Genomic DNA, 56988 nt, shown 5'->3' on the forward strand with positions numbered 1-56988 from the left:
CGCACACGCGCCGATGGTAGTGTGGCCTAAGCCATGCAAGAGTAGGTCATTGCTGAGCATTTACACCGAAGGCCGGTCCCCACAAGGGGCCGGCCTTCTTCTTTGGGCGAGAATCCATTTTTCCTGCGTCATCCCCACGGATTTCCTGCACCATCCCCGCGAAGGCGGGGATCCATGGACGTCGAACCGTAAACACAAAACCTCAGGTGTTAACGGCTAACGCCGCTAGTGCCAGCAAGGTAACTACGCAAAGAAGTCCGACAGCCCAGACCAGACTGCGCAGCTTGTCCAGGTTGGCTATATAAAATACACCGTGCAGGATGCGTGCGATGATGAAAGCGATCGTGAGCAATGCGATGTGTTCGTGGGACACCGCCGCAAGCTGGGCCAGCACTACAGCGATCGCGAACGGCGGGAAGGCCTCAAATGCGTTGAGCTGGGCGGCGTTGGCGCGGATCGATCGTGGGTTGTCTTGCCTGGCCAGCCAGCCCCGCGGATCCCGGTTATCGAATCTATCGCCGCTGCCTTTGGCGACAATGGTCCAAACATACGGCAGCAGGGCCGCCACCAGCACGCACCAATATGCAGTTGCCAGAGTCATCTATGCGCTCCTTTTGGGGATCCTGGAGATTCTTTCAAAGGGCAATGGCTAGTTGGTCGTTGGCGCCATCATGTTTTCGCGGGCGCTACGGAATGCGTTGCCCTGGTACCACTCAGGCCACTGGTTACTATTGGCCAGCTGCTCGCCGACGCCATATAGGGCTTTCAAGTCCTGTACCACGCCGTCGAGGTTCCAGTAGGGGTCGTATTCATCGGCCGGCTGGTGGTAACGCCGATCACGGTAATCCAGCTCGCTCTTTTGCCCGGCTTCCACGCCGCCGTCGATCAGGTCTGTACCGCCCTTGGCGTACAGCGCAGGAACCCCGGCCTTGGCGAAGTTGAAATGGTCGGAACGGAAGTAGAAACCGTCCTCTGGAGTGGCCTCGGCATGCAGTACGCGGCCCTGTTTGTCGGTGACGTTGGCAAGTACATCCTCCAGCTCGGAGCTGCCGAAGCCGACGACGGTCATGTCGCGCGAAGGGCCGGAGATCGGCATCGCATCCAGGTTGATGACCGCAACCGTCTTGTCCAGCGGAATACTCGGATGAGCGACGTAATACTTGGAGCCGAGCAACCCGGACTCCTCCAATGTCACCGCGAGGAACAACAGCGAGCGATCCGGTGCGGGATCCTGGGCGGCGAACTTCTCCGCAATGCCCAGGATGCCGGCTACGCCGCTGGCGTTGTCGACCGCACCGTTGTAGATCGTGTCTTTATCGGCGTCGCTGTCGTCGTGGCCTTCGCCTCCGTGGTCACCCAGATGATCCCAATGCGCCATATAAACCACCGCTTCGTCGGGACGGGTCGCACCGGGCAACAGCGCGATCACATTGCGTGACGATTTTTCGCGGATGGTGCTGTCCAGGCCAAGCGATAGCGAGGCATCCAGCGGGATCGCCTTGAAGCCAGTCTTGTTCGCCGCACGGTACAGATCGTCCAGGCCATGGCCCAGCTCGCCCAGCACTTCGCGGGCGACTTCGCCGGTAATCCAGCCTTGTGCCGGCAAGCGCGGCTCGGGATCGTCCGCAGGAGCAAGATCGAACTGGGCACCCGACCAGGAGTTCTTGACCACGTCCCAGCCATACGACGCGCCGCGGGTATCATGAATGATCAAGGCGGCCGCAGCACCCTGCCGCGCCGCTTCTTCATACTTGTAGGTCCAGCGACCGTAATAGGTCATCCGCTTGCCTTCGAACAATTCCGGATCATTGGCATGGAAGCCCGGGTCGTTCACGAACATCACCACCGTTTTGCCCTTGACGTCGACTCCGGCGTAATCGTTCCAACCCAGCTCGGGCGCATTCACACCGTAACCGACGAACACCAGCTTGCTGTCCTTGATGTCGACCTCGGTCTGGCCGTTACGGGTCCCGATAACCATGTCGCTGCCGAACTGAAGGTCACGCGATTCACCGTTGATATCCAGATGGATCACGGTTGACTCGTCGGCGGTGGTCTCCACCATCGGGACAGTCTGGAAGTAGCTGTCGCCGTTGCCCGGCTGCAGCCCGAGTCGTTGGAATTCGGTCTCGAGGTAGTTGACGGTCTTCTCGCCACCGGGGCTGCCGGGCGCTCGACCGGCGAATTCATCGGAGGCCAGGATGCGGACCCGTTCGGCAAAATCGGCCGCATTGATACTGGGGTCGGACGTGTATGTGCTCGCGTCGCTGGCAGCGGTGGCTGCCGGCTGCGACGGCGAATCTACCGGATCATTGGACGGATTGCAGGCGGCCAACACGAGGGCGGCGGCTACCAGCGAAGTGGCGGGTAACAGGGGAATGCGGGACATGGGGCATCCAGAAGCGGCAGTATCATCGATACTAGCGCGTGTACCAGAAACGTGTCCTACCCGCCTGCCCCAATGGGTATCAACCTCGCAGCGCCGTTGCGCGGTATCCAGATCCGGGACTAATCCTCGCGCGGTGGTGCACTGGTTCCCGAGTAGCTTGTCGCGGTGGCGCCGGTGACCGGTCCGATGCGGGCGCTGTCGTGGACCAGCAACGTCACTTCACGTTCAAACACCAGCGGACCGTCAACCTGGGCGTTCGGGCCAACCACGATCCTTGGTTTGCGATTGCTGCGGAAGCTGAACCAGCCAACGCTTGGCTTCTGGTAATGGATCCCACCTTGCACGTGGGAGCCCGCGCCGACGGTCAGGTCGCCGCTGACCATATCGATGTCGCCGGAAACATCGGCATCGACCAGACCCACTGCGCCGTTGACGGTGCCGATGTCCCCCTGGACGCTGCTGCCCCGGCCCAGGAAAACCTCACCGTTGACCGTGTTCACCGAGTCGCCAATTTGCACGTTCGTGCCGGTGCGGATATCGCCATTGACCGTCGACAGACCTTCGACCTGGGCACCATCACCCACATCGATGCTGCCGTTGACCGTCTCCGCCTCGCCGGTGCTTGCCTTGGCGCCGATGCTGATCTGCCCGTTGACCGTGTCCAGGTCGCCGGCGCGCGCACCTTGTTGAACCTGCAGCGTGCCATTGACCTTGCTCATGTCGCCTTGGTCGGCGAATGCCGCGGCCGGGGCGAGCAGGACCAGCGAGATTGTCATCGACAGCGCGAGGGCGATTGGATTGCGGGTCATGGCTTGAGTCCCGGTATATGAGGGGGGGTAGGGCATCGGTTCACTTGCGGCACAAAGCTTGGCACGGCGTTTCGCTACAATCCACCCCATCTGAGTCAGCGAGATAAACGTCATGCCGATCCTCCAAGCGCCAGCCGTCCGGCCCGTCGTCTTGCTGATCCTGGATGGGTGGGGCCATCGTGAGGAGCCCGCCGATAATGCGATCGCGCAAGCAAACCTGCCCAACTGGAAAGCGCTGCTCGCGAGCTGTCCGCATACGTTGATCCATACCGAGGGTCGCCACGTGGGTTTGCCGGACGGGCAGATGGGCAATTCCGAGGTGGGCCACATGAACCTGGGCGCCGGCCGCATCGTGTACCAGAGCCTGACCCGGATCGATGCGGCGATCGAGGACGAAAGCTTCTTCGGCAACCCACAACTGCGCGCCGCCTGCGCCGCGGCAAAGCGTAACCACTCCACCTTGCACCTGCTCGGGCTGCTGTCGCCGGGTGGCGTGCATAGCCACGAACGGCACATCTTCGCGATGCTTGAGCTGGCGCGACGCGAAGGGGTGGAAAAAGTGGCCGTGCACGCGTTCCTGGATGGGCGCGACATGCCGCCGCGTTCGGCCCGACCGAGCCTGGAAGCATTGCACCGTGCGTGCGCGTCGGCAGGCAACGCTCGTATCGCCAGTGTCACGGGCCGCTACTACGCGATGGATCGGGACCAGCGTTGGGACCGTTTGCACCAGGCATGGGACGCGATGGTCGAAGGGCGGGCCGAACAACGCGCAGGCGATGGAGTGGCCGCGTTGGACGCGGCTTACGGCCGTGGTGAGGACGATGAATTTGTCCGCCCGACCGTGATTGGCGAGTCGCTGCCAATGGTCGATGGCGATGCCGTGGTGTTCATGAATTTCCGTGCCGACCGTGCCCGTCAGCTGGCGGCCGCGTTCGTCTCTCCGGCATTCACCGGCTTCGATACGCGCCGTCCCGCGTTGTCGGATTTCGTGTGCCTGACCGAGTACGACGCCAGGTTGCCCGCCGAGGTGGCGTTTCCCCCTGATGACCTGCGCCATACCCTGGGCGAGATTCTGTCCGACAGTGGCTTGCGACAGCTGCGGATCGCCGAGACGGAAAAATACGCCCACGTGACGTTCTTTTTCAGTGGTGGCCGCGAAGACGCCTACGCCGGCGAGACGCGGATCCTGGTGCCCAGCCCGAAAGTCGCGACGTATGACCTGCAGCCAGAGATGAGTTGCCCGCAGGTTACCCAGGGCCTCACTGCCGCGCTGCGCTCCGGCGATATCGATGTCGCGATCTGCAACATCGCCAACCCGGACATGGTCGGACATAGCGGTGATCTGGTCGCGGCGGTGAAAGCCGTCGAAGCGGTGGACGTTGCGATTGGTGCGATCCTGGCCGCGGTACGGCAGGTCGGTGGCGCGATCGTGGTCACCGCCGACCATGGCAACGTGGAGATGATGCGTGATCCGGTGACCGGGCAACCGCACACCGCACATACGGTGGGACCGGTGCCACTGGTCTACGCCGGCCCGCGACCGGCTTCGTTGCGCGACGGCGGGTCACTGCGCGATGTCGCCCCGACCCTGCTGGACCTGCTGGGATTGCCCAAGCCGGCGGAGATGACGGGCCGCAGCCTGCTGCTGGACGGGCAGTCCGGCTGATGCCACGCAAGCTGATGCCAGGCATGCGCGCGAGCGTCTGGGTCGCCGTTGCCGTCGCATGCCTGCTGGCTGGGCCGACGTTTGCCCAAAGCAGCAGTGATACCGAGCGCAAGCTGCAGACGATCAAGAAGGAGCTCAAATCGGTCGCGAGCGAGCGCCGCCAGATCGAATCCAAGCGCGGCGCGGCGACCCGTGAGCTGCGCCAGGCCGACGAGCAGGTCTCTGCGTCCAGCCGCCAGTTGCGCCAGACCGAGCGCGACCTGGTTGCGAGCCAGGCCAAGCTGGACGAGGTACAGGCCCGGCGGGATGCCCTGAACGAGAACCTGGACACCCGGCGCGAGGAACTCGCCCGTTTGATACGTGCGGCCTATGCGCAAGGGGATGCAGCACCGTTGAAACTGCTGCTGGCTCAGGACCGGGTGGCCGATGCCAGCCGGCTGTTGACCTACCACCGTTACCTGCAGAGCGACCGCGCTGCCCGGATCCAGTCGCTGTCGGGTGAGTTGGCGCAGGTGGATGCACTGGAGCGGGAGATCGTCGCCCGCCGTACCGAGTTGGATACGACCAGGCAACGCCAACGCAGCCAACTGGCACAACTGGAAAAGGACCGCGGCGCGCGCAAGACACTGGTGGCCGAGCTTGACCAGCGTTTCCAGGACAAGCGCAGTCGCGAGAAAGCACTGGGCCGTGATGCCGAAGGGCTGGAGCAGGTACTGAAGAAGCTGCGGGCCGCCGCCGAACGTGCCGAGGCGGCCCGGCGCGCCGCAGTGGCCAAGGCCGAACGCGAAGCGCGCGAAGCGGCGAAGCGCACCGGTCAGCCCGCGCCACGCACTCCAGCTCCAACCCCCGTCGCCGGAGGCCCCCAGGTGGGCGGCGTTGGCTGGCCTCTGGCTGGCAATTTGATTGCCGGTTATGGAGCCAAGTTGCCTGACGGCCGTGAAAGCCAAGGCTTGTTGATTGGTGCCAGTGCGGGCACCGCGGTACGTGCAGTGGCCGCCGGCACCGTGGTGTACGCCGAATGGATGAGCGGCTTCGGCCTGATCCTGATTATCGACCACGGCAATGGCTACATGAGCCTGTACGCACACAATGACGCCGTACTCCACGACGCCGGCGACACCGTCAGTCGTGGCGATCCGGTCGCGACCGTCGGCACCTCGGGTGGGCACGGCAGGCCGGCGCTGTATTTCGAATTGCGCCGTAACGGGGATCCGGTCAATCCATCTACCTGGCTGAAGCGCTGAGCCGGTCTGCCGGCGGCATCGCTTTACCCGAAATTCCGGCGATGGGGCTTATTGTTGCCACCGGAGCCACCGTTCCTGGAGTTCGCCCAATGCATTTGCGTTACCTCCCGAGTGTCCTTGCTGCCGCCCTTGCCGTTGCATTGGCGCTACCGTCCGCGGCGGCTATCGCGCAGGACCAGACTACCCCCGCGGAACCAACGCCCGCAGCCCAGCCACCGGTGGAACTGCCTCTCGACCCCGTCGACGAGGAAACACCGGCAGCGCCGGCCACCGCGGAAGACACGCGAACCGTCGATGATGCTGCCGCTGATTCGAAGATTCCGCTGGACGAGATTCGCCGCTATGTCGCGGTGTACAAGGCCGTCAAGGCCGCCTATGTAGAGCCGGTCGATGACCATGACCTGATGCAGTCCGCGATCCAGGGCCTGCTGCTCGATCTGGACCCGCACAGCGCCTATCTGAAAGGCGATGCGGCGGATAATTTCGATGAGCAATCGCGTGGCAACTACGATGGCATCGGGGTGGAAATATTCCCACAGCCCGATGGCACCTTGCGGGTCATCGCCCCCATCGACGACACGCCGGCGGCGCGGGCAGGGGTCAAGGCCGGGGACCTGATTGTCGCCGTGGATGGCGTGCCGCTCAGAGCCGGCGCGGATGCGGAAGCCAGCTCGTTGCGCGGCAAGCCGGGTACCAAGGTCGAGTTGACGGTGGTGCGCGATGGCGAGGACGAGCCGCTGAAAATCAGCGTTGAGCGCCAGACCATCGTCATCGCCAGCGTCCGCAGCCGGATGCTTGAGCCCGGCTATGGCTACATCCGCGTGAGCGCATTCCAGGCCGATACTGCCGGAGATTTCGAGAGTCAGCTTGAGCAGCTCAACCATCAGTCAGGTGGCCAACTGAAAGGGCTGGTGCTGGACTTGCGCAGCAATCCGGGTGGCTTGCTGACCGCCGCGGTGCAGATTGCCGACGCGTTGCTGGATGACGGCGAGATCGTCAGCACGCGAGGGCGGATCCCGATCAGCGACGCGGTGTTCAGCGCCACGCCCGGCGACCTCATGCAAGGCGCCCCGGTGGTGATCCTGGTGGATGCCGGCTCGGCCAGCGCATCCGAAGTGCTGGCCGGTGCGCTGGCGGATAATCATCGGGCGCGGGTGGTCGGCAGCCGGACCTTCGGTAAGGGTTCGGTGCAGACGCTGCTGCCGCTGGACAACGGCGACTCGGTCAAGCTCACCACGGCGCGTTACTACACGCCCAGTGGCAAATCGATACAGGCGCTGGGTATCGTTCCCGATGTCGTCCTGCATGCTGACAAGCAGGACGATGATGCGCGTGCGACCAGCTACACCGAAGCCAGTCTGCCCGGGCATCTGGAGGGCGAGAGCGATCAGCCAGGCGTCAATGCCGGTGAAGTGCTCGATGGCGAGGCCCCGATTTCCGCCGCGTTGGTGGAGTTGAAGCGGCTGGCAGCGACGCCGCCTGGGGCGGCGCCGGTCAGCGGACCTTGAGCGGCGCGCTATCTTGAGCCCCACGCGCTATTGAGCGCCCACGCGCTTTTGCATCAGAAGCCGCTTCGGCGGCGCAACCGGCGGGCAATGCCGGCGCGCGCCAGCAGCGCAAACGCCCCGCCGAAGGCGAAACCTGCCAGATGCGCGGACCAGGCCACCGCGCCGAATGCGGGACCAATAAAGGTGAATACCACCTGCAACAACGCCCAGATCCCGATCAATAGCGCGGCGGGCACCTTCACAAACTGCAGGAAAACGCCCAGCGGCACGACCAGGCCTAGCCTGGCACCGGGGAACAAGGCCAGGTAGGCGCCGATCAGTGCCGACACCGCGCCACTGGCCCCGATGATCAGCCGGTCAGGGGTGGCAATCGACAGCACCGCCGCGAGATTGGCGACGGCACCGCCGAGCAGGAACAACAGCATGAACCGCCATGGGCCCATGGCGCGCTCGGCGGGAAGCCCGAAGATCAGCAGGAACACCAGGTTTCCCAGCAGGTGGACCCAGTCGGCATGCAGGAACAACGCGCTGATCAACCGCACCAGACTGCCATCGGGCAGCGATTGCGCCCAGGCGATCGAGGTGGTCAGGCCGCCCGACAGTGCTCCCCATTCCATCAGCAGGCGGCGCTGTTCCAGCGCCGGTAACAAGGTCAGCCAGGTAAAACTGCCCCATAGCGCGGCAAACAGCAGCGGCGTGGCCCAGCGCAACGGTGCCTTCTGGCGTGATGGGATCGCAACGAACATCAGTGACCCGATGCGTGCATTGCAGGGCGGTCAGGCTGGTCAGGCAAGCCCGGCCTCATGTTCGAGTGGCGTTGTGGGAAATCAATGCTCATTTGTTAGCATGGGGTTAATCGGCGCGCTATAGTGCAGACGGTGCCGTATGGCGGCGCCCCGGCATCCGTCGGCGACCGGCGAAACCGGCGCTCCAGACGCGCCGACAAAATAACGTCACTGGAGATTACACGTATGCACCACGTACACCGCATTACACGCCTGTCGGCGCTGGCTCTGGGCATCGCTGGCGTGTTTGCGCTGGGCCAGGCCAACGCGTCGGGCTTCCAGCTCAAGGAAAACAGCGTCAAGGCCATGGGCGCCGCCTATTCGGGCACCGCGGCGAATGCGGGTGACACTTCGGTGGTGGTCAACAACCCGGCGCTGATGACGAGCTTTGAAGGCACCACGGTGCAGGCGGATGTCAGCGTCATCGACCTCAGCTACGAGTTCAAGGGTAGTGGTTATGACGTGGCGGGCCAGCCATTGAGCGGTGGCAACGGCGGCAATGCCGGCGGCGTGACGCCGATCCCGGCGCTGTCGCTGGTCCACAAGTTCGACAACGGCCTGGCACTGGGCGCGATGGTCAGTGCACCGTTTGGCCTGAAGACCGAATACGACGACAACTGGGTAGGCCGTTACTACGCCCACACTTCGGATGTGCAGATCGTCGACCTGACGGTCTCCGCCGCGATCGACCTGATTCCCGATCGCTTGTCGGTCGGTGCCGGCCTGATCTATTCCAGCGCGGACGTGACCCTGTCCAAGTCAGTGGATTTTGGCACCATCCTGTATGGCGCCGGCGTGCCGTTGCCGTTCGCGCGTCCGCAGGCAGCCGACGGCTTTGCCGACGTGCAAGGTGATGACACCGGCATGGGCTGGGTGCTGGGCTTCAATCTTCGTCCGACCGACAAGCTCTCCATCGGCCTGTCACACCGCTCCGAGATCGACTATGAGCTGCGTGGCGACGTGGACTGGACGCTGCCTGCCAACGCCCGTGCCACGTTCGACGCGGTAGGTCGCGCGGCGCTGTTCCAGGACGGTGGTGTAAGCGCCAAGTTGACCACTCCGGGAACCACCACGGTATCGGTGGCCTATGACTTCACCGATCGCGCCAAGGCGATGGTGACCTACGCGGAAACCGGTTGGGAGTCGTTGCACGAAGTCCGTGTCGACTTTGACGGCCCGGATCCGGATTCGGTTGAAGCGTTCGATTGGGACACCACCCGTTTCATGTCGCTTGGCGGCGAGTTCAAGTTGAATCCGGCCTGGACGCTGCGCGCTGGTTATGCAATCGACGAGACCCCAACCACCTATGCGACCCGTACCCCGCGTTTGCCGGACGAAGATCGCAAGTGGTACACGCTGGGTGCGACCTGGCAGATCAGCGATGCGTTTGACATCAACTTCGCTTACGCGCGGATCGAGCCCGACACTCCGCAGATCGGCCTGATCACTCCGCCGGCGGAGGGTGGCCAGCGCCTGTTTGGCGAGTTTGACGGCGGTGCCAACCTGTACGGCATCTCCGCCCAGTACCGCTTCTGATCAAGCGGTATTGAACCAACAAAAAACCCCGCTTCGGCGGGGTTTTTTGTTGCTGCGGACGTCACTCCTGCCGACGTTGCCTGGGTGCCAGGCCGCCCTGCTTCGCCAGGCTTATTCGCCCAGGGTCAACAGTGACGCATTGCCGCCGGACGCGGTGGTATTGATGGTGATCGTCTTCTCGGTGGTAAAGCGCGGCAGGTATTGTGGACCGCCGGCCTTGGGGCCGGTGCCGGACAGGCCATGGCCGCCGAACGGCTGTACCCCGACCACCGCACCGATCTGGTTGCGGTTGACGTAGCAGTTGCCGACCTTGATACGGCTGGAAATCCTCTCCACCGTGGCATCGATACGCGAGTGAATGCCCAGGGTCAGCCCGTAGCCCGTCGCGTTGATGGCGGCGATGACTGCATCGAGCTGGTCCGCCTTCCAGCGGATCACGTGCAGCACCGGGCCGAAGATCTCCTGCTTCAGCTGGTCCAGTGAGTCCAGCGCATAGGCGCGCGGGGCGAAGAAGGTGCCGTGAGCGGTGTCAGGCCCCATGTCGCCGGTTGCGATCGGCGTCGCCTCGCGGTCCATGCGCTCGGCATGGTCTTCCAGCATCTTCAACGCGTCCTTGTCGATTACCGGGCCCACGTCGGTCGACAGCAGACCGGGATCGCCCACCTTCAACTCGGCCATGGCACCGGCCAGCATGGTGACCACCGTATCGGCGATATCGTCCTGGACGAACAGCACGCGCGCGGCGGAGCAGCGTTGTCCGGCGGAGGTAAAGGCCGACGACAGCGCGTCCTTGACCAGTTGCTCGGGCAGCGCGGAGGAGTCGGCGATCAACGCGTTCTGGCCGCCGGTCTCGGCGATCAGCACGCCGAGCGCGCCTTCGCGCGCCGCCAGGGAGCGGTTGATCGCCGCGGCGGTCTCATTGGAGCCGGTGAAAGCAACCCCGGCCACGCGCGGATCACTGGTCAGCGCGGCGCCGACGGTGATGCCGTCGCCGGGAAGGAACTGCAGCACGTCTTCGGGCACGCCGGCTTCGTGCATCAGCCTGGTCGCGTAGTAGCCAACCAGGTTGGTCTGCTCGGCCGGCTTGGCCAGCACGCTGTTGCCGGTGGCCAGGGCAGCGGCGACCTGGCCGATGTAGATCGCCAGCGGGAAGTTCCACGGGCTGATGCAGACGAATACACCGCGGCCACCGTGATGCAGCACGTTGGTCTCCCCGGTGGGGCCGGGCAGCGGCTCGGGGGTGAACATCGTGCGTGCCTGCGCGGCGTAGTAGCGCAGAAAGTCGACGGCCTCGCGGACCTCGCCGACGCCATCGGCAATGGTCTTGCCGGCATCCTTGGTGCACATCGCGATGAACTGGGCCATGCGCGACTCAAGCAGGTCGGCGGCACGCTCCAGGATCGTGGCGCGGTCGGCCGCGGGGGTTGCGTCCCACCTGGGGTGCGCGGCAACGGCATTCTGCAGTGCCTGCTCGACCACGGCGGCATCGGCCGGCAGCCACTGGCCGACGACCTCGCGCAGGTCGGCCGGATTGGTCACCGGCACGCGCTCGCCGGTCAGCGCCGCGCCGGGTACCAACGGTTCGGCGTACCAGTCATTGCGCACCGCAGCGTTGACCTGTTCGGCCAGCGTCCGCAACTGGTCGTCGTTGGCAAGGTTGACACCCATGGAGTTGCTCCTGTTGCAATATTTCATCGAGGCTGCGTGACTCCGGAAGAGGTCGACCGGCAGCGGAATGTTGGGGTGCGAAATGGTGTCAAACCCGGCCACGGTGTCCAGCGGGTCGCGGACGAGTTTGTCGATGGGGACGCTCTCGTCGGTGATGCTGTTGACGAAGCTTGAGTTCGCGCCATTTTCCAGCAAACGCCGTACCAGGTAGGGCAGCAGGTCTTCGTGGCTGCCGACCGGCGCGTACACGCGGCACGGGACATCCAGGCGATCCGCCGGGATCACCTGGGCATACAGGTCATCGCCCATGCCATGGAGCTTCTGGAACTCGAAATCGACCCGGCGCCCGTCCAGGCCCGCCATGGTGTGGACCGCGGCAATGGTCTGCGCGTTGTGGGTGGCGAACATCGGATAGATCGCGTCGGTGGCCTGCAGCATCTGGCGCGCGCAAGCCAGGTACGACACGTCGGTGTTGGGCTTGCGGGTGAATACCGGGAATCCGGGGTAGCCATCGACCTGGGCGCGCTTGATCTCGGTGTCCCAATACGCGCCCTTGACCAGCCGTACCGGGATCCGGCGACCCACCTGGCGGGCGAGATCAACGATGAATTCAATCGCCTCCGGTGCACGCTTCTGATACGCCTGGATCGCCAACCCGCAGCCGTCCCAACCGTCCAGGGACGGATCGCGGTAGACGCCGGCGAACACATCCAGTGAAAGCTCCAGTCGATCGGCCTCCTCCGCATCCACCGTCAAGCCGACGCCGTGATGTTTGGCAAGCTGGGCCAGCTCCAGTACTCGCGGGGTCAACTCGGCCAGCACCCGGGCACGCTTGGGGTGCTCGTAGCGCGGATGCAGTGCGGAGAGTTTTACCGAGATGCTGGGGGTCGCGAAGATGTCGTCGTTGCGGTAATCGGCGCTGCTGCCGATCGTCTGGATGCCCTGGCGGTAGGCGTCGAGATAGCGCAGTGCATCAACGTCGGTCAACGCGGCTTCGCCGAGCATGTCATAGCTATAGCGATAGCTGCTGTTGACGCCCTTGCGGGAGCGGGCCAGGGCCTCGGCCATGGTCCGGCCCATGACGAACTGGTGGCCCATGATTTCCATCGCCTGGCGCACGGCCAGCCGGATCACCGGCTCGCCAATGCGTCCGACCAGGCGCTTGAAAGCATTATGGGCATCGCGTTTGGTGTCATCGGCCAGCTCGACCAGCTTGCCGGTCAGCATCAGGCCCCAGGTCGAGGCGTTGACCAGCATCGAATGGGACTGGCCCATGTGGCGCTTCCAGTCGGCCTCACCCAGCTTGTCGCGGATCAGCTTGTCGGCAGTGCCCTGGTCGGGAATCCGCAACAGTGCCTCGGCGACACACATCAGCAACACCCCCTCCTCGCTGCCCAGGTCGTACTGGCGCATGAAGGCCTCGACCGCGCCTTGCTCATGGGCCCGGGCGCGTACCCGCTGCACCAGGTCGGTGGCCAGCGTCTGGGTTGTGGCGCGGGCGGCATCCGGCAGACGGGCCTGCTCCGCCAGCGCATTCACGTGGTCAGTCTCGTCACGCCGCCAACCGGCGGTGATCGCTGCACGCGCGCTGCCCGGAATGGCCGGCAATTCAGGACTGATCAACATGCGCAGCGGCTGCGGAGCGTCAAGGGGGGTGATTTTGTTGGTCATCGGGTCCGCTATCGGCGGTGGGGGAAGGGGCCGATAGTCTAGGATCAATCGCGCGCACGCGCTGGATAACTTAAGTCATGGATGAAGTCACCATGGGCGTGATTCGCTTGCTGCAAATCGTCCTGGCGGATACCCTTTGAAGGCTGTCGGTAACGCCGTCACTGGCGGGATGGGCTCCGGTGGGCCCACCAACTCATTCCGTCGCGGGTCGTTTCGGCGCTTCGGGGCCGGGTGCAGACAGGACAGCTCGCGGAGCAGGACCAAGACAATCATGATCAACAAGCGGAATTTGGGGCTCAAATTGATGAAATCCGGTCGGATCCAACAATGCGTCATGGGGCTTGCCGCCATGGCCGCGCCGACGTGGGCGTTTGCGCAGAGTGCGGACCCGCACCGCTGGCAGCTCAACATGGGCCGCGGTGTCACCCACCTGTCCAACAACGCGTATGAAGCCCATATGATGGTGCTATGGATCTGCGCGGGGATCGGCCTGTTGGTGTTCGTCGCCATGGGCGTGGCGATGTTCCGGTTCCGCAAATCGCGCGGCGCGGTGGCGGACACATCATTCACCCACGATACCAAGCTGGAGACCCTGTGGACGGTGATCCCGGTGATCCTGCTGATCCTGATGGCGACCCCGGCAACCTTCAAGCTGGTCGACATGTACGACACGCGCGACTCGGAGATGACGGTCAAGGTCACCGGCTACCAGTGGATGTGGGAGTACGAGTACCTTGGCGAGGACGTCAGTTTCACCAGCCGGATGGACCGCGAAAGTGATCGCATCCGCCAAAGTGGCCTGGATCCACGTGATACCGATCATCCGTACTACCTGCTGGATGTCGACAACCCGCTGGTGGTGCCCGTCGATACCAAGATCCGGTTCGTGATTACCGCTGACGACGTGATTCACTCGTGGTGGGTGCCGGCATTGGGCTGGAAGCAGGACGCGGTGCCGGGCATCATCAATGAGGCCTGGGCCGACATTTCCACCCCGGGTGTCTACCGCGGCCAATGCGCCGAGTTGTGCGGCAAGGACCACGGCTTCATGCCGATCGTGGTCAAGGCTCTGCCCAAAGCCGAGTTCGAGCAGTGGCTTGCCGCCCAGAAGGGCGGCGAGGCGCCGACTGAACCTGCTGCAACCGCTACCGACACCCCGGAAGCACCCCAGGCAACTCCCGAACCCGAAACCGATGCCCCGGCCGCTGTCGCGGTCGCCGGCTGACCGGCCCGCCGGCTTTTACATCACACGAATCCAGAGGTAAGCCATGGCTGCCACGTACCCCGTCACAGATCACCACGACGACCACGGTCCCCAGCAGGGGTTCGTCCAGCGTTGGCTGCTTTCCACCAACCACAAGGACATCGGGACCCTGTACCTGCTGTTCAGCTTCATCATGTTCGTTATCGGTGCGGCGTTCTCGATCGTCATTCGCAGTGAACTGGCGCAACCCGGGCTGCAGTTCGTCGACCCGCAGTTTTTCAACCAGATGACCGCGTTGCACGGGCTGGTGATGATCTTCGGCGGGGTGATGCCGGCGTTCGTCGGCCTGGCCAACTGGATGATCCCGTTGCAGATCGGTGCGCCGGACATGGCGCTGCCGCGCATGAACAACTGGTCGTTCTGGATCCTTCCGTTCGCGTTCGCGATGTTGCTGATGACCCTGTTCCTGCCCGGTGGCGCGATGGGTGGTGGCTGGACGATGTACCCGCCGCTGTCGTTGCAGGGCGGTTCCAACGTCGCCTTCCAGATCTTCGCCATCCACATGATGGGCGTCAGCTCGATCATGGGCGCGATCAACGTCATCGCCACCGTGCTCAACATGCGCGCCCCGGGCATGGATCTGCTGAAGATGCCGATCTTCACCTGGTCGTGGCTGATTACCGCGTTCCTGCTGCTTGCGGTGATGCCAGTGCTGGCCGGCGCGGTCACCATGCTGTTGACCGACAAGTTCTTCGCGACCTCGTTCTTCAACGCCGCAGGTGGCGGTGACCCGGTGATGTACCAGCACATCTTCTGGTTCTTCGGCCATCCCGAGGTCTACATCATGATCATGCCGGCGTTCGGCATCGTCTCGGAGGTCATTCCGACCTTCAGCCGCAAGCCGCTGTTTGGCTACCAGGCCATGGTGTATGCGCTGGCGGCGATTGCGTTCCTGTCGTTCATTGTCTGGGCGCACCACATGTTCACCGCCGGCATGCCGTTGGGCGGCGAGCTGTTCTTCATGTACGCCACCATGCTGATCTCGATCCCGACCGGGGTGAAGATCTTCAACTGGGTCACCACCATGTGGCGCGGCTCGATGACCTTCGAAACGCCGATGCTGTTCGCGGTAGCGTTCGTGATTCTGTTCTCCATCGGCGGCTTCTCCGGGCTGATGCTCGCGATCGTGCCGGCCGACTTCCAGTACCACGACACCTACTTCGTGGTGGCCCACTTCCATTACGTGCTGGTGACCGGCTCGGTGGTGGCGCTGATCTCGGCGGTGTACTACTGGTGGCCCAAATGGACGGGCCGGATGTACAACGAGTTTTGGGGCAAGTTCCACTTCTGGTGGACGATGGTGTTCCTCAACCTGCTGTTCTTCCCGCAGCACTTCCTGGGCCTGGCCGGTATGCCGCGCCGCATCCCGGACTACAACGTGGTGTTCGCCGACTGGAACCTGATCAGCTCGATCGGTGCATTCGGGATGTTCCTGACCCCGTTCATGATGATCTTCATCCTCGGCCACTCGAAGAAGTACGGTGCCAAGGCAACCGCGCGCGTCTGGGAGGGTGCCCGTGGCCTGGAGTGGACCGTGCCCAGCCCCGCGCCGCACCACACCTTCACCGTACCGCCGGTAATCCGTGACGGTGACCTTGCCCACGGCGATGTGACCCACTGACCGGTTGCATTCCGCACGCTCCCGACCTGGACCGAACATGACTCCGACCCCGCCACCACGTGATGATGTCGCCGCGCGCCGCAAGGCCGCACGGCGTACCGCACTGTGGCTGGCGGTGGCTGCAGCGGTGGTCTACGGCGGTTTCATGCTGATTGCGGCACTCAGGCAATGAACGCCGGACACGATCCATCGACGCCATCGACGCCGCCGCGCAAGGCGACGGCCGGTCTTGCCAAGATGCTGATCGCGGCCGCGGTGGCGTTCGCCTTCAGCTTCAGCCTGGTGCCGCTGTACCGGATTGCGTGTGAGAAGGTGTTCGGTATCCGGCTGGACAATACCGCTGCCGAGCACGTCGCCGACGCCAATGCCGCGGTGGAGCGGATGATCACCGTGGAGTTCGACGGCGGGGTGAATTCCAAGTTGCCCTGGAGCTTCAATCCCAACGAGTCGACCATGCAGGTGCGCCCGGGCGTGCAGTACGAGACCACTTATTTCGCGCGCAACAACAGTGACCGGGCGATTGTCGGCAGCGCCGTTCCCTCGGTCGCGCCGGCACGCGCTTCTCGCTACTTCAGCAAGACCGAGTGTTTCTGCTTCACCGCCCAGACCATGGCTGCCGGAGAGACCCGGGACATGCCGGTACGGTTCATTATCGACCCCAATTTGCCCAAAGACATCAAGACAGTCACCCTGTCGTATACGTTTTTCAAGAACCCTGAGCTCACCGCGAAGTTGGCATCCAGTGCACGTCCGGTGTCGGCTACGCCGGTCTCAGCGCCCTGATTGCTCCATTGAACCCATTGCATAACGGAACCATCTCCATGGCCCAAGTCCAGTCGTCTGACGCCAACGTCTACTTCGTCCCGCACCACAGTCGCTGGCCGATTCTGGGCTCCGTTGCCCTGTTCGTGATGATGACCGGTGCCGGTGGCTGGCTCAACCAGAGCAGTTGGGGACGCTGGACCTTCATCGTCGGCGTCGCGTTGATGATCGGGGTGCTGTTTGGATGGTTCGGTGACGTCATCCGCGAGTCGGTGCGCGGCAAATACAACCGCCAGGTGGACATGTCGTTCCGGATGGGGATGGTCTGGTTCATCTTCTCGGAAGTGATGTTCTTCGGCGCCTTCTTCGGCGCGCTGTACTACTCCCGCCAGCTGTCGCTGCAATGGTTGGGTGGCGCCGGCGACGGCGCGATGACCAACGCACTGCTTTGGGATGGCTTCACCACGGGCTGGCCGAGCAATGGCCCGGGCGCCGTCGGCGGTGCTTATCAGACGGTCGCGGCGTGGGGCCTGCCGCTGCTCAATACGCTGATCCTGTTGAGTTCCGGGGTGACCCTCACTGCTGCGCACCACGCGCTCAAGGCGGGCAAGCGCAAAGCGTTGCTGGTCGGCCTGGGGCTGACGGTGCTGCTGGGCTGTCTGTTCCTGTTTTTCCAGGCCGAGGAATACGCTCACGCCTATGCCGAGCTGAACCTGACTCTGGGTTCAGGCATATATGGCTCCACCTTCTACCTGCTGACCGGTTTCCACGGGGCGCACGTGACGCTGGGCACGATCATGTTGCTGATCATCTGGTTCCGATGCCTCAAGGGACATTTCAGCGCGGACGACCATTTTGGCTTCGAGGCTGTGGCGTGGTACTGGCACTTCGTCGATGTGGTCTGGTTGATGCTGTTCCTGTTCGTCTACGTGCTGTAACCACGATCCACGCAATCCTTTCCCGGACATCGCGCCTTCCCGGACGTCGCGGCGGGTCGGCAACCAGCCCGCCCCAACAGACAACAAGCCGGTGATGGGATCAGGGCCAGCTTCGGATCAAGGCCAGCTTCCAGCGGTGGGGGTAATGCGGCCTACCCGCCATCCGGCGATCGGTTGGGCGAGCCCCTCAGCCCCCAACGGAGTGGAACTGGATCCATCCCATCTTTGCGGCGACCGCCACAAACAAGATCATCGCAATGGACAGTGCGACCCGACGGGTCAATGCGTTGACGGTTCGCTTGCTCTCGCCCTTGTCGACCAGCATGTAGTAAAGCGCGGCCCCGAGGTTCCAGACAATCAAAACCAGGAAGCCGATGATCACCAGGGTCTTCATCAATTTGCTCCGGCGTGTTTGCGACCAGCCCGGCGCGGGAGTCGACGTGGGTGGATTATCGCAAGTTGTGATGGATAAGACGTGAGCCGACGCCACACATTGGTCGTTGGTTGGCTGGCGGCGACGGTCGTCATTGTACTGTTCGTCAACCTGGGCACCTGGCAGCTGCATCGGGCGGTCCAGAAACAGGGAATGCTGGATGCCGCCGCGCAGGTGCTGGCCACGCGTGAACGTCATCCACTGGGCCTGGCAACCGACGAGAGCCGCCTGGAATCTTATGATTGGGCCGCGGGCCGCGGTGAGTTCGCGTCGCGCCCGCCATTGCTGCTCGACAACCAGCAGCGCGAGGGCCGCGTCGGCGTAAACGCCTATCGGGTGTTCCTGCCCGAACAAGGCACCCCCGTGTTGGTCGACCTGGGCTGGTTGCCGTTGCCGGCCGACCGCACGTTGCCGGCCATTGCCCGGCCAGATGGCACGATCGGCCTGCAAGGGTTGCTGGTGCCGCCGCCGTCCACCGGGATCCCGATGGGCCCCGGACTGGTGCGTGACGGCGGCAGTTGGCTGCTGACCCGGGTGGATGTCGCGGCCATCGCGTCGGCGATCGACCTGCCTCTCGCGCCGCGGGTATTGCGCCTGGATCCGGCCTCGCCGCTGGGGTATGAGCGCGACCTGGCGCTGCTTGCCAACACGCTCACGCCCGACAAACATCGCGCCTACGCACTGCAGTGGTTCGCCTTGGCGCTGGCGGTGCTGGCCACTGCCCTCATCGTTACTTTCCGCAAACCGCGCAAGCACAACCCCAAGGCCGATACGCCATGACCAGCCCGCAACCTCCTGCCAAGCCGCAGGATATCGACATCAAGTCGCGCAACCGCAACCGCATCATGCTGGTCGCGATATTTGCACTGTTCTTTGGTAGCGCGGCTGTCGCGGGCTTCCTGCGGTTCTCCGGCTGGCAACCCGAAGGCAGCAAGAACCACGGCGAAGTGCTGCAGCCGCCAGCGGACCTGCGCGAAGTCATCCCGCAGTTGGTGGACGGTGGCACGTATGAGTGGAATCCGGATGCCCGCACCTGGCGCATTGCCCTGGCGCCGCCAACGGACTGTGGCGCGGAGTGCGCCGAGCTTGCACACGACCTGGACAAGGTGTGGCGGCTGTTTGGCAAGGATGCGGACCGCCTCCACATCCTGTGGATCTGTGACTCCCCGGGTTGCATGCCGCCCGCCGCGATGCCGTTGCCTCGCACGCTGCGGCAGCTGCAGCCGGATCCGCGGTTGCTCGCGGGGTTGCCGGGCGTGGATGATCCCGCCGGCGTGCCGGTGTATGTGATCGATCCCAATGGATTCGTGATCATGCGCTTCGAGCCCGGTTTCGATGCCGGCGGCTTACGCTCCGACCTGGCCACGCTGTTCAAACTGATCTGAGTACGGTCGTTACCGTTCCGGGCCCGGAACCGGTATCCACCAAGGGAACCCAATGACCGCATCACACAACCTCCCCAGCCACTCGACTCATCTGCGGCCAGCGCGGCACTTCCATCGCCTCGCCTGGCTGGCGGTGGCATTGGCGCTGGGAGTGATCGTGTTCGGGGCTTTCGTGCGCTTGTCCGATGCCGGCCTGAGCTGCCCTGACTGGCCGACCTGTTATGGCCATGCCGCATGGCCAACGCAGGCCGGGCAGGGCGCCGACCATGCCGCCGCCGAGATCCGGCCGGTCAATGTCGACAAGGCGTGGCGCGAGCAGTTGCACCGGATGGTTGCCGGCGCATTGGGTGTATTGACCCTGGGCTTGGCCTTGCTGGCCGCCCGCCGACGCAAGTTCGGCATCGCCCGGATCGTCGCCGCGTCGGTGATGGTGGCGGTCGCAATCCCGCTGTACATGCGCGATCAGCACGTTGCCGCGTCGGTGTTGGCGATCGTTGCAGAAGCCATACTGCTGTTCTCGGCGCTGCGCTGGAGCAACCTGGACCTGGCCCGGGCCGCGACCCTGACCTTGGCGGTGATCATCTTCCAGGCACTGCTGGGAATGTGGACGGTGACCTGGCTGCTCAAACCGATCGTGGTCATGGGGCATTTGTTGGGCGGCTTGCTGACGTTTTCGCTGTTGTTGTGGATGGCGTGGCGTGCGACCAACGTGCCGATCCGCTTGGCCGAGGCGCCCCGGCTACGCACGTTGATGATTGCCGGGCTGGTGTTGCTGGGCACGCAGATCGCGTTGGGCGGCTGGACCAGTGCCAATTACGCGGCGCTTGCCTGCGGTACCGATTTTCCGACCTGCGTGGGCCAGTGGTGGCCACCGACTGATTTCCGCGAAGGATTCGTGCTGTGGCGCGGGATCGGCGTGGACTACGAGGGCGGCGTGCTGGACGGCGCATCGCGCATCGCGATCCAGATGGCACACCGGATGATGGCGCTGGTGGTGGCCATTTACCTGCTGTGGGTGTCGTGGGTGCTGTTGCGCAAGCCGGGCATGCGCGGTTGGGGAAGCCTGCTTGGGCTACTGGTGTTGGCCCAGGTGAGCCTCGGCATCGCCAATGTCAAACTGGCCCTGCCGCTGTGGACGGCGGTATCGCACAACGCCGGTGCCGTGCTGCTGCTGTTTGTGCTGGTATCGCTGTTGGCGCGGCTGCGCGCACCGGAGGCGTGAGATGAGCCACACCTTCCGTCAAACCTGTCGCGAGTACTGGGACCTGACCAAGCCGCGCGTGGTGGCGTTGATCATCTTCACCGCAGCGATCGGCATGTTCCTCGCAGTGCCTGGACTACCGCCGCTGAAGGAGTCCGTGCTCGGCTTCCTGGGCATCTGGCTGGCCGCGGCTTCCGCAGCGACCATCAACCAGCTGCTGGATGCCCGCATTGACGCCAAGATGGCGCGCACGTCGTGGCGCCCGATCGTGGTCGGCCAGGTGACCCCGCGCCAGGCGCTGCTGTTTGCGCTCGCACTGGCGGGCTTGTCGATGCTGATCCTGCTGGTGTGGGTCAACGTGTTGACCGCGGTGCTGACGTTTGCCTCGATGATCGGCTACGCGGTGGTCTACACCGTGTACCTCAAGCATGCGACGCCGCAGAACATCGTGATCGGCGGCCTCGCAGGCGCTGCACCGCCCGCACTCGGATGGACGGCCGTCACCGGCCAGCTCGATCCGCACGCATTGCTGCTGGTACTGATCATCTTCATCTGGACGCCGCCCCATTTCTGGGCGTTGGCAATCTTCCGCCGCGAAGACTATCGCAAGGCGATGGTGCCAATGCTGCCGGTCACCCACGGCGTGCAGTACACCCGCTGGCAGATCCTGTTCTATACCGTGCTGCTGGTACTGGTGACGGTGTTGCCGTGGGCCACCGGCATGAGCGGCCTGTTCTACCTGGGCGGCGCGCTGGTGCTCGGTGCGGCGTTCCTCTATTACGCCTGGCGGTTGATGGACCCGCCCGATGAGACCTACGCCATGAAGGTCTTCGGCTTCTCGATCGTGTACCTGATGGCGCTGTTTGGGTTCCTGCTGGTCGACCACTGGCTGTTGGCACTCATGCAGCCGGCCGCACTGATGGAGTTCAAGGCGCTCGACTGATCACTCGATCACGATGCGTGCCGAAGACGGCGATTGCGCCGCCAGCAATGCCGACAACGATGGATCGGCCGGATAGCCGTCGCCGTTGAACTGGAGCGCGACCGTGCCGACGCGGTCGGGATCGGTACCAACGCCGACGAACAGATCATGCCAGCCCAGATGGCGACGCGAACTGATCGCAATCGGCGGCCGGGTATTCGTGGTCCGTGTGACCAGCCGGAAATTTCCCTCGGGCGCCGCATGAAAGATCAGCAATGAGCAGCCACGACCGCTGCACCAGCGACTACCCTCCAGCAACATCATCAGGTCATCGGCGCCATCGCCGTCAAGATCGACAAGTGCCTCACGGTAAGCCGGAACCTGCTCCACCTGCCGGTCCGCCAGGAAGCCTGCCAACGCGTCTTCGGCCGGGTTTATGGCTGAGGTGGTCAGCGTCGGTACTGGCAGCGCGACGGTTTTCGTCGCCGACGTCACTGCATCGGCGTGTCTGGTGTCGTTCTGGGGTTGCGCGTTGGGCAAGTCGAATGCCGGCAGATTACCGCTGCAGCCACTGAGCGCAGCAAGGGCGCAAGCTACCAGCCACACAGTCCGACCTGGCCATGGTGCACGCGCAGGCATGTGATCTCTCCGCTACGTCATCGCCGTCCAGACTAGACGTGCGTGCGTCGTCGTCGAGTCAACGAGCCTGCGGCAGCGTCACCAGACCAGGTCGTCGGGCACCGGGAAGCGCTGGTAGTACTCGTCGTCCGTGGCATCGCCGCCGGTCTGGGCGATGTCCTTGCGGCCATGGTCGAGCACGATCATCGACGGATCGCGCGAATCGACCTTGTCGGCGGCCGCGCGGGGAAGCAATTCATAGCTCTGGCCGTGGCGGACAACGACCAACGCACCCTTGGCGAGCTGGGCGCGCAGGGTCTCGTTGACCAGCACGCTCCTGATCGCGCCGTCGTCGTTGAAGCGGTAGGCAATCTCGCCTTCGCGCGTGACCTTGTGGCTATCGACGATCTGCCGGACCTGCGCCCGCAGCTCGGCACTGTGGGCTTGGGCATTGCGCTCGGCCGCCAGCGCGCGGTCACGCTCGACGCGCTGCTCCTGCAGCTGGCGGGTGTCTACCGGCGAGGCATCCGGGGTTGCGGTGCTGCGGCCATGGCGCTGCCGCGTCTGTTCGCGAACTGCCTTGGCCACCTTGTCCTTCTTGACCAGGCCGGCCTTCAGCAACTGCTCCTGCAGGGGGGTGCGCATAGTAAAAAGACCGTGGTTCCGTGAAGGGGAGCAATGATTGTAGCGTTGCCGCGGAACAAGCCCCGCTGGCATCCCAGGCTAGCTGAGGCGGGCCAGCAGCAATCCGCGCAGCTCGTCCTTGTCGTCATCGCTCAAGCCGCTTTCGTGCCGTTGGGCCTGCAACTCGTCGACGCGTTGTTGCAGGGTCTGGCGGTTGAGCTGAGCGATGGTGTCGAGCAGCTCCTTGCGCAGCGTGCTCTCGTCGCCCGGCAGCGAGACGACCGCGAGCTTCTGCAGTGACTCGTGCTCCTGGCGGTCGGCGAAGTGCTCGATCAGCGCGCCGGTACCGATGTCGGGACGCTCATAGACCAGGCCCAGCAGGTCGACCAGCAGGTCGATGCCGGGTTGCTGTAACGCCGCAAAACGAAATGGCGGTTCCAGCTCCAGCGCCAGTGCGGGCTGTTGCAGCAGCAGCAGGATGGCACTGCGCACCAGGCTGCGGCGCGGGGTGGCGCGCCCATGGCCGGCGCGGGCGCGCTGTACCGGAACATGGGTAGTGGCGGTACTGGTGCGGGCGCCGACGCCGGTCAGCTCGGTCAGCCGTTGCTGCATCAGGTCGGCGAACGCGCCCTCGGGGATCTGCGCGAGCAGGGGTTTGGCACGCTCGGCCAGCCGGCCCTTGCCTTCCAGGGTGCCCAGGTTGACATCGCTGGACAACGAGTCGAACAGATACTGCGACAGCGGCGTGGCGGCCTGGCAACGCTGGTCGAAGCCACTGGCACCCTCGCGGCGAACGATGCTGTCGGGATCCTCGCCATCGGGCAGGAACAGGAAGAATCCCTGGCGCCCGTCCTTCATGCGCGGCAATATCGATTCGACTGCGCGCCAGGCCGCTGCCCGGCCGGCGCGATCGCCGTCGAAACAGAAATACACGTCCGCCGCGTTGCGGAACAACAGCTCGGCGTGGTCGGGCGTGGTCGCGGTGCCCAGGGTGGCCACTGCGGTGTCGACGCCGTGCTGGAACAAGGCGACCACATCCATATAGCCCTCGACCACGATCAGCCGGGGGATCTTGTTGTGGGCCTGCCGTACCTGCCACAGGCCATACAGTTCGCGGCCCTTGTGGAACAGCTCGGTCTCTGGTGAGTTCAGGTATTTGGGGTTGGCGTCGGCATCCAGCACCCGCCCACCGAAGCCGATGGCGCGGCCGCGACGGTCGTGGATCGGGAACATCACCCGGTCACGGAACTTGTCGTAGATGCGGCCGCTGTCGCTTTTGGAGAACAGGCCGCCGCGCTCGAGCAGGCTGGTCTGGCGCTGATCGGTCCCCAACGCGTCGCGCAGGGCATTGAAGCCATCCGGCGCGTAACCGATGTGGAAACGCGCGCGGGTCTCGGCATCCACGCTGCGCCCGTCCAGGTAAGTCCGCGCCTTCGCGCTGTCGGCCAGTTGCTGCTGGAAGAAGGTTGCCGCCGCCGCCATTGCGTCAAACAGGGCCTGGCCATCGGGATTGGCGTTGCGTTGCCGGGTATCACGCGGCACTTCGATGCCGGCGTGCTTGGCCAGCTCGTCGACCGCATCGAGGAATTCGAGCCGGTCGTAGTTCATCAGGAAGCTGATCGCGGTGCCATGGGCGCCGCAGCCGAAGCAGTGGTAGAACTGCTTGGTTGGCGAGACGGTGAAGCTGGGTGAGCGCTCGTCGTGGAACGGGCAGCGCGCCGAGTATTCCTTGCCCTGGCGTTTCAGCGGCACCCGCGCGCCGACCAGCTCGACAATGTCGGAGCGGGCGAGCAGGTCATCGATGAATGCGTCGGGGATGCGGGCCATGCAGCGTTGTCCTGGCGGACATCCATGATCGAAAGTGAGTGGTAGGACTAGGATGCCACCGCAGCGGTTGTTCCGCTTGCCGGCAAGAGAATGGTGTCAGGTGTTGCTGGCGCCGGTGGGCGGTGGTTCGTCCGTAGCGAAGCCGGTCTCGTCCGGCGTAGAGGCGTTCATGGCCCGGGATTGTTCTTCCATCAAGCGGCCCTTGACCCGCGCATGCTCGTCCAGCATTGCGGTGATGAGCGCGCCGGTCATGAACACCATCGCGCAGTAGTACAGCCACACCAGCATCACCACCAGCCCGCCGGCCGGCCCATAGGCGTTGCCCAGGGTGGCCTGGCCCAGGTACAGGCCGATCGCCCAACGGCCGAACATGAAAAGGCCGGCCGTGAGTGCGCCGCCGAACAGCGCACGATGCCGGCTGACGGGGCGATCCGGCAGCAGCCGGTAGATCAACGAAAACACCAGCATGTAGAGCAGGAAGGACACCGCTGCGGCGAATACCGGTAGCAGGTCCGGCAGCCAACGCATCAGCATCGCCATTGCGGCCTGCGCCGCCATCGATACCACCAGCAAGAAGCCCACTCCCAGTGCCATCCCGAATGACAGCAACCGCTTGCGGAGCCAGCTCAGCAGGCCGCCCAGGTGCTTGGCGTCGCTGCGGAGAACCCGGTTGAGCGCCGATTGCAATTGGCCAAAGACGATGGAGGCGCCAATCAGCAGCGCGCCGACGCTCAGCAGTGCGGAAAATGAACCGGTGTCAGGCTGCTGCTCGGCGTTGGCGACGATCAGCCGCGCCGTGTCCTCGACCTGGGGTCCCACCAACATGCCGACCTGGTGGAAGAACTCATCCTGCGCCGCCGGATACAGCGCGGTCGTCAGCCACAACAGCAACACCACCAGCGGCGCGAGCGACAGCAAGGTGTAAAACGCCAATGCCGCCGCCAGCGCGAGGATGTCGTAGTCGATGAACCGGCGGACGAACTTGGCCGGCCAGCTCTGCTCCAGTCGGGCCTGCAGCCCGTGGATGCGATCGATGATCTCCGGGTCGGGGGTTTCCCCGTGCACCTCCAAGGGCCTCGGCAGGACAGGCGCAGCAGATTCGTCGGCGTTGGGGTCGGAGGTCGGCATGCAGCGTTCATCAGCGACGCGGAGAGCGTCCTCACCAGTATCGATGAGCACGAGTTAGCATCGCGTGGGCGGGGCTCAGGCGCTCAGGCGTTGCTTCACCAGCTTCGACACCAGGCCCATGTCCGCCTGGCCGGCGAGCTTCGGCTTCAGCACACCCATCAGCTTGCCGATGTCGGCAGGGCCGGCAGCACCGGTTTCCGCCATTGCGGCATCAATTGCGGCGATGACCGCAGACTCGGACAGCTTGGCCGGCAGGTAGCGCTCAATCACCACGATCTCGTCGCGCTCGATGACGGCCAGGTCTTCGCGGCTGGCGGCCTCGAACTGGGTGACCGAGTCGCGGCGCTGCTTGACCATCTTGTCGAGGATGACCAGCACCTGGGCATCGTCCAGCTCGATGCGCTCGTCGATTTCCTTTTGTTTCAGCGCCGCCAGCATCAGGCGGATCACGCCGAGGCCCTGCTTGTCGCCGCTCTTCATTGCGGCTTTCATGTCATCGGTAAGTTGCTGCTTGAGGGTCATGACGGCGCCTTGTGGGTGTGGAAGGTGGAAACGATGCCAACGCAAAAAGCCGGCTGCGCATGACGGCGCGGCCGGCTTGGTGCAAGTATTCCCTCCGTGCCCGTGGCCACGAAGGGCGGGCGCGGGAGGCGTGAGCGACGCGCCTCAGGCGCGATGGCTCAACCGATCAATACAGGCGCTGGCGCTTGGTCACGTCGCGCGCGGCGCGGCGGGATTGACGCTTCACCGCAGCGGCAGCCTTGCGCTTGCGCTCCTGGGTCGGCTTTTCGTAGTACTCGCGCTTGCGGGTCTCGGCGAGTACGCCGGCTTTCTCGCAGGTGCGCTTGAAGCGACGCAGGGCAAACTCGAAGGGCTCGTTTTCGCGGACTTTGACGGCGGGCATACGGAATCTCGGTTCGGGTGAACTGCCTGGCAGATCCAGGCGAGCCGCATATGATAGCGAGCCGCATGGGACAGACGCAAGTCCGGGCCGGCTGAATGCGGGAGTACGCCGCGCAAAAGGGGCCGCTGGCGTACCCTTGATTGTCCTCCTTCTTCGTTCGAGCTGCCATTGCCGTGAGAGTCCTGGGTATCGAAACCAGTTGCGATGAGACCGGCGTGGCCGTGTACGACACGGCTACCGGCTTGCTCGCGCACGCGCTGTACAGCCAGATAGCGCTGCATGCCGAGTACGGCGGGGTGGTTCCCGAGCTGGCCAGCCGGGACCACGTGCGCAAGCTGCTGCCGCTGATCCGGCAGACCCTGGGCGAGGCAGGAATGACAGTCGAGGATATCGACGGGGTGGCCTATACCGCCGGTCCGGGCCTGGTCGGCGCGTTGCTGGTTGGCGCCGGCGTCGCGCGCGCGCTGGCCTGGGCCCTGGACAAGCCGGCGGTCGCCGTCCACCACATGGAAGGTCACTTGCTGGCGCCGTTGCTGGAGGATGATCCACGCGGACGCCCGGAGCCGCCGTTTGTGGCGTTGTTGGTCTCGGGGGGCCATACACAGCTGGTGGCCGTGGACGCCATCGGGAGCTATCGCCTGCTCGGCCAGACCCTGGACGACGCGGCCGGCGAAGCCTTCGACAAGACCGCGAAATTGATGGGACTGCCCTACCCGGGTGGGCCACAGTTGGCAGCGCTTGCAGAGCAAGGCACCGCGGGGGGATACAAGTTCGCGCGGCCGATGACCAACCGGCCGGGTCTGGACTTCAGCTTCAGCGGCCTGAAAACCCAGGTGATGCTGGCGTGGCGTGACAGCGACCAGTCCGACCAGGTGGGTGCCGACATCGCGCGCGCGTTCGAGGACGCCGTGGTCGATACGCTGGCGATCAAATGCGAACGCGCGCTGGAGGCGACCGGCTGCCAGACCTTGGTGGTTGCCGGTGGCGTCGGCGCCAACCGGCGGTTGCGGGCCCGGCTTGACCAGATGACGTCCAGCCGCGGTGGCCGGGTCAGCTTCCCGCGGCCGGAGTTCTGCACCGACAACGGCGCCATGATCGCTTTCGCCGGCGCGCTGCGGCTGCAGGCCGGGCAACACGCGGATGCCGCCGTGACGGTAGCTCCCCGCTGGGACATGGCAGCCCTGCCGGCAGTTTAACGGCCCCCTACATCTCCATCACTCCGGTACGCGCCGCGATGGCGCTGCCCAAGGCACGGGAACGCAATGGACAAGGTATTCATCGAAGGGCTGCAAATCGACGCACTGATCGGCATCTATGACTGGGAGCGGCGGATCCGCCAGCCGCTGGTATTCGATATCGAGATGGCGTTCGACAACCGGGTCCCCGCGGCAACCGATGCCATCGGCGATACGCTCAATTACAAGGCCGTCAGCAAGCGGGTCGTCGAGTACGTATCGCAATCCGACTTTGGCCTGGTGGAGACCCTGGCCGAACGGGTGGCGTCGATCATCCTGGAGGAGTTCGGCGTGCAGCACGTCAAGCTCAAGCTGAGCAAGCCCGGCGCCGTGCGTGGCGCACGTGCCGTGGGGGTGATGATCGAGCGATCGGCCGGTACCCTGCACGGATGAATCCAATCACCTATCCCGAATTCCTGCAGCCGGTGCTTGCCATTCCGTATGCCCCGACCGTGCTTGGCATCGTGCTTCTGGTGCTCACGGCGTGGATCGCCAACTGGCTCACCCGTCAGGTACTGCTGAAGATCGTGGCCCGGGTGGCCCGGCTTTCGCCGTCGCATTGGGACGACGCGATCATGTCGCGCCGGGTACTCGCGCGGCTGGCCAACGTGGTCCCGGCACTGGTGTTGCTGGCCGGGGTCGGCGCAATACCGGGCTTGCCCGAAGTCGTGGATGCGGTGATACGCAATGTCGCCTGGGCCTATGTCGCGCTGACCCTGGCCATGGCGGTCGGCAACCTGCTGGACGCGCTCAACGATATCTACCAGGCCAATAGCCGCTACGCACGCGAACGGCCGATCAAGGGCTACCTGCAACTGGTCAAGTTGGTGGTGTACGTGATTGCCGCCGTGTTGATCATCGCCGCACTGATCAACAAGAACCCGGGGTTCCTGCTGACCGGCCTGGGCGCCATGACCGCGGTGACGATGCTGGTGTTCAAGGACACCATCCTGTCGCTGGTGGCCAGCGTGCAGTTGGCCAGTAACGACATGCTGCGGGTGGACGACTGGATCGAGATGCCCAGCCAGAACGCGGACGGCGACGTGATCGACATCAGTCTGCACACCGTCAAGGTGCAGAACTGGGACAAGACGATCAGCACCATCCCGACCCACAAGCTGATCAGCGAGAGCTTCCGCAACTGGCGGGGGATGCAGCAATCGGGCGGGCGACGGATCAAGCGGTCATTGCTGCTGGACCAGTCCTCGGTGCGCTTCCTGAGCCCCGAGGAGCGAACCAGCCTGCGTCGTATCGCACTCATCGACGATTACCTGGATACCCAGCGTGAGGAGCTGGAGGCGTACAACGCCAAGCTGCAGGCGGCCGGCAAGGACCCCGTCAATAACCGCCGCGCGACCAACCTGGGAACCTTCCGCGCCTACGTCACGGCCTACCTGCGCGCCCACCCGGGGGTGAACCAGGACATGACCCTGATCGTGCGCCAGCAAGATCCCGGTCCTACCGGGCTGCCGATGCAGGTCTACTGTTTCTCCGCCGATGTCGGCTGGGTGGCCTACGAGAACCTGGCGGGCGATATCTTCGACCATCTGCTGGCCGTGCTGCCCGAGTTCGGGCTGCGCCTGTTCCAGCAGCCCAGTGGTGCCGACATGATTGCCGGCCTGGGCGGTCATCCGCGCGGTGTGGTCAACACCGCTGCCGTGGCGGCGGCCGCCGCCGATGCCGGTATGGGCGCCGACGGTGACACCGATGACCGTCCTGCGGGTTCCGACACCGGCACTGCACAACCGGACCGCGCATGAGCCGGGCGTATCTCAGCCTGGGCAGCAACCTGGACCCGGCGCGGCATCTGCGCGAGGCCATCGCCGCGCTGCACGAGCGCTTCGAGGTGCTCGGGCTGTCGCCGACCTACCGCACCCGCGCGGTAGGCTTCGACGGCAGCGACTTCTACAACGCGGCCGCCGTGATCCAGACCGATCTTGAACCGGACGCGTTGAACGACTGGTTGCATGCGCTCGAAGACGCCCACGGCCGCGACCGCAGTGGCCCGCGTTACGGGGATCGCAGCCTGGACATCGACGTGGTGTTGTTTGACGACCGGGTCATGGAGGGCGCAGGCAACCTGCGTATTCCCCGGCCGGAACTGAAGCATGCCTTCGTGCTGAAGCCGTTGGCCGATATCGCCGCCGACACGGTCGTGCCCGGTGATGGCCGCACACTGGCCGAGTTGTGGGCGATGCACGAGGACCACGACCTGCCGATGGAAGTGATCGAGCTTTAGGGAAGGTCTGAACCATTGCCGTCATTCCCGCGTCCGACTGGACTTCCTGCGGTCGAAGGCGGGAACCCATGGACGTTACGTGCGTGACTATCGGAGTCCATGGATCCCCGCCTTCGCGGGGATGACGAGCAAAAGTGGGATGACGGGCAAAAGTGGGATGACGGGCAAAAGAGGGATGACGGGCAAAAGAGGGATGACGGGCAAACGCCGAGTTGTTCAGGTCTCTTTAGCCGGCCAGCATCCGGCCACCGTCCAGATACAGCACTTGCCCTGTGCAGTAGCTTGCGTCCTGCAACAACCAGCGCACGGCTTCGGCGACTTCCGCCGGCGTGCCAGTGCGGGCCAGTGGCGTGCGTGCGAGTTTCGCCTCCTGCGCCGCAGTGAGGGCGGTGGCGCCCCGGTCTGCCGGTTGTGCGGTGGCCGTGTCGTCCGGATCCTGCGGCCACAGGATCGCGCCGGGCGAGACCGCGTTGACCCGCACCCGCGGGCCCAGTTCCAACGCCAGCGACTTGGTGGCCATCAGTAGCGCCGCCTTCGCCATGCAGTAGATCGTGTGTTCGGGCAGTGGGCGCTCGGCGTGGATATCGGTCATGTTGACGATGGCACCGCCGGCGGCGGCCAGATGGGGCGCAGCGGCCTGGGCGAGGAAGAACGGCGCGCGGGCGTTGCTGGCAAACAACTCGTCCCATTGCGCCGGCGTGGCCTGGCCGACCGGTGTGGCGCGGAAGCCAGAAGCATTGTTGACCAGCGCGTCCAGGCGGCCGAAGCGACCAATCGTTCGCGCGATCATCTCCGGCAAGCGATCGAAATCGGCCAACTCCGCCTGCAGCACCAGGGTACTGCGCGGACGCGTCGCCTCCAGTTCGGCCACCAGCACGACCAGCTCCGCCTCGGAACGGCGGTAATGCAGGGCCAGGTCGTAACCGGCCGCATGCAAGGTGCGGGCAATGGCCGCACCGATGCGGTGGGCGCTTCCAGTGATCAGGGCAACGGGTCGGGACATGGCGGCAGGCAATCAGCCAGCATTGGTGGGTGAACCGCTATCCTGCGCGACTGGGATGTCCAATGCCAAGCGAGCTCCGTCAACGTGAGTGACTTCACCCTTCCGCCGCCCGATGCCGATGCGCTCGCCCATAGCGAGCAGTTGCAGGCATTGATCCACCAGCAGATTGCCGCCAGCGACGGCGCGATCGCGTTTTCGCGTTTCATGGAGCTGGCCCTGTATGCGCCTGGCCTGGGTTATTACAGTGCCGGGGCAAGCAAGTTTGGCGAGTCGGGGGATTTCATCACCGCGCCCGAATTGGGACCCGTTTTTGCGACCTGCGTCGCCGAGGCGGTGGCGCCGGTGTTGGCGCAGTGCGGGTCGCAAGCCCGGATGCTGGAGTTGGGCGGTGGCACCGGTGCGTTTGCGGAGGTGGCGCTCAAGACCCTGCATGACCTGGGTGCGCTGCCCTGTCGTTACGCGATCCTGGAGCCGAGCGCCCAGTTGCGCCAGCGCCAGCAGCAACGGCTCCGCCAGCAGCTGCCGGCGTCGCTGTTCGAGCGGGTCGAATGGCTGGACGCGCCGTTCGCGGATGACTGGGATGGCGTCGTGTTCGCCAACGAGGTGATCGACGCGCTGCCGACCCCGCGTTTCGCGATCGACCAGGGCCAAGTGTACGAGGAGCACGTGGTGGTGGCCGAAGCCGGTCTGGCGCGTGAGTGCCGCCCCGCCGATGCGTTCCTGTGCGGCGCGGTGCGCAACCTCGAGCAACGACTGGAGCAGCCATTGCCGGATGGCTACCGCTCCGAGGTGCTGCCGCAGCTGCCGTACTGGATCCAGGCGGTCGCCGGTGGTTTGCAACGTGGCGCGATGCTGTTCGCCGACTACGGCTATCCGCGCGCCGAGTACTACCTGCCCGAGCGCAACGATGGCACCTTGCGCGCCTACTACCGCCACCGCATGCATGCCGATCCGCTGTTGTGGCCCGGCCTGCAGGACATCACCGCGTCAGTGGATTTCACTGCGCTTGCCGAGGCTGGCGCGGCGGCGGGGTTCGAGCTGGCGGGGTACTGCAGTCAGGCCAGTTTCGTGCTCGGCAATGGCCTGGCCGGGATCCTGGCGCAGGTCGAGATGCTCGCCGATGATGGCCAGCGGCAACAACGCATCAACGAGATCAAGCAGCTCACCTTGCCCAGCCACATGGGCGAGCGCTTCCAGGTGATCGGGTTCCAGAAGGGCGTCGAATTCGACGCGGCGTTCCTGGCTGGCGACCTGAGCTTCCGGCTGTGACGAGCGAGGCGGCGGCGACGCAGGGTCGATGGTTGCGCGACTTCCATCGGCCGTGGTTGTGGTTGGCCGGGTGGGTGGGCTTGCTGGTGTTGGTGGCGGTCGGCTCGCTGGTGCCATCGGACGACCTGCCGTCGGTGTCGTTCGATGGCTTCGACAAGATCCAGCACTTCGTTGGCCATGCGGCGCTGTCGGCCTATGCGGTGATGTTGTTCGCGCGCCTGCGTGCCCAGGCCATGGTCGCATTGGGTCTGATCGGCTTCGGTGTTGCCCTGGAGCTCGCCCAGACCATGCTCACCGTGGACCGGGTTGGCGACAGTGCCGACGTGCTGGCCAACAGCCTCGGTGTGCTGGCCGGGTTGTTGCTGTCGGCCACGCCGGTGGCGCGCTGGTTGCAGCACCTGGATGCGCGATTGCGCTGAGTGCGCGATGGCACCAGTTCACGAGGCCGCCTCAGGGTTTCTTGCCGGTAGCCGCCGCGACGGCCGCGACGCGTGCATCCCGCAGTGCCGCGCCGATGGCCGGGCCCGAGAGGCCGTCAGGCAAGTCGTTTGCGCGCATCGAGCAGGCGACTGCATGGGCGGCACGTAGTGCGTCTGCCTGCGGATAGGCGTCTTCGGCGTGTCCGGTGCGGCCGCGTTTGTCGGCGCTGCAGACGGTGGCCAGCTGGTCGATCCGGCCGGGCTTGCGGAAGCCGTCGCAACGCTCGATCAGCGTGATCACGGTACCGGCACGCAACTCGTCAAAGCGGTGCACGTTGAGGTGTTCGCGGCAGGCAATCGCGGCCAACTGGAAATGCTCGTTGGGGACTTTCAGCCGTTCGCACAGGGCGCGCAACGGCGCGACGCCGGCTTGTTCGTGGCCAATGTGGCGTGGCAGCACATGGGCCGGGGTCAACGCCTTGCCCAGGTCGTGGGTGAGCGCGGCGAAACCGATCAGGTCGTCGCCCGGAGCCAGCCGCGCGGCCATGTCGCATACCAGCTCGACGTGCACGCCGGTGTCGACCTCCGGATGGAACTCGGCGCGCTGGGGGACGCCATACAACGCGTCCACCTCCGGCAACACCACCGCCAGCGCGCCGGCGTCGTGCAAGGTCCGCAGGAACGCCGACGGCCGTGCACTGGCGAGGGCGCGCCGCAACTCCTGCCAGACCCGCTCGGGCACCAGTTCGGCCAACTCGCCGGACGCCACCATCTGTTGCATCAACGCCATGGTCTGGTCGGCGACGGTGAAGCCATGCGCCGCGAACCGGGCCATGAAGCGCGCCGCGCGCAACACCCGCAACGGGTCCTCGACGAAGGCTTCGCCAACGTGGCGCAGCACGCGCGCCTGGATATCGGCCGCGCCGCCGTGGGGATCGATCAGCTTGCCTTGGGCGTCCTGGGCCATCGCGTTGATGGTGAAATCGCGCCGGCACAGGTCGTCTTCCAGCGTCACCGATGGATCGGCGTCGACCACGAAACCGCGGTAGCCGCGCCCGGACTTGCGCTCGGTCCTGGCCAGCGCATGTTCCTCACCGGTATCGGGATGCAGGAACACCGGGAAATCACGGCCGACCGGCTTGAAGCCGGCGGCTTCCATCGATGCCTGGGTCTGGCCGACCACGACCCAGTCGCGGTCACCGGGTTCCAGGCCGAGCAGGCGGTCACGCACCGCGCCGCCGACCAGGTAGATCTCCATCAGGACGCGGTGCCGTTGGCCGGGCAGGCAAACGACTTGCGCGGCGCATCGGTACTGCCCTGCATGCGATCAGTCAGGCGCGCCGCATCGCCATCCAGGCGCCAGTCGTAGATCACGCTGAATGCCAGCACCCGGGCCACGTACTCACGGGTTTCGCGGTAGCTGATGGTCTCGATCCAGAAGTCCGCATCCATGCTCGGCCGCTGCGCCTGCCAGCGTCCCAGCGGCGCCGGCCCGGCGTTGTAGCCGGCGATGGCGAAGTACGGCTTGCCGCCGTACTGGTCGAGCATCTGGCGCAGGTAGGCGGTGCCCAGGGCGATGTTGGTGTCGGGGTCGTACAGGCTGTCCGAGCCGCCCCATGGCTGGCCGATGCGTCGCGCCACCGCAGCGCCGGTGCTGGGCAGCACCTGCATCAGGCCCAACGCGTTCGCGCCGGAACGCGCCTTCGGATTGAAGATGCTTTCGGCGCGGATCTCGGCTGCCACCCAGGCCGGGTCGAGGTCGTTGCGCGCGGCCTGGCTGCGAATGGTGGCATCGTGGTGAAGCGGGAAACGCAATGTATACAGCTGCTTCTCTCCGGGCGCCTTGCCCAGTGAAAACACCGCGCGGTCGAACCAGCCATTGGCCTGCGCCAGCTTGACCGCGACCTCGCGCTGGGTATCGCTGAAACCGTCGGTGGCGTCATGCCATTCCTTCACCGCCCAGCTCGGGTGGCCCAGCAGGTGCAGACCAAACGCGCGTTGCAACGCGGGATCGGCCGCCACCGCCGCGATGGTCGTGGCATCGGCGTCGACCTGCGTCGGGCACAACGCGTAGGGCTGGCCGAGGCGATCGGCCGCCAGGAAGCCATGGAACTCCGCCTCGCGCGCGGCGGCTTCGTATTTGGCCTTCGCGGTGGCCTTGTCGCCAGCGAGTTCGGCCAGCCGCGCCTCGAAATACTCGTAACGCGAATCGCTGCGCTGCTTGTCGCCCATCTTGCGGATCGCGACCAGGGCGGCGGGCCAATCCGATCGTGCCAGCGCCTCGCGGACGCGCCACTCGTGTAATCGAGGGTCATAGCTGGCTTCGGGCACCAGGTTGAGCCGGCGCGCGGAGTCGGGAAGATAGGAGGCCACCGTCCACAGCGCGATCATGTACATCGCCCGGCCGCGGTCGGCTTCGGTGAAGCCCAGCGCGTTGGCGTACTGGGGCAACAAGGCCTCGGCGCGGTCGGGGTCACTCTTGCCCAGCTTGGCCAGGCCATGGGACGCGACCAGGCGGCTGCGATCGGTCTTTGGCCAGTTCAGCGCGCGTGGGTGCGGAAAGTCCATGAAAGCGGCGTACTGCTCCGCCAGTTCGCGCTCGGGGGCGGACAGGCCGCTGGCCGCGCTGCGCATGACACCCGGCTGCCATTCGGCGGTGGCGGCCTCGATTCGATCCCAGCGCATCGCCGGTGTCAGGCCACCGCGCTCGCTGAGTGCGGCGAACACCTGATCGCAGTCATTGGGCAGCGACTTGCCGCTGCTGTTCCACAGGGCTTGCGCGTCCTTGACCCATTGCGCGTCCGTCTTGCCCAAGGTGACCTGTGCACCCAGTTTTGCGCAGCGCAATTTGGTGCTGCCCACGTTGTCATTCCATGCCGACAGGAGCGCGACCGGGTCGTTGCGACGCGCGCTGGCCGCGAGCCACGACTCCCGGAACAGCTCGGCCACCGCCGTGCCCTGGTATTGCTGCAGGAAGGCTTCGGCGCGTGATGGCACGACGTTGTCGATGTTGCGTCGCAGGCTGGCGTACTGGATCCACCGATAAAGCGGGTGGTCCACCAGGTCGGCGTACTGTCCCGCGTCGAACCGACCGCGCTCGGCCGCCTCGATCGCCGCGCCGACGCGTGGCAGCTGCGGGTCGGCCAGCGGCTGGATCGATGCGGCCGTGGCTGGCGCGGTGGGGGCTGCGGTTGTCGACGATTGTGCGGGCGGTGTCGGGCTGGATTGGGCGCAGGCAGGCATGGCAACCGACATGGCCAGCGCGGCGAGTACGATGGGCAGGATTGGGGGCGACATGACTCGACTATAGCTCAGCCGCCATGAACGTCCCGACGCCGGAATACGCCATCGACGTCGGACAATTCGCGCCCGCAAACACCTGCGGTGCATGGCTTCCTGTTCAGACCGGCCTGGAGTTTTGATGACCGCGTTATGGCTGTTGTTCCCGTTGCTTGGCCTGGTGGTGGGAGTGTTGGCCGGCTTGCTCGGCGTGGGCGGCGGGCTGGTCCTGGTCGCCGCGCTGGTATGGCTGTTGCCACTGTTGGGGGTGCCGCCGGACGCCGCGATGCACGCCGCGTTGGCCAGTTCCCTGGCGAGCATCGTGCTGACTGCCGCCGCCTCCGCGCGGGCCCACTCCAGGCGCGGCAGCGTGCTGTGGCCAACGGTGGCGTGGATGGTGCCGGGGCTGCTGATCGGCGGCTGGTTGGGCAGTGGCGTGGCGGTGCGCATCGATGATGACGTGTTGCGCTATATCGTCGCCGGTTACTGCCTGCTGGCGGCGGCGCAAATGCAGTTTGGCCGGCAACGGTCGGCTACCGGTACCGGCAGCGCCGTGCCCGCACCGCGGGGATTGCCGATGGTCGCCGCCGGCAGCGGCATCGGCGCACTGTCGGCGGTGATTGGTATTGGCGGTGGCAGCATGACGGTGCCGTTGCTGGTCTGGCGAGGGGTCATGCCGGTACGCGCGGTCGGAACCTCCTCGGCGTGCGGGGTTGCCATCGGCCTGGCCAGCGCGCTGGGCTATGCGGTGCACGCCCCTGCGGGTGCGCTGCCGGAGTACGCGATTGGCTACGTGTACCTGCCGGCCGCGATCGGAGTGGCGATTGCCTCGGTCGTGGCAGCGCCTTGGGGCACTCGTCTGGCCCACCGCCTGCCCGGAACTCGCCTCAAGCAGATATTCGCGCTGTTCCTGGTGATCGTCTCCGTGAGCCTGTTGGTGGGCGGGTAGTGCCGGCCACGCGGTGCAGGGCGTGGACCCGGGACTAACCTGACGGGGCCGTTCGCGTAATTGCCGACAGCGTCGGCATCGGAGAAGGAAGGCACGGAGGGCTCCGGCGTTGACGGGGGAAGTGCATTTGTAACATCATTAGTTACATGAAAAAAGACAGCCGCCTATCCGTCGTGCTCCATGCACTGCTACACATGGCAGAGCACCGGGCCCCCATGACGTCCGATGCGTTAGCCCGGTGCCTCGGCACCCATCCGGTTGTGGTGAGGCGCACCATGGGCCTGCTACGCAACGCGGGGCTGGTCGCTGCGGATCGCGGCCATGCGGGGGGATGGTGGATCAAGGCCGACCTTTCCGCCGTCTCCCTGCGCGATCTGCACGAGGCGCTCGGAGAGCCCGCGCTTTTTTCCGTCGGGAACCGCAGCGAGCACCCGGCCTGCCTGGTGGAGCAGGCGGTCAATGCGGCGCTCAACCATGCCTTCGACGAGGCCGAGGCGCTGCTGATGGAGCGGTTCGCAGCGGTCTCGCTGGCTCAATTGGCCGCGGATTTCGCGCGCAGGCATCAGACCCATCGAAGCGGAGCATCCGTATGAAGTACGACGTGATCGTCATTGGCGGCAGCTATGCGGGGATGGCTGCGGCCCTCCAGCTACTCAGGGCGCGCCGGACAGTCCTGGTCATTGATGCCGGGCAGCGGAGAAATCGTGCGGCTACCGCGTCACACGGTTTCCTCGGCCAGGATGGTGTCGACCCGGGCGAGTTCGCGAGCACCGCCCGTGCACAGCTCGAGCGCTATCCCACGTTGACCTGGCTGGACAGTCTTGTGGTCGCTGCATCCGGGGCCAAGGATGATTTCGCGGTGAGCACCCGAGACGGCGACGTTCACCAGGCACGGCGCCTACTGCTGGCCATAGGTGTGTCCGATGAGCTGCCCCAGGTTCGTGGATTGGCTGAGCGTTGGGGAACGAGCGCTTTTCACTGTCCTTATTGCCACGGCTATGAGCTGGCCAACGGCCGCATCGGCGTCATCGCCTCCGGACCCAACTCGGTTCATCAGGCCCGGCTCCTACCGGAGTGGGGCAAGGTGACCTTCTTCCTCAACGGCGTGCTCGATCTGGACGTGCTCGATCTGGATCAGCACGCCGGTGGGCAAGAGCTGCTGGAGCGAGGCGTTACCATCGAGTCCACCACGATTGCCGGAATCGAGGGGCATGCGGATGTTGTGCTGGCAGACGGCCGGCGCTTGCCTTTTGAAGGGGTGTTCACCGCTCCGCGCAACGCCCCGTCTACGCCTATCGCCGAGCAGATGGCATGTGAGTTCATGGATACCCCAATGGGCACTCAGATCAGAACAAGCGAGGCCAAGGAGACCAGTGTTTCCGGCGTGTACGCCTGTGGTGATACAGCACGCGTCCCGCACTCGATTTCACTGGCTGTGGGGGACGGTGTGTGGGCCGGTGCGCAGTTGCACCAGTCCTTGGTGTTCCCGTCCGCATAGTCCTGCATTGCGGCAAGAGCGCCGCGATCTTGGGTGCCGCGGCCGCGGCCGCGGGAGGCCTGGCAGTGGCGGTGCTGCCGCTGGCGTCCCAGTGAATGTTTCAGGTCGACGATTGATGCGCAGACCGTGCCCGGTTTGACGAGGGTCAGTGCGGCGGCTGGATGGCCGGCGCGTTCTCCGCCATCAGTTCGACGATCCAGTCGATGAACAGGCGCAGCTTGCGGCTGACATGCCGATTGGGCGGAAACGCCACGTACAGCGGCATCGGATCGAGCTGCCAATCCTCGAACAGCGGCACCAGCTCGCCACGCGCCTGCGGTGCGCGCGCCATGTACTGCGGCAACCAGAGCACGCCGAGGCCAGCCACGCCTGCGGCCAGGTAGGCATTGCCATCATCTACTGACAGCACGTGGCGGCCGCGCACGGGCACCTGTTCGCCGGCGCGGCGCATCGCATACCCCAGCGGTGTGCCGGTGCGTGAACCGCGATACCCGATGATGCGGTGGTGGCTGTCTTCCAACGCCTGCGGGTGCGCTGGCGTGCCTGCGCGGGCCAAGTAGTCTGGCGCGGCGTACACGCCCAGCGGCAGGTCCGCCACGTGCCGGGCGCGCAGCGATGGCTCGGTGAGTTCACCGCCGCGCACCACGCAGTCTACGTTCTCATCGATCAGGTCCACCTTGCGGTCGCTGGCGCCCAGGTCGAGTTGGATGTCGGGATAGCGCGCATGAAAGGCGGGCAAGGCGGGCACCAGGATCAGGCTGGCCAGCGGCGCTGGAACGTCCACGCGCAGCCGGCCGCGCGGCGAGGCGGACGCGACGGACAAGCTGGTCTCAGCATCGTCCAGGTCGGCCAGCAGTCGCACGACGCGCTCGTAGTACGCAGCACCGTCGGCGGTAACGTTGACCTTGCGCGTGGTGCGGTGGAGCAACTTTACCCGCAGGTGCGCTTCCAGCTGCTGCACCAGGTGCGTCACACGCGTCTTGCTGGCCGGCAGTGTTTCGGCGGCCTTGGTGAAGCTGCCGGTTTCCACCACGCGTACGAAAGCGTGCATCGCGTCGATACGGTCCATTGCGGACTCCAGGAGGGTGATTGTTCGGATTCTACAAACAGTGATCCCGAGATCAGCATGTTTATCGCGCCGGTCCGCCTGCCTAGAGTGATCACCACGTACCGGGGCCACCGGCCGAGCGAGGAGATCTCCCCCATGAATACCCGCGATGTCGTCTTTCCCCCGGGCCGCCAGGCCTTGTACGAGCGCAACCGCTACTCGCCGGCTGTGCGTTCCAATGGCTTCCTGTTCGTGTCCGGCCAGGTGGGCAGCCGCGAGGACGGCTCACCGGAGCCGGATTTCGAGGAGCAGGTACGTCTGGCGTTCCGTAACCTCAACGCCATCCTGACCGCAGCCGGTTGCAGCTTCGACGACGTGGTGGACGTGACCGTCTTCATTGTCGATCCCGAAAAGAACTTCGAAATGGCGTGGAAGATCGTGCCCGAATTCTGGGGTGAGGCTCCGCATCCCACGCTGACCGGCATCGGCGTGACCTGGTTGTATGGCTTCCTCTTCGAGATCAAGGTGATCGCGCGACTGCCGGAGGCAGCGCGCCAAGGCGCATGAGTCACCGACACGCGCCCGTTAGTGCGTCACTCCGCGAACGCGGCCTCGACGGCCGCGCGGTGGCACTCGCGGCGGCGTGTCGGTGTTGCAAGTCTTGACCGTGGCGGCAGCGGTCGGGCTGTACCTGCTGTTCTGGTCCGTCCTGTCGGCGCTCGTCTCGCGCGGAGGTTGGAGTAGTAGCGTCGCGACATAGCTTCGCTCGACACCGCTGGCCGCCATGTGATCGGCATCGTGACCAGCTTGGACAGTTGCGACGGGCTCGACAGTCGTCGACTGCAGGGCGAGTCCGACAGAGAGACCAAAGTGGCCAAAGATTCGCGATGTCTTGACTCGCACCACCTCGGCCCTGGCATCGCTGGGCAAAAAGTGTCGAGCGATAGGTTTTTTACGGACGCCACAGCACGCGTTGCCCTTGCGGCGGCTTTACAAATTGTTTACAAGTGGGTTTGTCGCAGGCAGGGGGGCGGCACTTCGAAATATTCTTATGGAGAGAGAAGTCGATGAACGCACCCCGTCGCCACGCGTTGGCCACCGCCGTTTCACTGTGTCTGTTGCTGACCCTGCCGGGACTGGCAGCCGCGCAGGACACCCCGCCCGATAGTCCGCCCGAAGCGACCACGCTCGACAGCGTCCAGGTCACCGGTACGCGGATCAAGAACGCCGAGATCGCGACCCAGACGCCGGTCCAGACCCTTACCCGCGAGGACATCGAGCGCACCGGCCTGACCTCGATCGGCGACATCCTGCAGGAGTTGACCGGCTCGGGTTCCGCGCTCAACACCAAGTTCAACTCCTCGGGCAATTTTGGCTTCTCGCCCAATGGCGACGGTGTCGGCGCCGGTTCGGCCCAGGTCGACCTGCGCAACCTGGGTGCCAAGCGCGTGCTGGTGCTGGTCGATGGCATGCGTTGGGTCAATGAATCGTCCGCGTCCGGCGTCGGTGCGACCACCGACCTCAATACGATCCCGTTGGCGCTGGTCGAGCGCATCGACGTGCTGGAAGATGGCGCCTCGTCTCTGTATGGCTCCGATGCGATCGCCGGCGTGGTCAACATCATCACCCGGCGCAATTTCGAAGGCGGCCAGATCACGCTCAACTACGGCCAGTACGGTGAAGGCGACGGCGCGTCCAAGGGCATCGACGTTGCCTGGGGCATGAACACCGAGCGCAGCAATCTGTTCATCGGTGCCAGCCGGGTCGAGCAGGACCCGATCTCCGCCAACACCCGCGAGCAATCGCGCTTTCCGATTCCCGGCACCGGGCTGACGTTTGGCAGCTCCGGTACCCCGCGTGGACGCTTCATCATCACCGACCCCAACACTGGCGTCACCCACGACATCACTCCCAACGAGGGCGACAACGACCCGTTCTACGACCCGGCGCAGACCGGCTGCAACCGCACCGATGGCTTCCATTGTTTCGGTACGCCCGATCGCTTCAATTTTTCCGAATACAACCTGCTGCTGACCCCGTCGACCCGCACCGGGGTGTTCGGCCAGTACCGCTTCTATTTCAACGACAAGGTCCACGCGTACGCCAAGGCCCTGGTCAATCGCCGCGAGTCGGTCAACCAGGCCGCGCCGGAGCCGTTGTTCCTGGGCGCCGATGCCGGCACCGGCAACCCGATCTCCGATGGCATGTTCGTGTCGGCCGACAACCCCTACAACCCGTTCGGTTTCGATCTGGTCTCGGTGGACGATCCGGCTACCGCGCAGAACGAAGTCAACTTCGTGTTGCTGGGCCGGCGTCCGGTCGAAGGCGGGCCACGCGTCTACGAGCAGCAAGTCGATACCCGCTACTTCGCCGCAGGTCTGGAGGGAAGTTTCGAGGCCAGTGAGCGGACCTGGTTCTGGGATGTGAACCTGTCCACCAGCGAGAACGAGGCCGAGCAGACCAACTACGGCAGCTATGACATTCGCAAGGTCGCCCTGGCGCTGGGTGATCCCGCCGTATGCGCGGCGAATCCGGGCTGCGTGCCACTCAACCTGTTTGGCGGCCCCGGCACGCTCACGCCCGAGATGCTCGCCTACATCCAGCCGGTGGTGCGTGACCGCAGTCAGCAGACCCTGGATGTGTTCACCGCCAACCTGTCGGGTGATCTGATCGACTTGTGGGCGGGGCCGTTGTCGTTCGCCGTCGGTGCCGAGCACCGCCGCTATGAAGGGTCCTACCAGCCCGATCCGCTGACAGTGGCCGGGTTCTACAACGGCGTTCCGTCATTGCCGACATCCGGTGAATACGACGTCACCGAGGCGTATGTCGAGCTCAATGTGCCGCTTATCCCCCGAGACTCGTTCGGCAAGAGCCTGGACCTGAGCCTGGCCGGTCGCTATTCGGACTACTCCACTTTTGGCGGCCAGTTCACCCCGAAGTTCGGGCTGCGCTGGCAGGTCGCCGATGAACTGCTGTTCCGGGCCACCTACGCCGAGGGCTTCCGTGCACCGTCGATCGGTGAGCTGTTCGGCTCGGCCAGTCGCGCTGACCTGCAGATCGACGACCCCTGCCTGGTCGGACTGGACGGCAGCGCGCCAACCGGCAACGCCGGCAACTGCACCGCACTGGGCGTGCCGGTCGGCGCGGAGCAGACCAACGGCCAGATATCGGTCACCACCGGCGGCAACATGGAACTCGATCCCGAGACGGCGCGCAGCTTCACCGCCGGCATGGTGTTCAGTCCCAGCTTCGCCAGCGCCGTGGCGTGGTCGGATCGGCTGGACTTCGAGTTGACCTTCTACCGCCACGCGATCGACGGCGCCGTCCAGGCCATCGATGCCCAGACCCAGCTCGACCTGTGCGTGGCCTCGCTGGACCCGCTGTATTGCAATGGCATTACCCGGTCCTCGATCGGCAGCATCAACGGGTTCAGCAATCGCTTGACCAACCTGGGCTCGATCAAGACCAGCGGCTGGGATGCCGATGTGTTCTGGACCTTGCCCGAGAGCGCGGCAGGGGTGTTCAAGCTGGCCTGGCAAAGCACCTTCGTGGCCCATTACGAGGCCGTGGGTGCCTCCGGCCAGGCGCAGCCGCGCACGGTCGGGGTGGAAGTGACCGACAGCGCAATTCCGGACTGGACCTCGACCGCCAGCCTGGACTGGCGTCGCGACCAGTGGAATGCCTCGTGGAGCATGCGTCACATCAGCGAGCTGGAGGAGCAATGTGGCGATGCGGTGTCGTTCCCGGTCTGCAGCAACCCGGCCGAAGGCACCAACACGCTCGACGCGATCACTTATCACGACCTGCAGGTGGGTTACGAGTTTGACTGGTTCAAGGGCCTGCAGTTGACCGGCGGCGTCAACAACGTGTTCGACAAGGATCCACCGCTCTGCCTGTCGTGCTCGCTCAATGGTTACGACGCCTCGACCTACGACATCCCCGGCGGGCGCTACTTCTACGTGCGCGCCAACCTGCGCTTCTGATCAACCAAGGCCGGTCGGCGCAAGCTGACCGGCGCCTGGGGGAATTGCCGTCATCCCCCGCAATAAACCGTCATCCCCGCAATAAACCGTCATCCCCGCGAAGGCGGGGATCCAGGGACTTTCAAGCCGTTGGTGCCGCCGCTCGCCTAGACCAACGACGCGTCGGGGACATCCAGCTCCAGCGACATGGCCAGATGGTCGGAATGCGCGGCCGGCATCGCGCAGGCGCCCGAGCAGCTCAGCCCGTCGCCGATCAGGATGTGGTCGATCGCACGCTGCGGTCGCCAGCTGGGGAAGGTGGCCACCGCGCACTCGGGGGGCTGCAAGCGGGTGTTGCGAAACAGCGTCTGCATTTCCGGGCGGTCGATGGCGCAGTTGAAATCACCCATCAGCACCGCATGGGGATTGTCCTGCAGCAACTCGGCAATGAAGCCCAGCTGCGCGCTGCGCGAGTTCGCACCCAGTGACAGATGGGCAATCGCGATGACCAGGCCGTCCTCGCCGTGGCCAAAGCGCGCCAGCAGCACCCCGCGTCCGGAGATCCGGCCCGGTAGCGAATGGTCGGTCACCTCGATCGGCTCCAGCTTGCTGAGCAGGCCATTGGCGCTGGAGGCCACCCCGCCCATGCGGCGGTTCGGCTGGTGACTCCAGTAATCGAAGCCGCCACGCTGGGCGAGGTAATGGGTCTGGTTGGTGAAACCCGAACGCAGGCTGCCAGGATCGGCCTCGTTGAGGCCGACGATGTCGTACTGGCCGGCCAGTTGGGCAATCAGGTCCAGGCTGCCGCGCTTGTTACCGGCGGGTAATACATGCGACCAACTGCGCGCGACATAGTCGTGATAGCCCCGGGTGCTGGAGCCGGCCTGGATATTGGCGCTGAGCACGCGCAGCCGGCGCGAACCTTCCGGTGGCGTCGCCACGGGAGGGATCTCGTCGATGCGCTCAGCGCCAGAAGTCGCCATGGTTATGCCGTTCCCAATCAGCCGTTGTCGGCTTCGGTCGGGGTGGCGACTTCCTCACTGGCCGGGGCGGCGTCCTGGCGGGCGGCGCGCTCTTGGGCGATCAGGTGCTCGGCGATACGCAAGTGCTCGTCCCAGCTCTGGCCGGTGACGCGGTACTTGCCATCGACGATCAGGGTTGGGGTGGAATCCACGCCGCTGCGCTGCAGGAACTGCTGGGCACGACCCATCTTGGCGTTGATCGCGAAGCTCGCCATGGTGCTGGCGAACTGTTTGGGATCCGCGCCATAGGCCGCGTAGAACTGGGCAATCTGCTCGTCACTGGAGTCCGCCCCCAGGCTGCGGTCGATATGGATCGCCTTGAACATCGCGTCGTGGGTCTGCGGCAGCAGGCCGGTGGCCTGCGCGGTGAAGAACGCCTTCGCATACGGCATCCAGAAGCCGCCGAACGGTGCCGCTACCGGCGTGAACTGCACGTCAGCCGGCAGTTTGGCGGCCCAGGCACTGACCATCGGCTCGAAACTTGCGCAGGCAGGGCAGGTATAGCCAAACACCTCCACGACTTCGATCTTGCCGCTGTTGGGCTGGTAGGGCTCGCCACCGGCGATTTCCACGTAATCGGTGCCGGCGACTGGCGCCGGGCCGACCGGAGCAACGATCGGCCCCGGTGTACGGACAGGTGCCGCGGTCGCCGGGGTAGTCGTGGTGGGTGCCGGCGCGGCCGTTGTGTTGGCTGCGGGCGTAGCGGGAGTGGGCGCGGGCGTGGGCGCATCGGCCGAGCAGGCGGCGAGGGCGAGCACGCCTGCCAGGGCCAGGCCGAAACGGGGCAGTAGAGCCAATCGCAAGGTCATGGGTAGATCTCCGGAAGATAAACAAAGAATGCGGGGTGGTGCAGGCTGGCCCAAGGATAACCAGCTCCATGGTGGGAGAGTGTGCACGGTGCACGTTCCGGAATTCAGGATTCCCGGACGTCGTCGATGAACTCGTTGTTGGTGGTGTCAGTGCTGGTGATCTCAGTGCTTTGGCTGCGCGCGCCGCGAGCGTTCCAGCTCGACCAGCTTGGCGGCGTTGTCCAGCAGGTCGCTGGCGCTGCTGCCCAGCACCCGGTATTTGCCGTCCACGATCAACGTGGGTGTGCCTTCCACGCCGCTGCGCAGCAGGAAATCGCGTGCTTGTTTCAACTGGGCCTTGATCGCCGGGCTGGTCATGGTTTTGGCGAACTGCTCCGGATCGGCGCCGTAGCGGGCGTAAAACGCCGCGATCTCCGCAGGTGTTGCACCGCTGATGGGCAGGCTGTGCTCCTGGTGCAATGCGCGGAACATTGGAGCGTGGGTCCGTGCCACCAGCCCCTGGGCCTGCGCGGTGTAGAACGCCTGCGCATAAGGTATCCAGTAACCACCGAAGGGAGCGGGCACCTCGACGAAATTGACGTCGGAGGGGAGCTTCGCTTTCCACGCGCTCACCAGTGGTTCGAAGTGCGCGCAGTGGGGGCAGGTGTAGCCGAACACTTCGACCACCTCGATCTGGCCGGCTGGCGTGGCGAATGGGGCGCCATCGGGAATCTCGATGTAATCGGTACCGGCAACCAGATCTCCCGTTGGCGCTGCGGCGAACCCGATCATCGGCAACGCCACGAACATGCCCGCGATAGCCGCCCGGGCCAGGACTGTCCGGATCAGGAGCGCGCCACCAATCCGACGCGAACGGAACAGGTGGGTTTTTGCGAAACCGTGGTTCATCAGCGGGTATCTTTCAAACAAGAGCGCCGACCGCAAGGATACGGTCGGCGCAATGAACAGTTGCGGGTGCAGGTCCGGCCGGTGTCGGATGACCTGAACGAGAGTGCGGTTCTGCTCAGCCTTCCGATACCGGTTCGGCTTCCGGTTCCACTGGCGTGGCGGGCTCGGTTGCCTCGGCGGCCTCAGCGGAGTTGGTGTCGGTCGCTTCCGCCTCGGTCTCGGTCGCCTCTGCCTCGGCTTCGGTTGCACCTGCGGCTGCAGCGTCCGCTGCTGGTGCATCGGTGGCCCCGGCGCTCGCATCGACGGCAGGTACGGCTGCAACGGGCGCTGCCGGCGCGGGAACTACCATCGCAAGCTGGTCATTTGCCGCCGGGTGCAGGCCCTGCAGGTAGCTTGCCAGTGCGCCGATCTCCTGATCGGTCAATGGCTTGGTGATGGTCGCCATCATGTCAAACAGGTGGGAGTCTTCGCGATCACTGACCCCGGCGCGGTACATCTCCAGTCGCTGTTGGGTATAGGCCGCCTGCTGACCTGCCACATGCGGATAGGCCGGGCCGGGGTTGCCGGCGCCGTCCGGACCGTGACATGCCATGCATGCCGGGATACCGCGTTCGGCGTCGCCGGCCAGGAACAATTGCTCACCCACCTCGTAGAACTTCAGGCCCTCGTAGGGCCCCGACGCGACCAGGCTGTCGTCGGCAACGCCGGCACCGGACTCCTGGGTGGCGTAATACGCGCCCACATCGCGCGCGTCCTGGGCGCTGAGCATGTCGGCGAAGGGCTTCATCACCGCGGCCATGCCGCCACTGCGCTCACCGCTCTTGAACAACGCCAGTTGATTGGCGATGTAGCGCTCGCTCTGGCCGGCCAGGCGGGGGTACATCTCGATCGCCGGATTACCGTCCAGACCGTGGCAGGCCGCGCAGGTGCCGGCCAGGGTCTGGCCATTTTGCGCATCGCCCCAGGTGGCGGTTTCCGTGGCCGCAGGATCCAGCGGCGTCGTCTCCACCGGTGCGACGTCGGGGATCGGGGTGACCGTGGTCTGGGCATAGGCAACCGCGGCAACCGCCGCGAGGACGGTGATACCGACGATGCCAAGGACGCGGGCGTGGCTCATGGGGCTGGGCTCCGGAAAACGCTGAAGTGACGATCGTGAACGGTCGTCTAACCGCAGAATTATCGTCGGCACGCGCGGCGGGGTCAACGCGGCGTCAATGCGGGCACGGCGCGATGACGCTTCGGGCCGGGCCACGGTCACGTCAGGGCAGCGACCCGGTTGGTATTGCCGGCGCACTCGAGGCTTCCGGCGTGCGATCCTATGCCCATGTCAAAACATCTTGTCCGTGCCCAGTACCTGCTGGCTGCCCATACTCCCCAGCAGCTGCCGCCCGACGGTGGCTTCGAGGTGGCGTTTGCCGGCCGCTCCAACGCGGGCAAGTCCAGCGCGCTCAACGCGATCTGCCAGCAGAACGCCCTGGCACGGGTTTCCAAGACCCCGGGCCGGACCCAGCAACTGGTGTTTTTCGCCCTGCCGCCGTCCACCGATCGCTTCCTGGTCGATCTGCCCGGTTACGGCTACGCCAAGGTGCCCAAAGATCTACAGGCGCATTGGCAGGCGTTCCTGGACCGGTATTTCCGTACCCGCGACGCCCTCAAGGGTCTGGTCGTGGTGATGGATATCCGCCATCCGCTGAAGGAATACGACAAGCAGATGCTCGGTTATGCGGTCAGTCGCGGCCTGCCGGCCCATGTGATCCTGACCAAAGCCGACAAGTTGAGCCGTGGCGCCCAGGGCACGGCCTTGCTGGAGGTGCGCAAGGCATTGCAGGCCGAACACGGCGATGCAGTCAGCGTGCAGCTGTTTTCCGGCGAGTCCAAATTGGGCGTCGATGAGGCGCGTCGGGTAATCGGCGGCTGGCTGCAGTTGTAGGAGTACTTCACGCGGCTGGGCTCACTGGCGCGATGCAGTGTTGCGTTGCGTGGAGTCATCGATGCTGGCGGCGATCTACACTGCGGGTCTTGCGTGTGCGGCTGTCATGCCGCATATCCAGTTCCAATGATCCAGCCCAACGAGGTGCGCGTGTCCGGTCCCAGTCACGTCGAGGAAGTTTCGATCCAATCACGCGCTCAACTGGTCGAGTACCTCAGCTCGGGAACTCGCACGCGCGATGACTGGAAGATCGGCACCGAGCACGAGAAGTTCGGCTTCCGGTTTGATGACCTGCGTCCGCCGACTTTTGATGGCGAGGGCGGGATCGAGGCGCTGCTCAAGGGCCTGGTCCAGTTTGGCTGGGTACCGGTGGAGGAGCACGGCCGGGTGATTGCATTGACCCGCGACGGTGCATCGGTGTCGCTGGAGCCGGCCGGCCAGCTGGAATTGTCCGGCGCCCCGTTGGATACCCTGCATGACACCTGTCGCGAGGCGGCCTCGCACCTGCGCGAAGTGCGCGCGGTGGCCGAGCCGATGGGCCTGGGTTTCCTGGGCATGGGCTTCCAGCCCAAGTGGCGGCGCGACGAGATGCCGTGGATGCCCAAGGGGCGCTACAAGATCATGCGCGAATACATGCCCAAGGTCGGTAGCCTCGGCCTGGACATGATGACCCGCACCTGCACCGTGCAAGTCAACCTGGATGTCGCCTCCGAAGCCGACATGGTGAAGAAGTTCCGGGTCTCGCTGGCGTTGCAGTCGATTGCGACCGCGTTGTTTGCCGACTCGCCGTTCACCGAGGGCAAGCCCAACGGCTTCCTGTCGTACCGCTCGCATATCTGGACCGATACCGACAACGATCGCTCCGGGCTGCTGGACTTCGTGTTCGAGGACGGCTTCGGCTACGAGCGCTACGTCGATTACCTGCTCGACGTGCCGATGTACTTCATCTACCGCGACGGTGAATACATTGATGCGTCGGGGCAGTCATTCCGCGACTACCTCGCCGGCAAGCTGCCGGCGCTTCCGGGGCAGTTGCCGACCCTGCAGGACTGGGCCGACCACACGACCACGGCGTTTCCCGAAGTGCGGCTGAAAAAATACCTGGAGATGCGCGGTGCGGACGCCGGGCCGTGGAACCGGATCTGCGCGTTGCCGGCATTCTGGACCGGCCTGTTGTATGACGACACCGCGCTGGATGCGGCCTGGGACCTGGTCAAGGATTTCAGTCTTGAGGAGATCCACGCCCTGCGCAGCGGCGTGCCGAGGCAGGCATTCAAGATGCCTTTCCGTGGCGGCACCGTGCTCGACCTGGCCCGCCGTACGGTGGAGATCTCCGCCCACGGGCTGGCGCGCCGTGCCCGGCTCAATGACAACGGCAGTGACGAGTCGATCTTCCTCAGTCCGTTGATGGAGTTGGTTGAGGCGGGCGAGACCCCGGCAGAGCGGAAGCTGGCGCTGTTCCATGGCGTCTGGGATGGCAACGTCGACCCGGTGTTTCGCGAGTTCGCTTATTGACCATCGGTGGTGAAGTTCGCGCCAGGCTGCGACGTCACCGGGAGTCGGCCGCTGTTGCGTTAGCCTTGGGGGATGCAGATCCCAACCGATACGACCGACGACTCCCTGCGTAGCGTCGAGTTCGCACCCACCGACCAGTTTTTGCGCGAGGACGTCAAGCAACTCGGCGCGTTGGTGGGGGAGATCCTTGCCGAGCAACGCAGCCCGGACTTCCTGGCCCGGGTCGAGCGCCTGCGCCGCGCGGCGATTACCCGCCGCGAGAACGACGAGCCGGTAGCCGGATTGGCCGATGCCCTGGCGGGCACGCCGATTGAGCAGGCCAGTGACCTGGTGCGCGCGTTCTCGACCTATTTCCAGGCTATCAACCTGGCCGAGCGGGTCCATCGCATTCGCCGCCGCCGCGAGCACGAGCGTGCCGACCACGGTGCCCAGCCCGCCAGCCTGGACGATGTCATCCGTCGGCTCGCCGCGCAGGGCGTCGGTGCAGACGAGCTGGGCGCGGTGTTGTCGCGACTGCGGATCGAGCCGGTATTCACCGCCCATCCGACCGAGGCCGTGCGCCGGGTACAACTGAAGAAAGAACGCGAGGTCGTGACTTGCCTGGTCAACGACATCGACCGCGGCCGTACCCCGGCGGAGCGCGGTGCCGATCGCGAGCGTATGCGCATGGCATTGACCGCAAGTTGGCAGACCGTGGAGGCACCGGCCGCCAAGCCGAGTGTTGCTGACGAGTTCGAGCACGTCGGCTTCTACCTGACCGAAGTGTTGTACCGGGTCCTGCCCGTTTTCCATGAGGTCTTCCAGGCGGCATTGACCGAGCACTACGGGGACACGGCGGAGTTGCCCGACGTGCTCGGGTTTGGCAGTTGGGTCGGCGGCGACATGGACGGCAATCCCAACGTCGGCGCCGACACCATTGCCGCGACCCTGGCCCGGCAGCGGGCGCTGGTGCTGGCCGCGTATCGACGCGATATCCACAAGCTTGAAGACCTGCTGAGCCAGTCCCTGAGTCGGGTGGCAGTCAGTGAGGTGGTGATGGCCAGGGTCGACCAGTACCGCGATCTGTTGCCGGCCGGCGTCGAAAACCTGCATCCGCGCCATGCCGACATGCCGTATCGCAACCTGCTGACGCTGATGGCCGAGCGGTTGCGGATGACCACCCACGATGACCCGTCCGGTTATCCGGATGCGGCGAGCTTCGTGGCCGATATCGAGTTGATCCACCAAAGCCTGCTGGCCCACCGTGGCGAGCACGCCGGTGATTTCGCGGTGGTGCGCCTGCTGCGCCGTGCGCGCTGCTTCGGCTTCCATCTGGCCAGCCTGGACCTGCGCCAGGATTCGGCGATGCACGACGTCGCGCTGGCCGGCTTGCTGGATGACCCGCAATGGGAACAACGTGAGCCAGCCGAACGCGCGCGCAAGCTGCACGCGATGATGGATGGCAGCCTGGTGCCAAGCGCTGCCGATGCTGACGTGGCGCGTAGCACCCTCGACGTCTTCCGTACCGTGGGCCGGCTCCGCCCGCGCTACGGCCAACGGGTGTTTGGTCCGTACATCGTCAGCATGAGCCGCAGCGCGGCCGATGCGTTGGCGGTGCTGGCGCTGGCACGCCTGGCCGGCTGTGTGGAAAGCGATGACGGGCAAGCCAGCGACGCGCCATCCGTTGACGGCCAGGCCGGCACGACGATCGCCCATGGCGCGGTGCCACTGGACGTCGCTCCCCTGTTCGAGACCATCGCCGATCTGGAGGCCGCCGCCGACACCATGCGCGCGCTGTTTGCCGACCCGGTCTATCGCGCCCACCTGGTAGCGCGTGGCAACCGTCAGGTGGTGATGCTGGGATACTCCGACAGCGCCAAGGACGGTGGCATCGTCGCCTCGCGCTGGAGCCTGCAACAGACCCAGATTGCACTGACCGCGCTGGCCAACGAGAGCGGCGTGCGGATCATGTTCTTCCACGGGCGGGGCGGTTCCATCAGTCGCGGCGGGGGCAAGACCGAGCGAGCGGTGATCGCCGCCCCGCGGGGTTCGGTCGACGGCACCCTGCGACTGACCGAGCAGGGCGAGGTGATCCACCGCAAGTACGGCATTCGCGCTCTGGCACTGCGTAACCTGGAGCAGACCACCGGCGCGGTGTTGCGTGCGAGCCTGCGGCCGCGACCTGATGATCCTCGCGAGGCCCAATGGCGCCGCGTTGCCAGCCAGATGGCCGCCGACGCCAGTGCGCATTACCGCGCGCTGATCCACGAACATCCCGATTTCACCGCCTACTTCCGCGCCGCCACCCCGATCGACGTGATCGAACGGCTGCGCATCGGATCGCGTCCGAGCAAGCGCACCGGTGCCGGCGGAGTGGAGTCGCTGCGGGCGATTCCGTGGGTGTTCTCGTGGGCGCAGAACCGCTCGGGCCTGACCGCGTGGTACGGCGTCGGTACTGCGATGGAGCGTGCATTGGCAAGCCACGGGCAGGAAATGCTGGCCGAGATGGCCCGGGACTGGCCGTTCTTTGCCGCCCTGGTGGACGACATCGAAATGGTCCTGGCCTCCTCCGACCTGGGGATCTTCGAGCGCTACTCGCAGCTGGCCGCCGATGTGCCAGCCTCGACCGGGAAGGGCGATCTGCACGCGCTGATGCACCCGGGAATCGTCGCCGAGTTCACCCGCACCCGCGATGCCGTGCTGGCGATCAAGGGCGAGGACGAGCTGTTGGCCCGGGACCTGCGCCTGCGCCAGTCGATCCGCCTGCGCAATCCCTATGTCGATCCCATCAGCCTGTTGCAGGTCGACCTGCTGGCACGCTGGCGGGCCGGCGAGCGCAACGACGATGCGCTGCTGCAAGTGTTGATGGCGACCGTCAACGGCATCGCCGCGGGAATCCAGAATACGGGTTGAGGCCCGGAGCGGAAATCCTGGCCAATTCGTGCCTGCGCTAGAGGATCTCGTACCGGCGCAACGTCCAGAGCACCTCGTAGCCAACGGCCGCAAGTGCGAAGATGCCGTGGAACCGCGAGTTGGTGGTCTTCATCGCCACCAGGCTCAACACGATGTAGGCGACGTTGCGCACGATGTATTCGGGGCCAAGGTTCTCGAAATACGCCTGCCCCTTTATCCAGGTGTCGATAAAGTCTATGGCGAATACCATGGCCAGCAGGCCAAAGAACCAGCGCCTGCGGGAATAGAAATGTTCCCGGTAATCCGCGTCGTCATCCACGCGCTCGGGCAAGGTAAACGCACACAGCAAGTACAGCACCAGTGCGTAGATCGAGATGAACACGTAGATCTCGATGTCCCACGTGACCATGTAGGACAGGCGGAACTGCCACCACCAGAAGTGCAACAGGTACAGGAAGACGAACAGGGTCCACACCAGGTGGGTCCAGTACACGTGGCGGCGCGCGCGATGCACCATCAGGCCGGCGAAATTACGCAGCAGATGTGTGAGCCCCAGGCCGATGATCATGCCGACCAGGATTCTCACATGGGTGAACAGCAGGGCGGGGTCTGGGACGTGCTGCATGGGCCCGGTCACGTTCATCATCAATGATGGTGGACTGAAGTCGAGCCAAACTAGCACACGCGGAACGGGGCGGGACGGGCCCACGACTATCACGCGATGGTGACGGAGGTGTTGCTACCACTGGCCGAGCTGACGACGAAGAGTCGGCCACGGACGACGCCGATCCTGCTTAGGGAGCGACACCATGAAACCTGGCTATGTAGTGATAGTTATGGCATCGCTGGCGTTTGCCGGCTGCACGGACTCCTTCGAGACGGGTTCGCCGGTTGACACAGCCGCTGCGCAGGCGGAAGCGGAGGCATCTGCACAGACGGAACAAGACGGCTCCGACGCGAATGCGGAAGCAACCGACACGACGGCAGGAGAGGCCGCGGTCGAGCAGGCGATCGAAACCAATCTTGGTGACGCCGCCGCCTACCGGGCGACGTTTGATCGTCTGCAGCGGGGCGTGGGATCGGCGGACAAACAGGCCGTTGCGGCGTTGGTGTCGTATCCGATCAATGTCGAGATCGACGGCAAACCGCGCGTGATCCGGGATGCCCAGGCATTCATCGAGCTGTGGGACCAGGTCATCACCCCCGGGATCGCCTCGGTCATCACGTCCCAGCAGTTCGCTGACTTGCGGGTCAACTACCAAGGGGTGATGTTCGGCGATGGTCAGGTCTGGCTCACCGGCATCTGCCGTGACGATGCCTGTGCCGCCAGCGACATCCGGGTGGTCACGATCCAGTCGGGACCGGCGTCACCCGACCCCCTCGCTTTCACCGTGGACGTGACGCTGTCGGATTCGGCGAAAGAGCAGTTCAGCAGCTCAGGAGAGACGGTGATCGTCGGCGCGACGTACTTTGCCGACCCCGCGGCGGACGCCGGAGAGGATGTCATCAATGACGTAGGCCAAGTCGATCTTGGCAGCGCGCTGGTGACGCTTCCCGGTGAAGGCCAGGCGGCGTTCGGCAGCGGCGGGCTGCAACGCGACCGGCTCGACCTCATCGAAGGCGAGCCCCAGGTAAATATAAACGTCTGGTCGGGGCGCAAGTCCTCACCCGACAACCTGCTGGATTGCGACATGTTCCAGGACGCGATCGCGGTGGCGGCAAGCCAGCCGGTCGCGATCGATTGCCGCCTGCTCGATGAAGGCAACCAGGGAGCATAGGGAGGCGAGGATGCGCTGGGGAGTTTGCGGTTGTCGCCATCGCGCCGGATCGTTTCCGGGTGATGCCCTGTCGATCATCGCTGCCAGCCTCCTGTTGCCGCTGTGGCTGCTTTGCGCCGGACTCGCCACGGCGGCGCAGGACACAGCGGCTGTGCCGGATGCGGTGCCGCAGGACGCGCCCGAAGCCCGCGCAGACCGACTTCGCGTCGGCATTTATGCGAGCCCGCCGTTCGTGATGAAGGACAGTACCGGCGGCTACACCGGGATGGCAGTGGACCTGTGGGAAGAATCGGCCAAGGGGTTGGGCTGGAATTACGAGTACATCGAACAGGAGACGATCAGCGACCTGGTCGAGGGCCTGGAGAGCGATCGCCTGGACGTGGGCCTCACCAACCTGTCGGTGAACCAGGAACGTGCCAGACGCATCAACTTCACCCAGCCCTGGTACGACGGCGGCTTCCGGATCATGATTCACAAGGAAGGCAACACCGGCTTCTGGGCCGTGGTCGCCGGCCTCAGGAAATCCGGGCACCTGCGCGCGTATGCGTGGATCTGCGCGATCATTGTCTTCGCCACGGTCCTGCTGACCCTGTTTGACCGCCGCTTCGACGAAAACTTCACACGGCGCTGGCCGGACGGCGTTGCCGAGAGTTTCTACACGGTGATGTCGGTGACCACGTCGGGCAAGCCGCCGTCGCGCAAGAACCTGTTCGGGTGGGTCGGGCGCCTCTGGCAGGGGTTGTGGCTGGTGTGCGGGATCGCGGTGCTGGCTTACCTGACCTCGTCGGTGACCAGCGTGATGACGACCCTGTCACTGACCAGTCGCATCAACAGCATCGCCGACCTGGCGGGCAAGACGGTCGGGGTGCGCGATGGCAGCACCGGCGAGGAGTACGCGCTGTCGACCGGGCTGAACATCCATCGCTACGACAACGTCGAGCCGGCGGTGGAGGCCTTGAGGAACGACAGGATCAGCGGGCTGATCGGTGACGCGGCAGTACTGGAGTACTACCAGCACACCCATCCGGGCGCCGGCGTGACGGTGGTCGGGGATATCTTCAGCCCGCAGAGCTACGGGTTCGCATTGCAGAAGCACAGCGAGATGACCAAGCCATTGACGGTGGAGTTGCTCGGGCTCAAGAAGAGCGGCTACCTGGCGGAAGTCAACCAGGAGTACTTCGGGCCGGCGCAGTGACTTGCCCCGGTTGCCGGCGACAAGCCGACCCTGACCGCACCGCCTATCATTGAAGCCAACCCCGCACTGGAGCCCGATCATGAAATCCCGCGCCGCCGTCGCTTTCGAAGCCGGCAAGCCCCTGCAGATCGTCGAAATCGACGTCGAGCCGCCGCGCGCCGGCGAGGTGTTGGTGAAGATCTCCCACACCGCGTTGTGCCACACCGATGCGTTCACCTTGTCGGGTGATGACCCGGAAGGCGTGTTCCCGGCGGTGCTTGGCCACGAGGGTGGTGGCGTGGTGGTCGAGATCGGCGAGGGCGTCACCAGCGTCAAGCCCGGCGACCACGTGATTCCGCTGTACACGGCGGAATGCGGCGTGTGCAAATTCTGCACGTCGGGCAAGACCAACCTGTGCTCATCGGTGCGGGCCACCCAGGGCAAGGGACTGATGCCGGACGGCACCACGCGGTTTTCCTACAACGGTGAGCCGATCCATCACTACATGGGCTGCAGCACGTTCAGCGAGTACACGGTCGTGGCCGAGGTGTCGCTGGCCAAGGTCAACCCCGACGCGCCGCTGGAGAAGGTTTGCCTGCTCGGTTGCGGGGTGACCACCGGCATCGGTGCGGTGCACAACACGGCGAAGGTGAAACCGGGCGACACGGTTGCCGTGTTCGGTCTGGGAGCGATCGGGCTGGCAGTGATCCAGGGCGCGGTGCAGGCGAAAGCCGGGCGGATCATTGCGATCGACACCAACCCGGACAAGTTCGAGCTGGCGAAGTCGATGGGCGCGACCGACTGTGTCAACCCGAAGGACCATGACCAACCCATCCAGGACGTCATCGTCGAGATGACCGACGGCGGCGTGGAATTCAGCTTCGAGTGCATCGGCAACGTCAACGTCATGCGGGCCGCGCTGGAGTGCTGCCATAAGGGTTGGGGCGAGTCGGTGGTGATCGGTGTCGCTGGCGCTGGCCAGGAAATCAGCACCCGCCCATTCCAGCTGGTCACCGGCCGGGTCTGGCGCGGTTCCGCGTTCGGAGGCGTCAAGGGACGCACCGAGTTGCCGGGCATGGTCGAGCAGGTGATGCGCGGTGAGATCGACCTCGATCCGTTCATTACCCACCAGTTGCCGCTGGAACGCATCAACGAGGCCTTCGACCTGCTGCATGA

The 56988-nt window shown here is 65.1% G+C and carries 50 protein-coding genes and 1 pseudogene (1 of these 51 only partly in view); 30 read left to right on the plus strand and 21 right to left on the minus strand.

Annotated elements, in window-relative coordinates; translation table 11 throughout:
• Positions 1 to 202: 202 nt before the first annotated feature.
• The 3 genes from ACW7G6_RS13920 to ACW7G6_RS13930 all read right to left on the minus strand — a co-directional run bounded on the left by ACW7G6_RS13920 (position 203) and on the right by ACW7G6_RS13930 (position 3198).
• The gene (locus tag ACW7G6_RS13920; RefSeq protein ID WP_456980393.1) at positions 203 to 601 is read right to left on the minus strand and encodes an MAPEG family protein; all 399 of its coding nucleotides are present in this window, start codon (positions 599 to 601) and stop codon (positions 203 to 205) included.
• Between the two features lie 48 nt (positions 602 to 649).
• Positions 650 to 2389, minus strand: a complete 1740-nt coding sequence (locus tag ACW7G6_RS13925; protein ID WP_456998537.1) for a M28 family metallopeptidase — start codon at positions 2387 to 2389, stop codon at positions 650 to 652.
• 119 nt (positions 2390 to 2508) lie between these two features.
• The gene (locus tag ACW7G6_RS13930) at positions 2509 to 3198 is read right to left on the minus strand and encodes a hypothetical protein (RefSeq protein WP_456980395.1); all 690 of its coding nucleotides are present in this window, start codon (positions 3196 to 3198) and stop codon (positions 2509 to 2511) included.
• Between the two features lie 112 nt (positions 3199 to 3310).
• Between ACW7G6_RS13930 and gpmI the strand changes: the two genes are divergently transcribed.
• From gpmI to ACW7G6_RS13945, 3 genes are all read left to right on the plus strand, one after another.
• The gene (gene gpmI / locus ACW7G6_RS13935; protein ID WP_456998538.1) at positions 3311 to 4864 is read left to right on the plus strand and encodes a 2,3-bisphosphoglycerate-independent phosphoglycerate mutase; all 1554 of its coding nucleotides are present in this window, start codon (positions 3311 to 3313) and stop codon (positions 4862 to 4864) included.
• Positions 4864 to 6108: a murein hydrolase activator EnvC family protein gene (locus tag ACW7G6_RS13940; protein ID WP_456998539.1), complete on the plus strand. Its 1245-nt coding sequence runs from the start codon at positions 4864 to 4866 to the stop codon at positions 6106 to 6108. The genes gpmI and ACW7G6_RS13940 overlap by 1 nt, the downstream gene beginning before the upstream one ends.
• Positions 6109 to 6197: 89 nt before the next feature.
• Positions 6198 to 7616, plus strand: a complete 1419-nt coding sequence (locus ACW7G6_RS13945; protein WP_456998540.1) for a S41 family peptidase — start codon at positions 6198 to 6200, stop codon at positions 7614 to 7616.
• A 53-nt stretch (positions 7617 to 7669) separates the two neighbouring features.
• Here ACW7G6_RS13945 and ACW7G6_RS13950 read toward each other — a convergent pair whose 3' ends face one another.
• On the minus strand, positions 7670 to 8362 hold the full coding sequence (locus ACW7G6_RS13950; RefSeq protein ID WP_456980399.1) for a rhomboid family intramembrane serine protease: 693 nt from the start codon (positions 8360 to 8362) through the stop codon (positions 7670 to 7672).
• A gap of 225 nt (positions 8363 to 8587) precedes the next feature.
• Between ACW7G6_RS13950 and ACW7G6_RS13955 the strand changes: the two genes are divergently transcribed.
• Positions 8588 to 9937: an OmpP1/FadL family transporter gene (locus ACW7G6_RS13955; RefSeq protein WP_456980400.1), complete on the plus strand. Its 1350-nt coding sequence runs from the start codon at positions 8588 to 8590 to the stop codon at positions 9935 to 9937.
• 111 nt (positions 9938 to 10048) lie between these two features.
• Here the strand turns inward: ACW7G6_RS13955 and putA are convergent, their stop codons facing one another.
• Entirely contained in the window at positions 10049 to 13276 is a 3228-nt protein-coding gene (gene putA, locus ACW7G6_RS13960; protein WP_456980401.1) for a bifunctional proline dehydrogenase/L-glutamate gamma-semialdehyde dehydrogenase PutA, read from the minus strand.
• Between the two features lie 334 nt (positions 13277 to 13610).
• Between putA and coxB the strand changes: the two genes are divergently transcribed.
• From coxB to ACW7G6_RS13985, 5 genes are read left to right on the plus strand one after another with little or no spacing between them, the layout of a single operon-like run.
• Positions 13611 to 14501 carry a cytochrome c oxidase subunit II gene (coxB, locus tag ACW7G6_RS13965; protein WP_456980402.1) on the plus strand — a complete coding sequence of 297 codons (891 nt, stop codon included), beginning with the start codon at positions 13611 to 13613 and terminating at the stop codon, positions 14499 to 14501.
• A gap of 43 nt (positions 14502 to 14544) precedes the next feature.
• A complete protein-coding gene (gene ctaD, locus ACW7G6_RS13970; protein ID WP_456980403.1) occupies positions 14545 to 16161 on the plus strand; it encodes a cytochrome c oxidase subunit I in 1617 nt (538 codons plus the stop codon).
• 37 nt (positions 16162 to 16198) lie between these two features.
• Entirely contained in the window at positions 16199 to 16333 is a 135-nt protein-coding gene (locus tag ACW7G6_RS13975) for a hypothetical protein (protein ID WP_456980404.1), read from the plus strand.
• Positions 16330 to 16944, plus strand: coding sequence for a cytochrome c oxidase assembly protein (locus tag ACW7G6_RS13980; protein WP_456980405.1), 615 nt, complete (start codon positions 16330 to 16332; stop codon positions 16942 to 16944). The genes ACW7G6_RS13975 and ACW7G6_RS13980 overlap by 4 nt, the downstream gene beginning before the upstream one ends.
• A gap of 38 nt (positions 16945 to 16982) precedes the next feature.
• Positions 16983 to 17861 carry a cytochrome c oxidase subunit 3 gene (locus ACW7G6_RS13985; RefSeq protein ID WP_456980406.1) on the plus strand — a complete coding sequence of 293 codons (879 nt, stop codon included), beginning with the start codon at positions 16983 to 16985 and terminating at the stop codon, positions 17859 to 17861.
• Positions 17862 to 18048: 187 nt separating this feature from the next.
• On the opposite strand, the gene ACW7G6_RS13990 is transcribed toward ACW7G6_RS13985, so the two are convergent.
• Positions 18049 to 18255 carry a twin transmembrane helix small protein gene (locus tag ACW7G6_RS13990; RefSeq protein WP_456963082.1) on the minus strand — a complete coding sequence of 69 codons (207 nt, stop codon included), beginning with the start codon at positions 18253 to 18255 and terminating at the stop codon, positions 18049 to 18051.
• 81 nt (positions 18256 to 18336) lie between these two features.
• Between ACW7G6_RS13990 and ACW7G6_RS13995 the strand changes: the two genes are divergently transcribed.
• Genes ACW7G6_RS13995 through cyoE form a run of 4 tightly spaced genes read left to right on the plus strand, consistent with a single transcriptional unit; the run spans position 18337 to position 21823 of the window.
• Positions 18337 to 19074, plus strand: a complete 738-nt coding sequence (locus ACW7G6_RS13995) for an SURF1 family protein (RefSeq protein ID WP_456998541.1) — start codon at positions 18337 to 18339, stop codon at positions 19072 to 19074.
• Positions 19071 to 19679: a hypothetical protein gene (locus ACW7G6_RS14000; RefSeq protein ID WP_456998542.1), complete on the plus strand. Its 609-nt coding sequence runs from the start codon at positions 19071 to 19073 to the stop codon at positions 19677 to 19679. Before ACW7G6_RS13995 ends, ACW7G6_RS14000 begins: the two co-directional genes overlap by 4 nt.
• Before the next feature lie 52 nt (positions 19680 to 19731).
• Entirely contained in the window at positions 19732 to 20901 is a 1170-nt protein-coding gene (locus ACW7G6_RS14005; protein WP_456980409.1) for a COX15/CtaA family protein, read from the plus strand.
• A gap of 1 nt (position 20902) precedes the next feature.
• Positions 20903 to 21823 carry a heme o synthase gene (gene cyoE, locus ACW7G6_RS14010; RefSeq protein WP_456998543.1) on the plus strand — a complete coding sequence of 307 codons (921 nt, stop codon included), beginning with the start codon at positions 20903 to 20905 and terminating at the stop codon, positions 21821 to 21823.
• On the opposite strand, the gene ACW7G6_RS14015 is transcribed toward cyoE, so the two are convergent.
• The 6 genes from ACW7G6_RS14015 to rpsU all read right to left on the minus strand — a co-directional run bounded on the left by ACW7G6_RS14015 (position 21824) and on the right by rpsU (position 26903).
• Positions 21824 to 22441, minus strand: a complete 618-nt coding sequence (locus tag ACW7G6_RS14015; RefSeq protein WP_456998544.1) for a hypothetical protein — start codon at positions 22439 to 22441, stop codon at positions 21824 to 21826. It abuts the gene before it with no gap.
• A 78-nt stretch (positions 22442 to 22519) separates the two neighbouring features.
• Complete coding sequence (locus tag ACW7G6_RS14020) at positions 22520 to 23065, minus strand: DUF2058 domain-containing protein (RefSeq protein WP_456998545.1); 546 nt, start codon at positions 23063 to 23065, stop codon at positions 22520 to 22522.
• Between the two features lie 78 nt (positions 23066 to 23143).
• Entirely contained in the window at positions 23144 to 24871 is a 1728-nt protein-coding gene (dnaG, locus tag ACW7G6_RS14025; RefSeq protein ID WP_456998546.1) for a DNA primase, read from the minus strand.
• 96 nt (positions 24872 to 24967) lie between these two features.
• Positions 24968 to 25999, minus strand: coding sequence for a YihY/virulence factor BrkB family protein (locus tag ACW7G6_RS14030; protein WP_456998547.1), 1032 nt, complete (start codon positions 25997 to 25999; stop codon positions 24968 to 24970).
• A gap of 75 nt (positions 26000 to 26074) precedes the next feature.
• Positions 26075 to 26521: a GatB/YqeY domain-containing protein gene (locus ACW7G6_RS14035; protein WP_456998548.1), complete on the minus strand. Its 447-nt coding sequence runs from the start codon at positions 26519 to 26521 to the stop codon at positions 26075 to 26077.
• A gap of 166 nt (positions 26522 to 26687) precedes the next feature.
• Entirely contained in the window at positions 26688 to 26903 is a 216-nt protein-coding gene (rpsU, locus tag ACW7G6_RS14040) for a 30S ribosomal protein S21 (RefSeq protein ID WP_456963092.1), read from the minus strand.
• 173 nt (positions 26904 to 27076) lie between these two features.
• Here rpsU and tsaD point away from each other — a divergent pair, with 173 nt between their 5' ends.
• The 4 genes from tsaD to folK all read left to right on the plus strand — a co-directional run bounded on the left by tsaD (position 27077) and on the right by folK (position 30377).
• Positions 27077 to 28099 carry a tRNA (adenosine(37)-N6)-threonylcarbamoyltransferase complex transferase subunit TsaD gene (gene tsaD / locus ACW7G6_RS14045; RefSeq protein ID WP_456998549.1) on the plus strand — a complete coding sequence of 341 codons (1023 nt, stop codon included), beginning with the start codon at positions 27077 to 27079 and terminating at the stop codon, positions 28097 to 28099.
• Between the two features lie 66 nt (positions 28100 to 28165).
• Positions 28166 to 28531: a dihydroneopterin aldolase gene (gene folB / locus ACW7G6_RS14050; protein ID WP_456980417.1), complete on the plus strand. Its 366-nt coding sequence runs from the start codon at positions 28166 to 28168 to the stop codon at positions 28529 to 28531.
• Positions 28528 to 29898 (plus strand): mechanosensitive ion channel family protein, encoded by a 1371-nt coding sequence (locus ACW7G6_RS14055; protein ID WP_456998550.1) that lies wholly within the window; start codon positions 28528 to 28530, stop codon positions 29896 to 29898. Before folB ends, ACW7G6_RS14055 begins: the two co-directional genes overlap by 4 nt.
• Positions 29895 to 30377: a 2-amino-4-hydroxy-6-hydroxymethyldihydropteridine diphosphokinase gene (folK, locus tag ACW7G6_RS14060; protein WP_456980419.1), complete on the plus strand. Its 483-nt coding sequence runs from the start codon at positions 29895 to 29897 to the stop codon at positions 30375 to 30377. Before ACW7G6_RS14055 ends, folK begins: the two co-directional genes overlap by 4 nt.
• A gap of 226 nt (positions 30378 to 30603) precedes the next feature.
• Here folK and ACW7G6_RS14065 read toward each other — a convergent pair whose 3' ends face one another.
• Positions 30604 to 31380 carry a pteridine reductase gene (locus ACW7G6_RS14065; RefSeq protein ID WP_456998551.1) on the minus strand — a complete coding sequence of 259 codons (777 nt, stop codon included), beginning with the start codon at positions 31378 to 31380 and terminating at the stop codon, positions 30604 to 30606.
• 84 nt (positions 31381 to 31464) lie between these two features.
• On the opposite strand from ACW7G6_RS14065, the gene ACW7G6_RS14070 reads away from it, so the two are divergent.
• Together ACW7G6_RS14070 and ACW7G6_RS14075 are read left to right on the plus strand one after the other, a co-directional pair.
• Positions 31465 to 32649, plus strand: a complete 1185-nt coding sequence (locus ACW7G6_RS14070) for a class I SAM-dependent methyltransferase (protein WP_456980421.1) — start codon at positions 31465 to 31467, stop codon at positions 32647 to 32649.
• Positions 32646 to 33068 carry a VanZ family protein gene (locus tag ACW7G6_RS14075; protein ID WP_456998552.1) on the plus strand — a complete coding sequence of 141 codons (423 nt, stop codon included), beginning with the start codon at positions 32646 to 32648 and terminating at the stop codon, positions 33066 to 33068. Before ACW7G6_RS14070 ends, ACW7G6_RS14075 begins: the two co-directional genes overlap by 4 nt.
• 31 nt (positions 33069 to 33099) lie before the next feature.
• Here the strand turns inward: ACW7G6_RS14075 and ACW7G6_RS14080 are convergent, their stop codons facing one another.
• Positions 33100 to 34326 (minus strand): multifunctional CCA addition/repair protein, encoded by a 1227-nt coding sequence (locus ACW7G6_RS14080; protein WP_456998553.1) that lies wholly within the window; start codon positions 34324 to 34326, stop codon positions 33100 to 33102.
• Complete coding sequence (locus ACW7G6_RS14085; protein WP_456998554.1) at positions 34326 to 36365, minus strand: transglycosylase SLT domain-containing protein; 2040 nt, start codon at positions 36363 to 36365, stop codon at positions 34326 to 34328. Before ACW7G6_RS14085 ends, ACW7G6_RS14080 begins: the two co-directional genes overlap by 1 nt.
• A 124-nt stretch (positions 36366 to 36489) precedes the next feature.
• Here ACW7G6_RS14085 and ACW7G6_RS14090 point away from each other — a divergent pair, with 124 nt between their 5' ends.
• The 3 genes from ACW7G6_RS14090 (at position 36490) to ACW7G6_RS14100 (ending at position 38794) form a co-directional block, all read left to right on the plus strand.
• Positions 36490 to 37296: a sulfite exporter TauE/SafE family protein gene (locus tag ACW7G6_RS14090; protein WP_456980425.1), complete on the plus strand. Its 807-nt coding sequence runs from the start codon at positions 36490 to 36492 to the stop codon at positions 37294 to 37296.
• Positions 37297 to 37442: 146 nt separating this feature from the next.
• Positions 37443 to 37889, plus strand: coding sequence for an Rrf2 family transcriptional regulator (locus tag ACW7G6_RS14095; protein WP_456980426.1), 447 nt, complete (start codon positions 37443 to 37445; stop codon positions 37887 to 37889).
• Positions 37886 to 38794 carry an NAD(P)/FAD-dependent oxidoreductase gene (locus ACW7G6_RS14100; protein WP_456998555.1) on the plus strand — a complete coding sequence of 303 codons (909 nt, stop codon included), beginning with the start codon at positions 37886 to 37888 and terminating at the stop codon, positions 38792 to 38794. The genes ACW7G6_RS14095 and ACW7G6_RS14100 overlap by 4 nt, the downstream gene beginning before the upstream one ends.
• Before the next feature lie 145 nt (positions 38795 to 38939).
• Here the strand turns inward: ACW7G6_RS14100 and ACW7G6_RS14105 are convergent, their stop codons facing one another.
• A complete protein-coding gene (locus ACW7G6_RS14105; protein ID WP_456998556.1) occupies positions 38940 to 39863 on the minus strand; it encodes a LysR substrate-binding domain-containing protein in 924 nt (307 codons plus the stop codon).
• A 135-nt stretch (positions 39864 to 39998) separates the two neighbouring features.
• Between ACW7G6_RS14105 and ACW7G6_RS14110 the strand changes: the two genes are divergently transcribed.
• On the plus strand, positions 39999 to 40409 hold the full coding sequence (locus ACW7G6_RS14110; RefSeq protein WP_456980429.1) for a RidA family protein: 411 nt from the start codon (positions 39999 to 40001) through the stop codon (positions 40407 to 40409).
• A 500-nt stretch (positions 40410 to 40909) separates the two neighbouring features.
• On the plus strand, positions 40910 to 43825 hold the full coding sequence (locus ACW7G6_RS14115; RefSeq protein ID WP_456998557.1) for a TonB-dependent receptor: 2916 nt from the start codon (positions 40910 to 40912) through the stop codon (positions 43823 to 43825).
• Between the two features lie 146 nt (positions 43826 to 43971).
• On the opposite strand, the gene ACW7G6_RS14120 is transcribed toward ACW7G6_RS14115, so the two are convergent.
• The 4 genes and pseudogenes from ACW7G6_RS14120 to ACW7G6_RS14135 form a co-directional block, all read right to left on the minus strand.
• Entirely contained in the window at positions 43972 to 44709 is a 738-nt protein-coding gene (locus ACW7G6_RS14120) for an endonuclease/exonuclease/phosphatase family protein (RefSeq protein WP_456980492.1), read from the minus strand.
• Positions 44710 to 44804: 95 nt separating this feature from the next.
• Positions 44805 to 45635, minus strand: coding sequence for a thiol:disulfide interchange protein DsbA/DsbL (locus tag ACW7G6_RS14125; RefSeq protein ID WP_456980431.1), 831 nt, complete (start codon positions 45633 to 45635; stop codon positions 44805 to 44807).
• Between the two features lie 162 nt (positions 45636 to 45797).
• A complete protein-coding gene (locus ACW7G6_RS14130; RefSeq protein WP_456980432.1) occupies positions 45798 to 46523 on the minus strand; it encodes a thiol:disulfide interchange protein DsbA/DsbL in 726 nt (241 codons plus the stop codon).
• A 328-nt stretch (positions 46524 to 46851) separates the two neighbouring features.
• A pseudogene (locus tag ACW7G6_RS14135) lies at positions 46852 to 47640 on the minus strand (c-type cytochrome); the annotation flags it as partial.
• A gap of 207 nt (positions 47641 to 47847) precedes the next feature.
• Here ACW7G6_RS14135 and yihA point away from each other — a divergent pair.
• From yihA to ppc, 3 genes are all read left to right on the plus strand, one after another.
• Complete coding sequence (gene yihA, locus ACW7G6_RS14140) at positions 47848 to 48453, plus strand: ribosome biogenesis GTP-binding protein YihA/YsxC (protein ID WP_456998558.1); 606 nt, start codon at positions 47848 to 47850, stop codon at positions 48451 to 48453.
• 150 nt (positions 48454 to 48603) lie between these two features.
• Complete coding sequence (locus tag ACW7G6_RS14145) at positions 48604 to 49968, plus strand: glutamate--cysteine ligase (RefSeq protein WP_456980493.1); 1365 nt, start codon at positions 48604 to 48606, stop codon at positions 49966 to 49968.
• Between the two features lie 72 nt (positions 49969 to 50040).
• Positions 50041 to 52860 (plus strand): phosphoenolpyruvate carboxylase, encoded by a 2820-nt coding sequence (gene ppc, locus ACW7G6_RS14150; protein ID WP_456980433.1) that lies wholly within the window; start codon positions 50041 to 50043, stop codon positions 52858 to 52860.
• Between the two features lie 37 nt (positions 52861 to 52897).
• On the opposite strand, the gene ACW7G6_RS14155 is transcribed toward ppc, so the two are convergent.
• Positions 52898 to 53485 carry a hypothetical protein gene (locus ACW7G6_RS14155; RefSeq protein WP_456980434.1) on the minus strand — a complete coding sequence of 196 codons (588 nt, stop codon included), beginning with the start codon at positions 53483 to 53485 and terminating at the stop codon, positions 52898 to 52900.
• Between the two features lie 184 nt (positions 53486 to 53669).
• Here ACW7G6_RS14155 and ACW7G6_RS14160 point away from each other — a divergent pair, with 184 nt between their 5' ends.
• The 3 genes from ACW7G6_RS14160 to ACW7G6_RS14170 all read left to right on the plus strand — a co-directional run.
• The gene (locus ACW7G6_RS14160; protein WP_456998559.1) at positions 53670 to 54638 is read left to right on the plus strand and encodes a hypothetical protein; all 969 of its coding nucleotides are present in this window, start codon (positions 53670 to 53672) and stop codon (positions 54636 to 54638) included.
• Positions 54639 to 54648: 10 nt separating this feature from the next.
• Positions 54649 to 55833 (plus strand): transporter substrate-binding domain-containing protein, encoded by a 1185-nt coding sequence (locus tag ACW7G6_RS14165; protein WP_456998560.1) that lies wholly within the window; start codon positions 54649 to 54651, stop codon positions 55831 to 55833.
• A 79-nt stretch (positions 55834 to 55912) separates the two neighbouring features.
• On the plus strand, positions 55913 to 56988 hold the 5' portion of the coding sequence (locus tag ACW7G6_RS14170) for an S-(hydroxymethyl)glutathione dehydrogenase/class III alcohol dehydrogenase (protein ID WP_456998561.1). Its footprint extends 34 nt past the window's final position; only the first 1076 of its 1110 coding nucleotides appear in the window; the start codon lies at positions 55913 to 55915; its stop codon lies off the right edge, out of view.

Source organism: Lysobacter sp. A421 (assembly GCF_054052145.1).

Coding starts and splice junctions, on each gene's coding strand:
- ACW7G6_RS14015 (WP_456998544.1), bottom strand. CDS start 22,441: ATGCCTGCGCGTGCACCATGGCCAGGTCGGACTGTGTGGCTGGTAGCT.
- ACW7G6_RS14100 (WP_456998555.1), top strand. CDS start 37,886: ATGAAGTACGACGTGATCGTCATTGGCGGCAGCTATGCGGGGATGGCT.
- ACW7G6_RS14080 (WP_456998553.1), bottom strand. CDS start 34,326: ATGGAGATCTACCTGGTCGGCGGCGCGGTGCGTGACCGCCTGCTCGGC.
- ACW7G6_RS14065 (WP_456998551.1), bottom strand. CDS start 31,380: ATGTCCCGACCCGTTGCCCTGATCACTGGAAGCGCCCACCGCATCGGT.
- ppc (WP_456980433.1), top strand. CDS start 50,041: ATGCAGATCCCAACCGATACGACCGACGACTCCCTGCGTAGCGTCGAG.
- ACW7G6_RS13955 (WP_456980400.1), top strand. CDS start 8,588: ATGCACCACGTACACCGCATTACACGCCTGTCGGCGCTGGCTCTGGGC.
- ACW7G6_RS14000 (WP_456998542.1), top strand. CDS start 19,071: ATGACCAGCCCGCAACCTCCTGCCAAGCCGCAGGATATCGACATCAAG.
- putA (WP_456980401.1), bottom strand. CDS start 13,276: ATGACCAACAAAATCACCCCCCTTGACGCTCCGCAGCCGCTGCGCATG.
- ACW7G6_RS14005 (WP_456980409.1), top strand. CDS start 19,732: ATGACCGCATCACACAACCTCCCCAGCCACTCGACTCATCTGCGGCCA.
- ACW7G6_RS14160 (WP_456998559.1), top strand. CDS start 53,670: ATGAAACCTGGCTATGTAGTGATAGTTATGGCATCGCTGGCGTTTGCC.
- ACW7G6_RS14110 (WP_456980429.1), top strand. CDS start 39,999: ATGAATACCCGCGATGTCGTCTTTCCCCCGGGCCGCCAGGCCTTGTAC.
- yihA (WP_456998558.1), top strand. CDS start 47,848: ATGTCAAAACATCTTGTCCGTGCCCAGTACCTGCTGGCTGCCCATACT.
- ACW7G6_RS14030 (WP_456998547.1), bottom strand. CDS start 25,999: ATGCCGACCTCCGACCCCAACGCCGACGAATCTGCTGCGCCTGTCCTG.
- ACW7G6_RS14155 (WP_456980434.1), bottom strand. CDS start 53,485: ATGCAGCACGTCCCAGACCCCGCCCTGCTGTTCACCCATGTGAGAATC.
- ACW7G6_RS13925 (WP_456998537.1), bottom strand. CDS start 2,389: ATGTCCCGCATTCCCCTGTTACCCGCCACTTCGCTGGTAGCCGCCGCC.
- cyoE (WP_456998543.1), top strand. CDS start 20,903: ATGAGCCACACCTTCCGTCAAACCTGTCGCGAGTACTGGGACCTGACC.
- ACW7G6_RS13990 (WP_456963082.1), bottom strand. CDS start 18,255: ATGAAGACCCTGGTGATCATCGGCTTCCTGGTTTTGATTGTCTGGAAC.
- dnaG (WP_456998546.1), bottom strand. CDS start 24,871: ATGGCCCGCATCCCCGACGCATTCATCGATGACCTGCTCGCCCGCTCC.
- ACW7G6_RS13920 (WP_456980393.1), bottom strand. CDS start 601: ATGACTCTGGCAACTGCATATTGGTGCGTGCTGGTGGCGGCCCTGCTG.
- ACW7G6_RS13940 (WP_456998539.1), top strand. CDS start 4,864: ATGCCACGCAAGCTGATGCCAGGCATGCGCGCGAGCGTCTGGGTCGCC.
- ACW7G6_RS14165 (WP_456998560.1), top strand. CDS start 54,649: ATGCGCTGGGGAGTTTGCGGTTGTCGCCATCGCGCCGGATCGTTTCCG.
- ACW7G6_RS14085 (WP_456998554.1), bottom strand. CDS start 36,365: ATGTCGCCCCCAATCCTGCCCATCGTACTCGCCGCGCTGGCCATGTCG.
- ACW7G6_RS14130 (WP_456980432.1), bottom strand. CDS start 46,523: ATGAACCACGGTTTCGCAAAAACCCACCTGTTCCGTTCGCGTCGGATT.
- ctaD (WP_456980403.1), top strand. CDS start 14,545: ATGGCTGCCACGTACCCCGTCACAGATCACCACGACGACCACGGTCCC.
- ACW7G6_RS14020 (WP_456998545.1), bottom strand. CDS start 23,065: ATGCGCACCCCCCTGCAGGAGCAGTTGCTGAAGGCCGGCCTGGTCAAG.
- coxB (WP_456980402.1), top strand. CDS start 13,611: ATGGGGCTTGCCGCCATGGCCGCGCCGACGTGGGCGTTTGCGCAGAGT.
- ACW7G6_RS13985 (WP_456980406.1), top strand. CDS start 16,983: ATGGCCCAAGTCCAGTCGTCTGACGCCAACGTCTACTTCGTCCCGCAC.
- rpsU (WP_456963092.1), bottom strand. CDS start 26,903: ATGCCCGCCGTCAAAGTCCGCGAAAACGAGCCCTTCGAGTTTGCCCTG.
- ACW7G6_RS13930 (WP_456980395.1), bottom strand. CDS start 3,198: ATGACCCGCAATCCAATCGCCCTCGCGCTGTCGATGACAATCTCGCTG.
- ACW7G6_RS13945 (WP_456998540.1), top strand. CDS start 6,198: ATGCATTTGCGTTACCTCCCGAGTGTCCTTGCTGCCGCCCTTGCCGTT.
- folB (WP_456980417.1), top strand. CDS start 28,166: ATGGACAAGGTATTCATCGAAGGGCTGCAAATCGACGCACTGATCGGC.
- folK (WP_456980419.1), top strand. CDS start 29,895: ATGAGCCGGGCGTATCTCAGCCTGGGCAGCAACCTGGACCCGGCGCGG.
- ACW7G6_RS14090 (WP_456980425.1), top strand. CDS start 36,490: ATGACCGCGTTATGGCTGTTGTTCCCGTTGCTTGGCCTGGTGGTGGGA.
- ACW7G6_RS14095 (WP_456980426.1), top strand. CDS start 37,443: ATGAAAAAAGACAGCCGCCTATCCGTCGTGCTCCATGCACTGCTACAC.
- ACW7G6_RS13975 (WP_456980404.1), top strand. CDS start 16,199: ATGACTCCGACCCCGCCACCACGTGATGATGTCGCCGCGCGCCGCAAG.
- ACW7G6_RS14035 (WP_456998548.1), bottom strand. CDS start 26,521: ATGACCCTCAAGCAGCAACTTACCGATGACATGAAAGCCGCAATGAAG.
- gpmI (WP_456998538.1), top strand. CDS start 3,311: ATGCCGATCCTCCAAGCGCCAGCCGTCCGGCCCGTCGTCTTGCTGATC.
- ACW7G6_RS13980 (WP_456980405.1), top strand. CDS start 16,330: ATGAACGCCGGACACGATCCATCGACGCCATCGACGCCGCCGCGCAAG.
- ACW7G6_RS14105 (WP_456998556.1), bottom strand. CDS start 39,863: ATGGACCGTATCGACGCGATGCACGCTTTCGTACGCGTGGTGGAAACC.
- ACW7G6_RS14055 (WP_456998550.1), top strand. CDS start 28,528: ATGAATCCAATCACCTATCCCGAATTCCTGCAGCCGGTGCTTGCCATT.
- ACW7G6_RS13950 (WP_456980399.1), bottom strand. CDS start 8,362: ATGTTCGTTGCGATCCCATCACGCCAGAAGGCACCGTTGCGCTGGGCC.
- ACW7G6_RS14115 (WP_456998557.1), top strand. CDS start 40,910: ATGAACGCACCCCGTCGCCACGCGTTGGCCACCGCCGTTTCACTGTGT.
- ACW7G6_RS14125 (WP_456980431.1), bottom strand. CDS start 45,635: ATGACCTTGCGATTGGCTCTACTGCCCCGTTTCGGCCTGGCCCTGGCA.